Genomic DNA, 48,103 nt, shown 5'->3' with positions numbered 1-48,103 from the left:
GCGAAGATAGTACATTGTGCGAAAATAGCTCGTTGCCAGTTCCTTCTTTTTTTTATGTTTTTACATGATCCTTGACAGGTCATACCATTGCGGTATGACTTTTTTAGTATGTATTTGATTATTGATATTAAATATTCTATTTTTTATAGTGATCAAATGTAAGCATTGATCTATTTTTTATTGATTATTTCATTTAGAGGTAACTTGCTTTAATAACTATCCATTTATGAACGATTATTTTTATTAAATAATAAAAGCTAGAAGTTCAAAATTAGTATCTATTCTATTAATAAGATGGTTATTTATCCAAAATTATTTCTTTGTAAATTTTTTTATAAAAAAATAAAAAAAAGTATTGCATTATGGGTATAATTATCATATAATACCCATGTTGATGTCACGGAGAAGTGCGAGGTTGCTGAAACACCGAAAAGCGTTGTCATGAAACGGCATGTTTCAGGTAATTCGTAACGAGTGAATCAAATCCTATAAGAATTTGAAAGGAGAGAATATCATGGCAAATAATAAAATCAGAATTAGATTAAAATCATTTGATCATAAAATTCTAGATGCGTCAGCAGAAAAAATTATTTCTTCTGCAAAAAAATCAGGTGCTCAAGTAGTTGGTCCAGTACCATTACCTACTGAAAAGGAAGTATATACAATCCTTAGAGCTGTTCACAAATATAAAGATTCACGTGAACAATTTGAAATTAGAACTCACAAACGTTTAATCGACATTGTGAATCCTACACCAGAAACAGTTGATGTTTTAACTAGATTAGAATTACCTAGCGGTGTAGATATTGAAATTAAATTATAAGAAAGGTAAAAGGTGTAACTCATGAAAGGAATCTTAGGTCGTAAGATTGGAATGACTCAAGTCTTCACTACTGATGGTGTTTTAATCCCAGTTACTGTTGTAGAAGCTACTGAAAATGTAGTATTACAAAAGAAAACAGTTGCAACTGATGGTTATGATGCTGTAAAAGTTGGTTTCGAAGATAAAAGAGAAAAATTAGCAAACAAAGCTGAAAAAGGAATTGCAAACAAAGCTAACACAGCTCCTAAGCGCTTCATTAAAGAATTTCGTTATGACGAAATGATGAGTTATGAAGTTGGAGATAAAATTACTGTTGATAGCTTCGTAGCTGGTGAAGTCGTAGATGTAACAGGAACTTCAAAAGGTAAAGGTTATCAAGGTGTTATTAAGAGACATGGACAACACATTGGTCCTAAAGGACATGGTTCAGGAGCTCATAGAATTGTTGGTTCAATGGGACCAATCGCTCCAAACAGAATCGCTCCAGGTAAAAAATTACCAGGACAAATGGGACATGTAACTCGTACAATTCAAAACTTAGAAGTTGTAGCAGTAGATCCAGAAAACAACTTATTATTAATCAAAGGTTCAGTACCAGGACCTAAAAAAGGTTTAGTTGTTGTTAAAACTGCTATCAAAAAAGCTGGTCAAGTAAATCCAGTACATGAATTAGTAGATTACACTCCAGAAGAAGTTGAAGAAACTGTAGTAGAAGAAGCTGTAGAAGCAGCTGCTGCAGAATAATTTGAAGAAGGAGGAAATGAGAATGCTTAACGTAAAAGTATTTAACCAAGAAGGTGCAGAAGTTAAAGACTTAGAATTAAATGAAGCAGTTTTCGGTATTGAACCACATAAACAAGCTATGTTTGATATGGTCTTATTACAAAGAGCATCTTTAAGACAAGGTACACATAAAGTTAAAAACCGTACTGAAGTTGCTGGTGGTGGAAGAAAACCATGGCGTCAAAAAGGTACAGGTAGAGCTAGACAAGGTTCAACACGTGCTCCACAATGGAGAGGTGGAGGAGTTGTCTTCGGTCCTACACCAAGAAGTTATAAATTCAAATTAAACCGTAAAGTTAGAAGATTAGCTTTAAAATCAGCATTATCTTCAAAAGTTCAAGATAATGAATTTACAGCAATCGATGGAATTTCATTCGAAGCTCCAAAAACTAAACAAATGGTTAAAGTATTAGAAAACTTAAATGCTCCAGTAAAAACATTAATCGTTGTTGATGAAATCACATTAAATGTTGAAAAATCAGCAAGCAATATTCCAGGAGTTAAGTTATTAGATGCTAAACATGTTAATGTTTATGATATCTTAAACAGCGATAAGTTAATTATGACTGAAGCTGCAATTAAAGCTGTTGAGGAGGTATTAGCATAATGGCACACATGACAGATGTATTAAAAAAACCAGTACTTACTGAAAAGTCATTAGCTCTTCAAACTGAAGAAAATAAATATACATTCGATGTAGATTTAGACGCTAACAAAACAGAAGTTAAAATCGCAGTTGAAAAATTATTCAATGTAAAAGTTGAAAAAGTTAACATCATGAATGTTAAACCTAAAGCTAAAAGAATGGGTAGATATGAAGGTAAAACTAACAAAAGAAGAAAAGCTATCGTTAAATTAGCTGAAGGAAACTCAATCAATTATTTTGATGAAGATTAATTGATAAAATATTGGAATAACTCGTTCCAGATAAGAAAAACAGGAGGAAACTAAAGATGGCAATTAAAACATATAAGCCAGTGACAAACGGTCGTCGTAATATGACTTCATTAACTTATGAAGAAATTACAACTAATAAACCTGAAAAATCTTTAGTTGCAAAAAAATCTAAAAACGGTGGACGTAACAACCAAGGTGTGATCACAACTCGTCATCATGGTGGTGGACACAAACAAAAATACCGTATTATCGATTTCAAAAGAAATAAAGATAATATCCCAGGTAAAGTTGCAACTATTGAATATGATCCAAATAGATCAGCAAACATCGCATTAATTAACTATGTAGATGGTGAAAAAAGATATATTTTAGCTCCAAAAGGGTTAGAAGTAGGAATGGAAATCATTTCTGGTGAAGAAGCAGATATCAAAGTTGGTAACGCATTACCAATGGGAAATATGCCTGAAGGTACTGTAATTCACAATATTGAAATGCAACCTGGAAAAGGTGGACAAATCGCAAGATCTGCTGGTGTGTCTGCTCAAATCTTAGGTAAAGAAGGAAAATATGTAACTGTAAGACTTGCATCTGGTGAAGTTAGAAAATTATTATCAGTATGTAGAGCTACAGTTGGTGTAGTAGGAAATGAAGATCATGGTTTAGTAAACTATGGTAAAGCAGGACGTATGAGATGGAAAGGTGTTAGACCTACAGTTCGTGGTTCTGTAATGAACCCTAATGATCACCCTCATGGTGGTGGGGAAGGTAGAACTTCTATCGGACGTAAAGCACCAATGACTCCTTGGGGTAAAAAAGCTATGGGTGTTAAAACTAGAAAGAACAAAAAAGCTTCGACTAAATTAATCGTACGTCGTCGCAATGGTAAATAATAAGGAGGAAAGAAAAAATGGCACGTAGTTTAAAAAAGGGACCATTTGTTGATGCTCATTTAATGAAAAAAGTAGAAGCGTTAAATGAATCAGGTAAAAAAGAAGTTATCAAAACTTGGTCAAGACGTTCAACAATCTTCCCTCAATTTATCGAACATACATTTGCAGTATATAACGGAAAAGAACATATTCCTGTTTACGTTACTGAAGACATGGTTGGTCATAAATTAGGAGAATTCGCTCCAACTAGAACTTTCCATGGTCATGATGCTGACGATAAAAAAGGAAAGAAATAGAGAGGAGAATAGAACATGGAAGCAAAAGCAGTAGCTAAAACAATTCGTGTATCACCTCAAAAAGCAAGATTAGTAGTTGATTTAGTAAGAGGTAAAACAGTTAAAGAAGCACTTGGTATCTTAGAATATACTAATAAAGCTGCTTCTCCTGCAATCTCAAAAGTTGTTAAATCTGCAGCTCAAAATGCAGTATACAACAATGATGCAGATGCAGAAAAATTATATGTTAAAGCAATCTTCGTTGATGAAGGTCCAATTTTAAAAAGATTCGCTGCAAGAGCTAAAGGTAGCGGAACAAGAATTTTAAAAAGAACATGCCACATTACTTGTGTGGTTGATGAAAGATAGGAGGTACTAGAATGGGTCAAAAAGTAAGTCCAGTAGGTTTACGTGTTGGTGTTAACCGTAATTGGGATTCAAGATGGTACGCAAATGATCAAGATTTCGCTGGTTTATTACATGAAGATATTAAAGTTCGTGATTATATTCTTAAAAAACTTAAAACAGCTTCAGTAGCAAAAGTTGAAATCGAAAGATCAAAAAATCGTGTAACAATTTTTGTTCACACATCTAGACCTGGTGTAGTTATCGGTAAAGATGGTGAAGCAGTTGATGCTTTAAGAAAAGAAGTATCTAAATTAGTAAGTAGTAAACAAGTTTTCATTAACATTGTTGAAATTAAAAATCCAGATGTTGTTGCTCAATTAGTAGCAAACAATATTGCAGAACAATTAGAAAATCGTGCATCTTTTAGAACTGTTCAAAAACGTGCTATTCAAAGAGCAATGAGAGCTGGAGCTAAAGGAATTAAAACTAATGTTTCAGGACGTTTAGGTGGAGCTGATATGGCTCGTGCTGAAGGTTACTCTGAAGGGAATGTCCCTCTTCATACTTTAAGAGCTGATATCGATTATGCGACTGCAGAAGCAGATACAACTTATGGTAAATTAGGAGTTAAAGTTTGGATTTGTAAGGGAGAAATCCTTCCTGAAAAAAAGAAAGGGGATAAATAATCATGTTGATGCCTAAAAGAACAAAATACAGAAGACCTCACCGTGTTAGCTACGAAGGTAGAACTAAAGGTGGAGACAAAGTATCATTTGGTGAATTTGGTTTAGTAGCAACTGAAGGTGCTTGGATTACTTCTCGTCAAATTGAAGCAGCACGTATTGCCATCAACCGTTATATGAACCGTGGTGGTAAAGTATGGATTAGAATTTTCCCTCATTTAGCTAAAACTAAAAAACCATTAGAAGTACGTATGGGATCAGGTAAAGGTTCTCCAGAAGAATGGGTAGCAGTAGTTAAAACTGGTAGAGTATTATTTGAAGTTGCTGGTTTAGATGAAGCTACATTAAGAGAAGCTTTAAGACTTGCATCTCATAAATTACCTATTAAATGTAAAATCATTGGAAAGGGTGAATAGTTATGACAGCGCAAGAAATTAGAGAATTAGATACTGAAGCTTTATTAGCTAAAGTTGAAGAATACAAAAAAGAGCTTTTTGGATTAAGATTCCAACAAGCTACAGGACAATTAGAAAACACTGCACGTATTAGACAAGTTCGTAAAACAATCGCTCGTATTAAAACAGTGATTAGAGAAAGAGAATTAAACCAATAGGAGGAGATACAAATGGAAAGAAATAATCGTAAAGTTTATACTGGTACAGTTGTATCTACTAAAATGGATAAAACTATTACAGTGCTAGTTGAAACACATGTAAAACATAAGTTATATGGTAAACGTATGAAATCATCTACAAAATTTCATGCACATGATGAAAACAACACTGCTCAAGTTGGAGATACAGTTAAAATCATGTCAACAAGACCATTATCTGCTACAAAACGTTTCCGTTTAGTAGAAATCGTAAAAAAAGCAGAAACAGTTTAATAGACTCTAAAAGGAGGTAACCGGAATGATTCAAAACGAAAGTAGACTTAAAGTTGCTGATAATACTGGTGCTAAAGAAGTATTAGTAATTCGTAACTTAGGTGGGTCAAATAGAAAAACAAGTAGTATTGGAGATGTTGTTGTAGCAACAGTTAAACAAGCAGCTCCAAATGGTACTGTTAAAAAAGGTGAAGTAGTAAAAGCTGTTATCGTTAGAACTAAATATGCTGTAGGACGTGAAAACGGATCTTACATCAAATTTGATGATAACGCTTGTGTTATTATCAGAGATGACAAGTCTCCAAGAGGGACTCGTATCTTTGGACCAGTTGCAAGAGAGTTAAGAGATGCTGATTTCATGAAAATCGTATCATTAGCTCCAGAAGTATTATAAGGAGGCGTGGCACATGAAAATCCGTGTTGGTGATACTGTTGTAGTTATCGCAGGTAAAGATAAAGGTAAGACAGGTGAAGTGTTACAAGTTCTTGCTAAAGAAGAAAGAGTAATCGTTGAAGGAGTAAACATGGTAACAAAACATGTTAAACCTTCACAAGCTGATCCTGAAGGTGGAATCGTTAACAAAGAAGCTCCAATTCATGTTTCTAATGTTGCATTCTATGATTCAAAATCAAAATCTGCAGTTAAATTAGGATATAAAGTATCTGTAGATGAAAATGGAAAGAAAACTAAAGTACGTGTTAACAAAAAAACAGGTGCAGAAGTTGATTCTAAGAAAAAGAAATAATTGAAAGGAGATAGCAAATGAATCGTTTACAAGAACGTTATGAAAACGAAGTAGTTAAATCGTTAATGGAAAAATTCAATTATTCTTCTAAAATGCAAGCACCAAAAATCGAAAAAATCGTATTAAATATTGGTGTTGGTGATGCAGTATCTAATTCAAAATTATTAGATGATGCAGTTAATGAATTAACATTAATTACTGGTCAAAAACCAGTTGTCACTAGAGCTAAAAAATCAATTGCTGGTTTCAAATTAAGAGAAGGTCAAGCAATCGGTTGTAAAGTCACTTTACGTGGTGAAAGAATGTATGAATTTTTAGATAAATTAGTAAATGTATCTTTACCTCGTGTAAGAGACTTTAGAGGTGTATCAAATAACTCATTCGATGGAAGAGGAAATTATACTTTAGGTGTTAAAGAACAATTAATCTTCCCTGAAATTGATTTTGATAAAGTAAACAAATTAAGAGGAATGGATATCGTATTCGTAACAACAGCTAAAACTGATGAAGAAGGTCATGAGTTATTAGCTCAATTAGGAATGCCTTTCCATAAATAAGGAGGACTTAATAAATGGCTAAAACATCAATGAAAGTGAAACAACAACGTCCTCAAAAATATAAAGTACGTGAATACACACGTTGTGAACGTTGTGGTAGACCACATTCAGTAATTAGAAAGTTCAAACTTTGCAGAATTTGCTTCCGCGAATTAGCTTATAAAGGTGAAATTCCTGGTGTAAAAAAAGCAAGTTGGTAATGATAAAATAATCCGTATTGGAAGGAGGACACGCAAATGGTAATGACAGATCCAATTGCAGATATGTTAACAAGAATCCGTAACGCAAATAATACGTTAAAAGAAGAAGTAAGTATTCCTACTTCAACATTAAAAGTTGGAATCGCTGAAATCTTAAAAAATGAAGGGTTCATTAAAGGATATAAAGTTGAAGGCGAAGGTGCTGAATCAAACATTATTATCACTTTAAAATATAGAGGAAAAGATAAAGTAATCACTGATTTAAAAAGAATTTCTAAACCAGGGTTACGTGTATATGCAAAAGTAAACGAAATTCCTAGAGTATTAAATGGTTTAGGTATTGTTATTCTATCAACTTCACAAGGTTTAATGACTGATAAAGAAGCTAGAGCTAAACAAGTTGGTGGAGAAGTATTAGCATATATCTGGTAATAAAAAAATTATACAGGAGGTATAACTGATGTCTCGTATCGGTAATAAAATTATCACTGTACCTGAAGGAGTAACTGTTGAAATCGCTGATGATAACACAGTAACAGTTACTGGATCAAAAGGGACTTTAGTGAAACAATTTTCTCCAGCAATTTCATTCAAACAAGAAGGTAATGAAATTACTGTAGTAAGAAGTAGTGAAGAAAAACATGTAAAACAATTACATGGTACAACAAGAGCTTTACTTGCTAACATGATCGAAGGTGTTCATAATGGATATTCTAAAACATTAGAAATCGTTGGTATTGGATACCGTGGTCAAATGAAAGGAAATACATTAGTATTAAATATCGGTTTCTCACATCAAGTTGAAATCGAAGCTGAAGAAGGAGTTAAAGTTGAAACTCCAAATCCAAATACTATCGTAGTTTCTGGAATTGATAAAGAACGTGTTGGTCAAATGGCTGCATTAATTAGATCTAAGAAAAAACCTGAACCTTATAAAGGAAAAGGTATCAAATATAGTGATGAAAGAATCATCAGAAAAGAAGGAAAAACTGCTGGTAAGAAGTAGTCTAAGAGTAAGAAAGGAGCTATCTTTATGGCTAAATTACAATCTCGTAATGATGTACGTTTAAAACGTCATGCTAGAGTTCGTAGAAAAATTAGTGGAACTCCAGAATGTCCACGTTTAAATGTTTTCCGTTCAAATGCTCATATTCACGCTCAAATTATTGATGATGTCAATGGTGTTACATTAGTTAGCGCATCAAGCGTTGAAATGAAATTAGAAAACGGTGGAAACATTGCTGCTGCAACTGCAGTAGGTAAAGAAATTGCAGAAAGAGCAATTGCAAAAGAAATTAAAAATGTAGTATTTGATCGTGGTGGATATATTTATCATGGTCGTGTAAAAGCATTAGCAGAAGCTGCTAGAGAAGCTGGATTAGAATTCTAGAAGGAGGTCAATATGGAACAACGTAAACCAAGAACTAACAATGGTGAAAGAAAACCAAGAAGAAATGGTCAAAGAAGAGCACCAAGAAGAGAAGAAAAAGAATTTGAAGAACGTGTTGTTACTATTAACCGTGTAACAAAAGTAGTAAAAGGTGGACGTAGAATGCGTTTTGCTGCTTTAGTTGTTATTGGAGATAGAAAAGGTAGAGTTGGATTTGGTACTGGTAAAGCTAACGAAGTACCTGATGCAATCAGAAAAGCATGTGAAAATGCTAAACGTAATGTTATCAAAGTACCTTCTGTACATGGTACTATTCCTCATGAAGTAAACGGTGTTTACGGATCAGGAAATGTATTTATTAAACCAGCATCTCAAGGTACTGGAATCATCGCTGGTGGACCAGTTCGTGCTGTTGTTGAATTAGCTGGTTACCGTGATATCTTATCTAAATGTATTGGTTCTAGAACACCAATCAACATGGTAAGAGCAACAATGCAAGGATTAGCTTCATTAAAAACAGTTAATGAAGTTGCTGAATTAAGAGAAAAAACTGTTGATGAAATTTTTGGATAGGAGGCAAACAAAATGGCAAAAGTAAGTATTACACTTAAAAAGAGTCCAATTGGTTGCTTACCAAATCAAAGAAAGACTCTTAAAGCTTTAGGTTTAACTAAAATTAATAAAACTGTTGAATTAGAAAATAACCCTACTACTCAAGGTATGATTAGAGTAGTTGGACACCTAGTAACAGTTGAAGAAAAATAATAGGAGGTGTAACAATGAAACTTCACGAATTACAATATACTGAAGGTGCTCGTAAAGCAAGAAAACGTGTTGGACGTGGTACAAGTTCAGGAAATGGTAAAACAGCAGGTAGAGGTCAAAAAGGTCAAGGAGCTAGATCTGGTGGAGGTAAAAAACCAGGATTCGAAGGTGGACAAACTCCATTATTCATGCGTTTACCTAAAAGAGGATTTACAAACTTTACTCGTAAAGAATATGCTATCGTAAATCTTGAAACTTTAAATAAATTTGAAGATGGTGCAACAGTTAACGCTGCTGCGTTAAAAGAAGCAGGAATCATCAAAAAAGAATTAGATGGTGTTAAAGTATTAGGAAATGGAGCTATTGAAAAGAAATTAACTGTTCAAGCTGCTAAATTCTCTAAATCAGCTGTTGCCGCAATTGAAGCTGCAGGTGGAAAAACTGAGGTGATTTAAGATGTTAACTTTTTTGAAGAATGTATTCAAAAAGGGTGAGCTTCGTCGAAAAGTCATTTTCACACTTGGAATTTTATTCGTGTACCGTTTAGGTGCAGGAATTACAATTCCAGGTGTTAATGTAGGTTCATTAAGTAGTAGTGATGCTACAAATGGAATTTTCGGAATCATGAATTTACTTGGTGGAGGTACCTTGGAAAGATTTTCTCTTTTCGCTTTAGGTGTTTCACCATACATTACATCATCTATTATAATTGAATTATTATCGATGGATGTTATTCCAGCGTTAACACGCTGGCGTAAAGAAGGTAACACAGGTAAGAAGAAAAAAGACCGTGTTACTCGTGTATTAACTTTATTATTAGCTGCGTTACAAGGTGGAGTTTTAACTTATGCCTTTGATACAAGTTATAATATATTAGTTGATACTTCAATCTGGTCATATATTTATGTAGTGCTCATTATGATGGCTGGAAGTATGTTAGCTATTTGGTTAGGTGATCAAATTACTCAAAAAGGAATTGGTAATGGTGTTTCATTACTAATCTTTACAGGAATTGTTTCAAACTTACCAAATGCATTCTTAACAACTTATGATAACCTCGTCACTTATGATAGTGGAATGTGGTTAGATATTGCTTGGTATGTATTATTTGTTGTGGTTTATCTTTCAATTGTAGTCTTTGTAGTATTTACTGAAGGCGCAATAAGAAAAATCCCAGTCAATTATGCATCTAGTACAAGTGTAACAATGAGAACTAGGGAACAAACACATATGCCTATTAAAATTAATAGTTCAGGTGTTTTACCAGTAATCTTTGCTTCTTCAGTACTAGCAGCACCAAGAACAATAGTAAGTTTCATGAAAGCATCTAGTACAACTAAGATGATAAATACTATATTTAATTATCAAGAACCTGTTGGTTTCTGTTTATATATTTTAATGATTATAGGATTTACTTTCTTTTATTCAAACTTACAAATTGATGCTGAAAAAATTAGTGATGATTTGAAGAAAAATGGTGGATCAATACCTGGTGTAAGAACTGGTATTGAAACTAAGAACTTCATTAAAAGAGTTCTTAATCAAGTAACTGTTGCTGGTTCGCTTACTTTATGTATTATTGCTGCAATTCCAATTATTACTCCAATTATTTGGACACAAACTGAAAATGCAAACCTATCACTTGGTGGTACTGGTTTGATTATCGTTACAGGAGTTGCACTTGAAACAGTAAAACAAATCAAAACATATATTACTAGAAAAGAATATCATGGTTATATTCGTAAATAATAATGATTTCTTTTATGGATTCATAAATATCTAAAGAAATAAATTAATTTTGAAGAAGCAGTTATCAAAGTTAAGAAGTTATGTTTAACGTCTTTATGATATCGATGAAAGCCTGGAGGTTTATTAATGATAATTACTAAAGATGATAGAGAAATTGAATTAATGACTGAAGCAGGTAGAATTGTTGCTTTAGTTCATGAAAAATTGAAAGAAGTTATTGTACCGGGAATAACTACTAACGAAATTGATCAAATTTGTGATAAAATAATTAGGGAACATGGTGCAACACCTTCCTTTCTACATCTTTATGGTTTTCCGAATAGTGTATGTACTTCAATTAATGAAGTTGTAGTACATGGAATACCTAGTAATAGAAAGCTAAAAGATGGAGATATTATTTCAGTTGATGTTGGAGCATGTTACAAAGGATATCATGGTGACAGTGCTTGGACTTATGCAGTAGGAAATGTAAGCAATGAAACAAAAAGACTTATGAATGTTTGTGAAGGTGCTTTATTTGCTGGATTAGAACAAGTAAAACCAGGAGTTAGACTTTCTGATATTTCACATGCAATTGAAGAATATCTTACTAAAAACGGATGTACTACTCCTCGTGATTATACTGGTCATGGGATTGGAACAAACGTTCACGAAGATCCCGCTGTTCCTAATTACGGAGCTCCTGGGAGAGGTCCTAGATTAAAAAAAGGTATGTGTTTGGCTATTGAACCAATGGCACATTTAGGAGCAAAAGAAACAGTTACTCTTGATGATGGGTGGACTGTTATTACAAAGGATCATTCGTTAGCTGCTCATTATGAACATACAATCGTCATTACTGATGACGGTTATAGAATTCTTACAAAACTTTAATAAAAGGAGTTGAAGAACGATGGCAAAAAAAGATGACGTTATTGAAGTAGAAGCTACTGTTTTAGAAACATTACCAAATGCAATGTTTAAAGTGGCTTTAGAAAATGGAGTGGAAATTCTTGCTCACGTTTCTGGTAAAATCCGTATGCACTACATTCGCATTTTACCGGGGGATAGAGTTACCGTTGAAATATCTCCATATGATTTAACACGTGGGCGAATTACATTTAGACATAAATAAAAAATCTTCCAAAAGGAGGTAGACAGGATGAAGGTAAGACCATCTGTAAAACCAATGTGTGATAAATGCAGAGTAATTAAAAGAAAAGGGCGCGTAATGATTATTTGCGAAAACCCAAAACATAAACAAAGACAAGGTTAGTATTTAGGAGGAAACAAAATGGCTCGTATTGCAGGTGTAGATATCCCACGTGATAAACGTGTTGTTATCTCATTAACTTATGTATATGGTATCGGTAAATCTACAGCTAAAGAAATCTTAAAAGCTACTGGTATCAGTGAAGATGTAAGAGTTAAAGATTTAACTGAAGAAGAAGTTACAAAAATCAGAAAAGAAGTTGAAAAAATTAAAGTTGAAGGTGACTTACGTAGAGAAGTTCAATTAAACATCAAACGTTTAATGGAAATCGGAAGCTACAGAGGTATGCGTCACCGTAAAGGACTTCCTGTTCGTGGTCAAAAAACTAAAACTAATGCTAGAACTCGTAAGGGTAAAGCTAGACCAATCGCAGGAAAGAAAAAATAATAGGAGGTTGAAAGGAAATGGCTAGAGTAAAACAAACACGTGGTAAAAAACGTGTAAGAAAAAATATTGCAAAAGGTGTTGCACACGTTCATTCTACTTTCAATAATACTATTGTAACAATTACTGATGAACATGGTAATGTATTAACTTGGTCAAGTGCTGGAGCATTAGGTTTCAAAGGATCAAGAAAATCAACACCATTTGCTGCACAAATGGCATCAGAAGCTGCAGCTAAAGCTTCTATGGAACATGGAGTAAAAACTGTAGATGTAAATGTAAAAGGTCCAGGACCAGGACGTGAAGCAGCAGTTAGAGCTTTACAAGCTGCTGGATTAGAAGTTACTTCAATTAATGATGTAACACCAATTCCACATAACGGTTGTCGTCCACCAAAACGTCCTCGTGGATAGTATTATTGTAGTAAATTAGAATACAAAACATTCCTATAGAGGAGGGAACATATGCATAAATTCGAAAAAGCAAACTTTAATATAGATCATTATGACGAAACTGAAAATTATGGTAAGTTCGTCATTGAACCATTAGAAAGAGGATTTGGTATTACTTTAGGTAATGCCTTAAGAAGAGTATTACTTTCTTCTTTACCTGGTTCTGCTGTTTATGCAATCAAAGTTCAAGGAGCAATCCATGAATTTTCCGCAATTGATGGTGTCGTTGAAGATGTCACAGCAATGATTTTAAATATTAAGAAATTAGTTTTTGATGTAGACAGTGAAGATACTGCTACAATGATTATTGATGTAAAAGGTCCTGCTACTGTAACTGGTGCTGATATTCAATGTCCAGCTGAAGTCAAAATGATTTCAAATGACATGGTAATTGCACATGTTGCAGAAGGTGGTCACTTATATATGGAATTATTTGCTAAAAAAGATCGTGGATATGTATCTGCTGATCAAAATAAAGTAAATATTAACACTCTTGGTGTTATTCCAACAGATTCAATCTTTTCACCAATTGAAAAAGTTGCTTACTCTGTAGAACCAACTCGTGTTGGAGAAAGTGCTAAGTATGATCAATTAGTATTAGAAGTTGAAACTAATGGTTCGCTAAAACCATTTGAAGCTATTTCATTAGCAGCAAAAATTTTAGTTGAACATTTAAATATGTTTGTTGAATTAACTGATATGGCTATGAATATGGAAGTTATGTCTGAAACTCAAAATGATACTACAAATAAAGTATTAGATATGACTATCGAAGAATTAGATTTATCTGTTCGTTCATATAACTGTTTAAAGAGAGCTGGTATTCAAACAGTTCAAGATCTTGCTTCTAAATCAGAAGATGACATGATTAAAGTAAGAAACTTAGGTAAAAAATCATTAAAAGAAGTTAAAGAAAAATTAATTGAATTAGGTTTAGGATTTAAACCTATCGATTAATTCAGAATACTCGAAAAGGAGCGTTAATCTCATGGCTAAAAATAGAAAATTAGGACGCACTTCAGATATTAGAAAATCTATGTTACGTAGTTTAGCTACTGAAGTTATTGTATACGGAAAAGTTGAAACAACTGTAACAAGAGCTAAAGAAGTTCGTAGTGTTGTTGATGAATTAATTACTTTAGGTAAACGTGGAGACTTACATGCAAGAAGACAAGCTGCTGCAGATATGCACAAAGTTGTTGATGAAGCAACTGGAAAAACAGCTGTTCAAATCTTATTTGATGACGTTGCACCTAAATTCAAAGATGTTAATGGTGGATATACTACTATCTTAAAAACATATAACCGTAAAGGTGATAATGCACCAATGGCAATCTTATCATTAACTAAATAATGATGTTGGACTGAAGAAATTCAGTCCTTTTTTATTTGACTTGTTTCCTTATAAATTATAGAATGAACTAAACACGTTCATGAGGAGAAGACAATGGAAGAAATAATTAAGGTAGAAAATTTATGTTTTGAATACGAACCTGGATTACAAACAATAAACAATATTTCTTTTCAAATCCATAAAGGTGAATATGTAGCTATTTTAGGACATAATGGTAGTGGTAAAAGTACAATTGCTAAATTACTTATAGGATTATTAGAAAAAAAATCTGGTGAAATTTATATCGATGATTATCAATTAAATTTAGAAAATTTATATAAAATAAGAGAAAAAGTAGGAATTGTTTTTCAAAATCCAGATAATCAATTTATTGGTGCTACTGTTAGAGATGATATAGCTTTTGGACTAGAAAATATTTGTGTACCAAGAGAACAAATGGATGAACTTATTAATAGGTATTCTAAAGTAGTTAGAATGGAGAATTTTTTGGATCATGAACCAACTAAATTGTCCGGTGGTCAAAAACAAAGAGTTGCGATTGCAGGTATTTTAGCGATGAGTCCATCTATCATTATTTTAGATGAAGCAACAAGTATGTTGGATCCACGAGGTAGAAAAGAAATAAATGAATTAGTAAAAGAGTTAAAGAAACAAAATAATATGACAATCATTTCAATAACGCATGATATTGAAGAAGCAAAAAATGCTGACCGAGTTATTCTTTTAAATAAAGGAGAGATTGTAGATTGCGACAAACCTCAAAAAATATTAACAAATGAAAAATTATTAAAAGAATTAAAATTAGATATTCCTTTTTCATTAAAAATTGCTAGAAAATTACAAAAAAAAGGTTATCAAATTAAAGATACATTAGATGTAGAAGAATTGGAGAAACAACTATGTCAATTACATGCAAAAGTTTAGATCATATATATGGATATAATACGCCTTTTGAATATTATGCACTTAAAAATGTGAATTTAAAAATAGAAAAGGGTTCATTTACAGCTATCATTGGACAAACAGGTAGTGGGAAATCGACACTTATCCAACATATAAATGCTTTATTATTACCAACAAGTGGAGAAATAAAAATAGATGATTATATTATTTCACAAAATAATAAGCCTCAAAATTTAAAAAGTCTTAGAAAAAAATCAGGTCTTGTTTTTCAATTTCCAGAATATCAATTGTTTGAAGAAACAATCGAAAGAGATATAATGTTTGGTCCAATGAATTTTGGAATTGACGAAAATAGTGCTAAAGAAATAGCTAAAAAATCTCTTGAAATGGTAGGTTTAGATGAAACTTATTTAGAAAAGTCCCCATTTGATTTATCAGGTGGTCAAAAACGTAGGGTAGCGATTGCTGGAATACTTGCTATGGATCCAGATATTCTTGTTTTAGATGAACCAACAGCTGGATTAGATCCATCAGGGATTAAAGAAATGATGGATTTATTTAAAAAAATTCATGAAATGGGTAAAACAGTAGTTTTAGTAACTCATGATATGAACCATGTTTTAGAATATTGTGACAATGTTGTTGTAATGAATGACGGACAAGTTGAAAAAGCTGGGAAAGTAAAAGATATTTTTCTAGATAGTGATTATTTATTAAATTTAGGAATAGATTTACCTTTAATCACAAATCTTATTATTCAGTTAAATCTAAAAGGATATCATCTAGATACATCTATCAATGATATTGATGATTTAGTTGAAGCGATTGGTGGTGAACTTCATGGATAATATGACTTTTGGTAAATATATACCGGGGAATTCAATAATTCATCGTTTAGATCCACGATTAAAAATATGTGCTGTTTTCATATTTTTAATATCTGTTTTTTTTGATGCGGGATTTATAGGATACGGTATCTTAGCAATTTATGTTTTATTATGTTCGTTAGTTTCTAAAATTAAACTTTCTCATATTTTAAAAGCAATAAAACCGATGGTCTTTATGATGTTGTTTTTGATGATTTTTAATATATTTTTAATGAAAACAGGTGATGTTATAATAAAAATAGGAAGTATTAGTATCTACTCAGGTGCTTTAATACAAACTGCTTATATTTTTATAAGGCTTGTATTGATTATTACTTTAACAACATTAATGACTTCTACAACGAAGCCTTTAGAATTAACACTAGCTATTGAAAGTTTATTAAATCCATTAAAAAGATTTCATTTTCCAGTGCATGAACTTGCTATGATGATTTCAATTGCATTAAGATTTATACCTGATTTATTAGATGAAGCGAAAAGAATTATGAAAGCACAGGCTAGTAGAGGTGCGGATTTTAATGAGGGATCTTTCATGGAAAAAATAAAATCAATTATTTCATTAATTATTCCTTTATTTATTTCTGCTTTTCAAAGGGCAGAAGAACTTGCTAACGCTATGGAAAGTAGAAATTATAATCCAGAAGCAACACGTACAAAATACAAAGTTTTAACATGGACGCATTTAGATACTTTATCAATGTTAATAACATTAGGTGTATGTTGTGGTGTGATTATAATGAGTTTTATGTAATGAATAGAATAAAATGTATTGTAAGTTATGATGGTAGTAAATTTCACGGATTTCAAGTTCAAAATCAATTTAGAACAGTTCAAGGTGAAATTCAAAAAGCTATAAAAAATATTTGTAAAGATGAAAATATTGTTATTCATGCAAGTGGTCGAACAGACGCTAAAGTTCATGGTAGAAGACAAGTCTTTCACTTTGATACTTTAAGGGAAATGCCTGAAAAACAATGGGAAAGGGCTATTAATCACTTTTTACCTAATGATATTTATATTATTGATAGTTTCTTAGTTGATGAAAATTTTCATAGTCGTTATTCTGCTATTAAGAAAGAATATCATTATATGTTAAGTATGAATGATTATTCTCCATTCGAAACAAATTATATTTATCAATATGGAAAAGAATTAGATATAGAAGCAATGAGGAATGCTGCAAAAATTTTTATTGGTGAACACGATTTTGCATCCTTTTGTGCTGTTGATCAATATGGCAATACAATTAGAACACTTTATCAAATTGAAATTGAAAATAATCAAGGTATTGTTACTTTTAAGCTTGTAGGTAATGGATTTAGAAGATATATGGTAAGACATTTAGTTGGTGGCTTGATTCAAGTAGGGGCACACAGAATTACTAAAGAATTTTTAGAAGAGTTACTAGAAAGTAAGGGACAAAAAAAGTGTTTATTTAAAGCTAAACCACAAGGACTATATTTACATGAAGTTTTTTATAAATAAAACAATATTTGCTATATTTCCCAGGAAATAGATTATAGTTCTTATAATCCGATATAATTAGAAACTTTTATAAAGATGATAATTAAAGGAAACTCATTGATTGATTTCCTTTTTTTGTTTTCATCAATAATCAAAAATGGTAAAATAAGAATATAAAGGAGAAAAAATGATGGCAAGAAAATGTATTGAAAAATATTTAGAAACCCATAAAAGCACATATATAGGAAGATACAGGTGTCATAGTGCAGTACAAACAAAAAAATTTGAACATAAATTTCATTATTATATTTTAGATATTCAATTTAAAGCAATCGATGTATTTGTTACTATAGATTATTCTGGAGATGAAATCGTACCAACATTTTCTGTTAATCTTCATGAACAAGAACAAGAATACATTATAAAAGATGCTTTAAATAAGATTCTTTATTTTAATCAATTTAAAACAATTTTACATTGTCATGTTTTTGAGCATTTTATTGAAACACATACAGTTAATACAATACTAGAACCTTTAGATTATCGAAATATTTTAGATTACTTAGAATATCATTCTGGTACAAACCAAGAAACTGTTGATGAATTTTATACATTTTTTAATCCATATTTAGATAGATTATTATATAATAAAAATTATAAAAAATTTATGGATTCAATAGCTCTTTTATTAGATAAAATTTTATATGAATATGAATGGGATGGAGTAAATGCAAAATATTTAGATACTGAATATCAATTTCATTTAGAATATTTTAAAGAGACCATAAAGAAAATGACAAATCATATAGATGGATTTTTTAAATCAACTAAAGATGAATTATTAGAAATCTTTGAGCGCTTATGTCAAATGCCAAGATTTACACTTTCAATTATAAAAGAATTTGGAAACCTTATTTTATTGAATAAAGAAGTTGCTGAAAGATTATTTAATCATTTTGAAAGATTAAATCCAGATCAGTTAGAAAATAATATTGTTATTTCATATCTCAAATCACTTTATAAAAATAATCATGAACAATATATTGATGCATGTGAAGATATTCTACGTTTTGTAATGAATGATGTGTTGACTTTTGCTAATCATGATTTACAAAAAGAAATAGGAAATAGAATTTTAGAAATAGAAGGATATGATTTACTTATCGATTTATTTTCAAAAGATTATAATACATTCTTATTTGTATGTTTTCCAATTTCAACATTTCCACCAGAATATAAAGAAATTATGCGTTTGGAATTAGAAAAAGCAATTCGTTTCTATGCAGCAAGGATGAATCATGATGAATATCGTCTTACTTCATTTGAACAGGTAGCTAATATTAATAGATTATTAATGGAAGAATATAAGGAGGAATATTCAAATGGTAAAGAATAATAAAACAGCAATTAAAGGATTATTAGTTTTAGGAGGTGTTTCTACTGCAGCAGCATCTGTTTACACATTATCCAAAAAATATGCAAAAAAATTATTATACAGACATCATAAACAAGAAGATAGACCAAGTATTTTAGAAACAAAATTCAATAGTCAAAATATTTATATAAAAAATGATCAAGATATTCAATTAAGAGGAATTTTGATTCCTAAAGAAAACCCTCAAATGACAGTTTTAATTTCACATCCATTTGGTTTACAGGCAAAAGATATGCAATTATATGTTCCATATTTTGAAGACCATTTGCCAGAAGCACAAATCTTATTAATAGATGCTTGTGCACATGGACAAAGTGATGGTTATATTAGAGGATTTGGAATCAAGGATGTCAATGATTTAGTATGTTGGAATAAGTACCTATTAGAAACTTATGGGAAAGATCATAAAATATTAATGTATGGTAAAGAACAAGGAGCAAATACAATTTTAAATGCTTCAGGTAGACATGTTTTAAAAAATGTTGAAGCTATTATTTCAGATGGGGCTTATACGTCACCATATGATATTATTGGATATCGTTTAGAAGCAGATTATAAGATTTCAAAATATCCAGCAATTTCAATTATTGCACACCATATTAAAAAAGCTGTGCATATTGATTTAAAAGAAAATACAACAAAATATGTTAGACACAATGATATACCTACATTGTATTTTCATGCAAAAGATGACGATTTTGTACCATTAAAGATGGTTTATCCGCTATATAATAAAAATAGAGGAGAAAAAGTATTGTTTGTCTTAAAAGATGAAAAATACTTATATGAACTTGTTGAAAACGATGACTTTAAACAAACATTAAGTCAGTTTATCAAAAAATATATGAAATAAGGAGAAAAAGAATGTATTTTAAAGAAACAAAAGGATTTCCTAAAGATTTTCTTTGGGGAAGTGCATCTGCTGCTTATCAAGTAGAAGGTGGCTGGGATGCAGATGGTAAAGGTGTTTCCAACTGGGACAAATTTGTAAGAATTCCAGGAAAGACTTTTAAAGCAACAACAGGTGATAAGGCCGTTGATCATTATCATCGTTACAAAGAAGATGTCAAGTTGATGGCAGAAATGGGATTGAAAACATATCGTTTTTCAATTGCTTGGACACGTATTTATCCAAATGGAAATGGTGAAGTCAATGAAAAAGGTTTAGAATTTTATGACAATCTTATCAATGAATTATTAAAATATGGAATTGAACCTATGGTTACAGTTTATCATTGGGATATGCCACAAGCTTTAGAAGACCAATATCATGGTTGGGAAAGCAGAAAAATTGTTGATGATTATGTAAATTATGCCACAACATTATTTAAAAGATATGGAGATCGTGTAAAATATTGGATTACAATGAATGAACAAAATATCTTTACAGGACATGGATGGTTAGAAGGAATGCATCCACCAGGAAAAGTAGATGATATGAAAACATTCTATCAAGTCAATCATCATGCCAATATTGCACATGCTAAAAGTGTTATAGCTTTAAAAGAACTTCATCCAGAAGCAAAAGTAGGGGCTTCATTTGCTTATAGTCCAAGTTATGCTTATGATCGTAAACCTGAAAATGCAATGGCTAAAGCGGACTATGATGATTTACAAAATTATTATTGGATGGATGCTTATGCTTATGGACGTTATCCACGTGCTGCTATTCAATATTTAAAATCATTAGGATGTGCTCCTATCTTCGAAGAAGGTGATGAAGCATTAATGAAAAAAGCAGCTTCACTTATTGATTTCATGGGTGTGAACTATTATCAAACATGTGTTGTTGAATATAATGATATTAATGGTGTTGGTAGTGATCATACAATGAATAACACTGGTAAAAAAGGTACCGCTAAAGTTCAAGGTGTACCTGGTCTTTATAAAAAACCACAAAATGAGTTTTTACCAACAACAGATTGGGATTGGACAATTGATCCAATGGGAATTAGAATGTGTTGTCGTGAAATTACTTCGCGTTATGATTTACCAATCGTTATTTCCGAAAATGGTTTAGGTGCATTTGATAAATTAGAAGACGGACAAATTCATGATCCATATCGTATTGATTATTTAAAACGTCATATCGAAGAACTTAAAAAAGCATGTGATGATGGTTGTCGTGTTCTTGCTTATTGTACATGGTCTTATACTGATTTATTAAGCTGGCTAAACGGATATCAAAAACGTTATGGTTTTGTTTATATTGATCGTGAAGAAGATGAAAATTCAGGTACTTTAAATAGATACAAAAAAGATTCATATTATTGGTATAAAAAAGTAATTGAAACAAATGGAGAAGAATTATAGGAAACAATGTTTCCTATTTTCTTTAGGAGGTTAAGGTGTATAACTTTGCAAGTGATTATTTAGAAGGAGCTCATTCACAAGTGATGGAAGCTTTAAATAAGACAAATTTTATTCAAACAGTAGGATATGGGGAAGATCAATATTGTCAAAAAGCTAAAGATAAAATAAAAGCTATATTAGAAAATGAAAATGTAGATATTCATTTTTTAGTAGGTGGTACACAGACAAATATGATTATGATTTCTTCAGCATTAAAAGATTATCAAGCTGTTATTGCTGTTGATAGTGGACATATCAATGTTCATGAAACAGGAGCTGTTGAATTTACCGGGCATAAGATTTTAACAAAGCCACATCAAGATGGAAAGATGATTCCTGAAATGATTGATGAAATCATGCGTGAACATCCTGATGAACATATGGTGCAACCTAAAATGGTATATATTTCACAAACAACAGAATATGGTACGTACTATACTTTAGAAGAATTAAAAGGCATATATGAATGCTGTCAACAAAATAATTTATATTTATTTATAGATGGAGCAAGACTTGGAAGTGCACTTGTCTTGAAAGATGCACCAACTTTACAAGAGATGGCGCTTTATAGTGATGTTTTCTATATTGGTGGTACAAAAATGGGAGCCTTATTTGGTGAATGTTTAGTTATTATTAATGATGAATTAAAAACCGATTTTAGATATCACATTAAACAAAAAGGTGCCATGCTTGCTAAAGGAAGATTATTAGGAGTTCAATTTAATGCTTTATTTGAAAATGATTTATATCTAGAAATAGGAAAACATGAAAATGAATGTGCTGATATATTAAGAAAAGGATTCAAAGATAAAGGCTATAAGATGTATATTGAAAGTCCTTCTAATCAAATATTTCCAATCGTTGATCAACAAACGTTGGAAAAAATAAATAAAAACTATATAACAACGTATATGTTTAAAATAGATGACCAACATACATGTATACGTCTAGTTACATCATGGGCAACGTCCAAAGAAATATGTGAACAATTTATAGAAGAATTATAATTGATACATACTATTTTATTGTAAATAAATAGATAACGTAGTAGAATATGACTAGGATTTATTATCCTAAATTTCGAGAAATGGAGATAATAAAAATGAATAAAACTGAATTAGTAGAAGCTATTGCTTCAAGCACTGAATTAACAAAAACTGATGTAGATAAAGTCGTAACTGCTTTAGTTGAAGTTGTTACTGATGCTTTAGCTAAAGGAGATAAAGTTTCTTTAAAAGGTTTTGGTAATTTTGAAGTTCGTACTCGTAGTGAAAGAACAGGTAGAAACCCAAGAACTGGTGAAACAATGACAATTGCTGCAAGTAAAGCACCTGCATTTAAAGCAAGTTCTGCATTAAAAAAAGCTGTTAATAAATAATAGAAAACCGATGAGTTTGTTACTCATCGGTTTTTGCATCTTCAATTGTAATATTTAATTTATAATGATCTTTAATTTCTGGAATAGCCTGTAGGTATGTGGTTAAGGTTTGTTCAGCTTTTGTTTTAGACTTTTCTAAAATACCATTAGAAATAGCTTCTTTTTCATTTTTTTTCTTTTCTTTAGTTGCAAAAGATTTATAATCGTTAATACTTATCTGATTAAAAATATTTGATGATTCATCATATACTTCAATAGAGTTTTCATCAATTTCATGACTTAAAATTTTTGCTGCAGGTAAAGTAATATTTAATTGATCATTATCAATACTTATTTTAGCCTGTTTTAAATCAATCCCTGCTTTAATAGATCCATCATATGTAATAATAAAATTTTTTTGTGTTAAAGGAATTTTCCAACCATTAAAAGATAATTTATTAGAAAATTTTCCTACCTTACTATAATCATATGAATAAAGTGCAAGCTCATTAATTTCAGTTAATTGATTTTTAATGGTTGTTGAAGTAATTTTATCATTGTTACTACCACTTGCATAATGAACACCTGCAAAAAAGATTGCAATAACTAAAACGATAATTGCTATAACACCACCAATAGCCTTTTTTGACTTTCCAAGAGTATCTAATATTTTCATGTCATCACCCACGAAGATTATATCATAATTTGTCGAAGTAAGATATTATAGGTATAAAAAAAGAATGATTTTAGAAATTATATCTAAAACCATTCTTTTTCTTATTTAATGATTTTACCGTAAACTTCTCTACCACAAGCTGCTGCATTACTTTCATCAGTATCAATATGCATAGCTGTTGCATATGAAGCGCTTACACGACAAACAACATCACCAAAGATCAAAGAACGTCCATCTGTATTAATTTCAACTTTAACGATTTCTTTATCTTTTACTCCAAATTTTTCAGCATCTTCAGGTGTTAAGTGAATATGTCTTTTTGCAGCAATCACGCCACAAGGAATTTCAACTTCTCCTGCAGGACCAACTAATTTACATCCAGCAGTTCCTTCGATATCTCCTGATTCTCTAATTAATGCTTGAACACCAATGCTTCTAGCGTCAGTTAAAGAAATTTCTACTTGAGTTTCTTTTCTTGTAGGTCCTAAAACAGACATATTTAATTCTCCTTTAGGTCCAATTACTTTTACTCTTTCAACACAAGCGAATTGACCAGGTTGAGATAAATCTTTTTTATTTGTTAATTGATGACCTTCACCAAATAAAGTTGCTAAATCTTTATCACTTAAGTGAATATGTCTAGCAGAAGTTTCGACAATAAACATACCTTCCATATTTTTCTCCTCTTTCCATATATTAATACTACATTTATTCTACTCTTTTTATCATTTAATGCCAATAAATAAAAAAAAAATAAAAAAATTTTTTCTCGCTTTTGTAATAAATTTATTAATTTGCTAAAAAAAGATTATCAAATTATTGATAAAACATTAAAAAATGTATACAATCTAGCTATTTTTTAGGAAAATCATAAAAAAAACGCTAATCTTTACACATATTACTAAATGTGCTATTCTAACTGTACAAAAAAAGGAGGAACCTTTATGAACAAAGAAAATGTAGGTTTATATGATCAGTCATTTGAACATGATAACTGCGGAATAGGGGCCGTTGTTAATATCAAAGGATTAAAAACTTATAAAACAGTAGATGATGCTTTAAAAATCGTTGAACAATTAGAACATCGTGCTGGAAAGGATGCAGCAGGGGAAACTGGAGATGGTGTAGGAATCTTAACACAAATACCAGATGAATATTTTCAAAAGATTATTAAAGATTTTACATTACCTCAAAAAGGACATTATGGAGTTGGAATGTTCTTTATGCCTCAAGATGAAAAAGTACGTTTACGTGTCAAAAAAATGTTTGAAACAGTTGTTAAAAAAGAAGGATTAGAATTTTTAGGTTGGCGTGCTGTACCAACTGTACCTAGTGTTTTAGGGAAAAAAGCATTAGATGCCATGCCATATATTGTCCAAGCATTTATTAAAAAACCTCATGGTGTAAATTGTGGTTTAGATTTTGATAGAAAATTATATCAAGTGAGAAGAATTTTTGAACAAAGTCAATTTGAAGATACTTATGTATGTTCACTTTCAAGTCGTACAATTGTTTATAAAGGAATGTTCTTAGTACAACAACTTCGATTATTCTTTAAAGATTTACAAGATAAAAGTTATAAAAGTGCCATTGCTTTAGTTCATTCACGTTTTTCAACAAATACAATGCCATCATGGAAAAGAGCCCATCCTAATAGATTTATTGTTCACAATGGTGAAATCAATACAATTAAAGGAAATGCGAATAACATGCTCTGTCGAGAAGAAAACATGCAAACAGATGTTGTGGATACTTCAAAAGTATATCCTGTTGTTGATGTCAATGGTTCCGATTCAGCTATGTTAGATAATACATTGGAATTTTTAGTAATGTCAGGTATGGAACTTCCAAGAGCTGTCATGATGTGTATTCCAGAACCTTATGAAAATGATAAAAGCATGTCACAAGCAAAAAAAGATTTCTATGAATATAATGCTACACTTATGGAACCTTGGGATGGACCAGCTTCTATCTTATTTAGTGATGGAGACATCATGGGGGCTATCTTAGATAGAAATGGTTTAAGACCATCACGTTATTACATTACAAAAGATCATTATTTAGTATTATCTTCAGAAGTAGGATCATTAGATATTCCAGCTAAAGATATTGTTTTAAAAGAAAGACTAAGACCTGGAAAAATGTTATTAGTTGATACTGTTAAAGGTGAACTTATTGAAGATGATGTTTTAAAGGAAACGTATGCAACAAAACAACCTTATGGAGAATGGTTGGAAAGCAATTTAATTAATTTAAAAGATATGAGAATTCCTAGTATTAGAGTAGAAAGATACGAAGGAGAAGAATTAACTAAATTACAAAAGATTCATGGTTATAGTTACGAAGATACAAACTATATTAAAAACTTAGCTTTAACTGGTAATGAAAATATTGTAGCAATGGGAAATGATACACCAATTGCAGCTTTATCGACAAAACATCCACCATTATTTAATTACTTTAAACAATTGTTTGCACAAGTAACCAATCCACCAATCGATGCGATTCGTGAAGAAATCATTACTTCAACAAGTATTTGTATTGGTCGAGATGGAAATATGTTGGAAGATAAACCAGAAAACTGTCATTTATTAAAAATCAATCACCCTATTTTAAGTAATACAGATATTTTAAAAATCAAAAACTTGAAAAAAGAAGGCTTTAAAGTAGGTGAAGTTAATATTACATATATTAAAAATACTTCATTAGAAAAAGCAATTGATCGTGTTTTTGTAGAAGTAGATAAACGTTATCATGAAGGATGTAATATTGTTATTTTATCAGATAGGGCAGTAGATGATAACCATTTACCAATTCCTTCATTATTAGCTGTTGGAGCTGTTAACTCTTATTTAGTAAGAACAAAAAAACGTAACAGTTTAGCTTTAATTCTTGAATCAGCTGAACCAAGAGAAGTACATCATTATGCGACATTACTTGGATATGGTGTTTCAGCTATCAATGGGTATTTAGCACAAGATACAATCTTTGATTTAATTGATCAAGGTTTATTAGATAAAGATTATTATGCAGCCGTTGATGATTATAATAGTGGTATTTTACATGGTATTGTTAAAATTGCTTCTAAAATGGGAATTAGTACAATTCAATCTTATCGTGGATCACAAAACTTTGAAGCAATCGGTTTATCAAGTGATTTAGTGAATAAATATTTTTCTAAAACAGTAAGTCGTATTGAAGGAAAAACAATTAAAGATATTGAAAAAGATGTCGAATATAGACATGATCAAGTATATGATCCACTTGGATTAGATGTAGACATTTCATTAAACAGCGCCGGTGATCATAAAGAAAGATCAGGAAAAGAAGAACATTTATATAATCCGGCAACGATTCATAAATTACAACAAGCAACACGTTTAGGTGATTATCAATTATTTAAAGAATATTCAAAAATGATTGATGAAGAAGGAGCACATTTAAACTTAAGAGGTTTAATGCAATTTAAAAAGACAAAATCAATTCCAATTGAAGAAGTTGAACCTGTGGAATCAATTGTTAGAAGATTTAAAACAGGTGCGATGTCTTATGGATCAATTTCAAAAGAAGCACATGAAACAATGGCGATTGCAATGAATAGATTACATGGTAAGTCTAACAGTGGTGAAGGTGGAGAAGATCCAGAAAGATTTGAAACACTTCCTAATGGTGATAGTAAATGTTCAGCTATTAAACAAGTTGCCTCAGGACGTTTTGGAGTAACAAGTGAATACTTATGTAGTGCCAATGAAATTCAAATTAAAATGGCACAAGGAGCAAAACCAGGAGAAGGTGGACACTTACCAGGTGGTAAAGTTTATCCATGGATTGCTAAAACAAGACACTCTACACCAGGGGTTAGCTTAATTTCACCACCACCACATCATGATATTTATTCAATTGAAGACCTAGCACAATTGATTTATGACTTAAAGAACGCTAATAAAGAAGCACGTATTTCAGTTAAACTTGTATCAGAAGCTGGTGTTGGAACAGTTGCTGCCGGTGTTGCTAAAGCAGGTGCAGGTGTTATCCTTATTTCAGGATATGATGGAGGAACAGGGGCTGCTCCTAAAAACTCAGTTTATAATGCAGGTCTTCCATGGGAATTAGGTTTAGCAGAAGCTCATCAAACATTGATCATGAATGATTTAAGAAGCCGTGTTGTTATTGAAACAGATGGTAAACTCATGACAGGTAGAGATCTTGCAATTGCTACTTTACTTGGAGCAGAAGAATTTGGTTTTGCGACAGCACCACTTGTAACAATGGGCTGCGTTATGATGAGAGTATGTAACTTAGATACATGTCCAGTAGGGGTTGCTACACAAAATCCTATTTTAAGAAAACGTTTTAAAGGTAAACCTGAATATGTTGAAAACTTTATGCGTTTCATTGCTCAAGAATTAAGAGAATATATGGCTCAGCTTGGATTCAAAACAGTTGATGAAATGGTTGGTCGTAGTGATTTATTAGAACCTAAGGATGATGTTAAAAATATTGATTTATCAAAAATCTTAAATAATCCATTTACTTCTAGTAAACATAGTCATCATGAAAAGAATAATGAATATGATTTCAAATTAAATGAAGTCAAAGATACAACAGTTCTTTATAAACAATTTAAAGAAGCTTTAGATAAACATCAAGGTAAAGAAATTGATGTCCATGTTACAAATATCGATCGTTCATTTGGAACACTCTTTGGATCAGAAATTACGAAGAAATATGGAACATCATTAGAAGAAGATACTTTCAAAGTTAACTGCTATGGAGCAGGTGGTCAATCATTTGGTGCTTTCATTCCTCAAGGTTTAACATTACATCTTTATGGAGATAGTAATGACTACTTTGGAAAAGGCTTATCAGGTGGTAAATTAATTGTGGTACCACCAAAAGATTCAACAATTAAACCAGAAGATAATATTATCATTGGTAACGTTGCTTTATATGGAGCAACATCTGGTGAAGTTTATATCAATGGAGTTGCTGGTGAAAGATTTGCCGTACGTAACTCAGGAGCACATGCCGTTGTTGAAGGTATTGGAGATCATGGTCTTGAATATATGACAGGTGGTATGGTTATTGTTTTAGGAAAAACAGGGCGTAACTTTGCTGCTGGTATGTCTGGAGGTGTTGCTTATGTCTATGATCCAGATAATACATTCTATGAACATGTCAATAAAGAACTCGTAGAATATAAAAATGTGAAATCACGTTATGATGAAGATCAATTAAAAGAAATGATTCAAAAACATTATCAATATACAAATTCAAATGTTGCGAAAAAGATTTTAGATGACTTTGGAAATGAAGTTGCACACTTCAAAAAAGTTGTTCCTCATGATTATAAACGTATGATGTCACTTATTAGTTCATTTGAACAACAAGGACTTACAAATGAACAAGCAAAAGTAGAAGCATTCAATGCTTTTAAGAAAGGAATGTAGATTATGGGAAAGCCAACAGGATTTTTAGAAATAGAAAGACAAGTATCAACAGAAGTTGAACCATTAAAACGTATTAAGAACTTTAATGAATTTCATAAACCATTATCTCGTGATGAACAATCATGCCAAGGAGCTCGCTGCATGGATTGTGGAGTTCCTTTCTGTCAAAATGGAAAAATGATTCAAGGAATGGTATCAGGTTGTCCACTAAACAACTTGATACCTGAATGGAATGATTTAATTTTCCATAAAAATTATAAAGCCGCTTTAAAAAGACTTTTAAAAACAAATAATTTTCCAGAATTCACATCAAGAGTATGTCCTGCTTTATGTGAAGCAGCATGTACTTGTGGATTAAATGGAAATCCCGTTACCGTAAGAGAAAATGAAAATGCAATTATTGAAACAGCTTATGCTTCCAATTGGATGCAACCCCATCCACCTAAACATCGTATTGATAAAAAAATAGCAATTATTGGGTCAGGCCCTTCAGGACTTGCAGCAGCCGATCAATTAAATAAAAGAGGTTATCAAGTAACAGTCTTTGAAAGAGAAGATCGTTTAGGAGGGCTATTAATGTATGGTATTCCTAACATGAAACTTGAAAAACATATTATTGATCGTCGTATTGAATTAATGGAAGAAGAAGGTGTTGTTTTTAAAACAAATGCCGGTATTGAAAATAGAAAACAAGTTCAACAATTATATAAAGAATTTGATCGTGTTATTCTTGCTTGTGGTAGTAAAAAGGCTAGAGATATTAAAGCACCAGGGAGAGATGCCAAAGGTATTTACTTTGCGGTTGATTATTTAACTGGAATTACTAAATCATTACTTAATAGTCAATTAGAAGATCAAACTTTTGTTGAAACAAAAGGTAAAAATGTACTTGTTATTGGTGGTGGAGATACTGGTAATGATTGTGTGGGTTCAGCTATTCGTTTAGGATGTAAATCAGTTATTCAATTAGAAATGATGCCAGAACCACCTCATGAACGTTTGGATTCAAATCCATGGCCTGAATGGCCACGTGTGAAAAAGACAGATTATGGACAAAATGAATCTATTGCTGTCTTTGGACATGATCCTCGTCTTTATCAAACAACTGTTAAAGAGTTTATTAAAGATGATAAAGGAAATGTAAAACAAGTCGTTATTGTCTCACTTGAATCAAAACAAGTAGAAGGTCGCATGCAAATGGTTCCTGTTAAAGGAAGCGAAAAAACATTAGATGCAGATATTGTTTTAATTGCTGCAGGATTTGTAGGTTGCGAAGATTATGTTGCTAAAGCTTTTGATGTAAAACTTACACCAAGAGGAAATGTGGCAGATGAAAATTACCAAACAAATCAAAAACAATTGTATGTTGCTGGTGATATGCGTAGAGGTCAATCTTTAGTTGTTTGGGCAATTAGAGAAGGACGTGAAGTGGCACGTGCAGTTGATGAAGATTTAATGGGGTATTCTAATTTATAGGATATCAAAATATACTCACAATCATTGATAGAAAACCTTGGGATATTCTCGAGGTTTTCTTTTTTTAGTGATTTGAAAGAGACTATGATGAAAGCAATATGGAGAAAAAAGAATGAATGAATTAGAATTAGTAATTAACGAGGTCAAAAAGGCGGTCGTTGGAAAAGATGAACATATTAAAAAAATATTGGCTTGTATTTTAGCAAGGGGTCATGTTTTATTAGAAGATATACCTGGTGTTGGGAAAACAAATTTAACGTTAGCACTTTCTAAAGCTTTATCTTTAGATTTTCATCGTATGCAATTTACAAGCGAGTCTTACCAGGAGATGTTACAGGTTTTATTATTTATAATCAAAAAAACAATGATTTTGAATATAAAGAAGGACCTATCATGTGTAATTTATTTTTAGCAGATGAAATAAATAGAACATCTCCTAAAACACAATCTGCTTTATTAGAAGTAATGGAAGAAGGAAGAACGACAGTTGATGGTATCACTTATCAATTACCACAACCATTTACAGTTCTGGCTACACAAAATCTTTATGGATCAGCAGGAACACAATTATTACCAGATTCACAATTAGATCGTTTTATGGTGAGACTTTCAATGGGGTATCCCTCATTAGAAGATGAAATTGAAATTTTAAAAAGAAAAAGTCAAGAAAATCCTTTAGATATCATTCGATCTGTATGTAAACCGCAAGATATAATAGAATTACAAAAACAAGTAGATCAAGTTTATGTGGATGATAAGATTTATAATTATATTGTAAGAATTATTCATAAAACACGTGATCATGAATTGATTCAACAAGGGGCTTCTCCACGTACATCTATTTCTTTATAAAGCAATAGCTTATATGGATCATAGAAATTATGTTATTCCTAATGATATTAAAAAAGTTATTTATGATGTATTGTCACATCGTTTGATTTTAACCTATGATGCAAAAGTTAAAGGTGTTGTTATTCAAGACGTTATTAAAAGTATTTTAAAAGAAGTAAAGGAACCAAAAATAAAAATATGAGAAATGGTAAAATCAAATACTTTAGTATATTAGGCGTTGTGTTATTTTTATATTTAACGACATCTGTTTATTCTTTGCTTATTTGTACATATATTTTACCAATTCTATCTTTAGTTATTTCTTTACCAGGAATGAGACATGTAGATGTTGAAAAAACACATGAACATTTTATCGCTAAAAGAAATCATTTAGCTTATTTACATTTCAAAAGAGTTCCTTATAAATATTATCCAAGTGCTTTAATTAAGATAGACTATGAATACATCCAAACAATTTGTAATCAAAAAAATAGTTATAAAGTTTATATGGAAGATGAACAAACAGATATTATTTTACTTCGAAATCATGTAGGACATTGTGATTTAACGATTACACGTTTTCGTTGTTACGATTTATTAGGATTGTTTTATCATACAACACGTTGTCAAAAGAAATGTAGCATGTATATTGAACCTAATTTGATAGATATAGAACAAGAAGTAAAAAAATTAGAAATTTTTGTAGATGATAGTGAATTATATTCACCTTATCGTTATGGAAATGATTATTCTGAGTTGTATGAAATTAGGCAATATCGTCAAGGTGATTCTTTAAAATATATTAATTGGAAATCTACGCTTCAAAGACAAGATATTTATGTGAATATAGGAAGTCAACCTATTGTAAAAAATGTCTTAGTTACTATTTTAATAACAGATGATTTTAATGAAAATGATATAGCTTATGATTATTTTCATTCATTATGTCATAAGATGTTAAATCAAGAAATTGATTTTGATATTATTTTTCAAAATATCACAAAGGATCATTATGTTATTTATCATATTAATTGTTATGACAATTATAAAGATGTTCTTTACAAAATGTTATCATATAAAATACCAAGTCATCAAAGATATTCTTTAAGTGCTTTAAATTATCAATATGGTTGTCTTTATACAGCAGCTTCTAAAGGAATAGAAGAGGAACGATTGGGAGGTTATTATGGATAAGTTAAAGAAAATAAAACCTATTTATATAGAAATATTCTCTCTTTTGTTATGTAATTTATGTGCAATCAATATTATCATTGATACTTTATCTTATACTTTAAATCAACGTTTAATTTATACAATAGCTACCTTGGTACTTAGTTTAGTTTTATTTTATATTAGAAAAAATAAAATAAAATATATTGGAACATTTATTAATTTATGTGCACTAGGATGTTTATGTTATGCCATATATCAATATGGTGTTGCTTTAGAAGCAATGAGTAAAAACTTTAATATCATAGATTTTCTTACTGGTCTAGATAGTCAACTCGTTTATCTAACATTATTACTTACAATTTATTATATTGCTGCTAGTTTTGTAGCGATGATCATAAAAAGAACGCCCTTTATGGATTAATAAATATATTAATTCTTTTAGGATTACAATATGCTTATACAGATTATAGAAGTACATTATTTTTTATGATCTTAATCATTATTATCCTCATATACTATTTACTTACAGGTATTCACTATATTTCATATACTCGTTATCATTTAATACAATTTATTTGTATACTTGTTATTGTTATTTTAATGTTTGTTTCAGTTGTTTTACTTCCTTATAGCAGTTATGTAGAAAGACCTATTAAAGAACTTTTTATGAGTCAAGAAACTAAAGAGTTTCAAGAAGATTATGAAATTCAAAATGGTTATAATATAGAAAAGTCCCAAGAAATTGGTGGTAGTGAAGGTGGAGGAAATCTAGCTGGTGATGAAGGAAAAGAAAGTGATGGTAATAACAATCAAGAAAATAAATCCGGAAAGGGTAAGAAAAAGGGAAATAAAGGAACAACGTCAACGATTAAAAATATTTCTTTATGTATGTCTGGAGGTGGCGGTGGTGCTGATTCTGATTTAAATTCGGCTGGAGATACAGAGTTAGATAATAAAACAGTAGCTTTAAAGGTTATTTCGAGCTATGGTCCTGTTTCTACTTATTTAAGAGATAGTTCAGCTGCTTATTATGATCATGGGAAATGGTCAAGATAAAGTTGTCATGGTTACTGGTGGTGGAGGATCTATTGGTAGTGAGTTATGTCGACAAATTGCTAAGAGTCATCCTAAACAATTAATTATTGTAGATATTTATGAAAATAATGCTTATGATATTCAATTAGAATTACAACGTAAATATCCTAAATTAAATTTAGAAACAATGATTGCTTCTGTTAGAGATCAAAATAAGATCAATGATTTATTTGCTTATTACCATCCAGATATTGTTTATCATGCAGCAGCTCATAAGCATGTACCTTTAATGGAAGATGCACCACATGAAGCAATTAAAAATAATGTTTTTGGAACTTTAAATGTTGCTAAAGCTGCGGATCAATATGGAGTTAAAAAGTTTATTTTAATTTCAACAGATAAAGCTGTTAACCCAACCAATATTATGGGTGCTTCAAAAAGATTATGTGAAATGATTGTTCAATCATTTGATAAGAAATCAAAAACAGAATTTGTAGCTGTACGTTTTGGAAATGTATTAGGATCTAATGGATCAGTTATTCCATTATTTAAAAAACAAATTCAAAATGGAGGACCAATTACAATTACTCATCCTGATATTATTCGTTATTTTATGACGATTCCTGAAGCTGTTTCACTTGTATTACAAGCAGGTGCTTATGCTCATGGTGGGGAAATCTTTGTCTTAGATATGGGAAAACCTGTTAAGATTTTAGATATGGCTAAAAACTTAATTAAATTATCGGGATTAGAGCCAAATGTAGATATTGAAATTAAATTTATTGGTCTAAGACCTGGTGAAAAGTTATATGAAGAAATGTTGATGAAAGAAGAAGGTATGCAAACAACACCTAATAAGATGATTCATATTGGTAAACCTATTGAGTTATCTCATGATTTCTTTGATCAATTAGATCATCTTTATCAAGTGGCTTATGATGAAGATAGTAATATTAGAAAAGAAGTTCATCAAATGGTTGATACATATCATTATGATGAAAATACAACACACGGTGTCAAATAATCTAACAATCAAATGTTAGATTTTTTTGTATATTAATAAAGATTTAAAAAAAGTTTATAATATGGAAAAGATGTATGTATTAAATGGGTTGAACGAAGTGAGGTTAAATAGCCTCACTTTTATTTCTATACATTTTTATTGACAAATAGGATGAGTTGAATTAATATATAAGTAGGAATTATTCCTAACAAGGAATAGAGAAGAGGAGATATAATATGGCTAATAAATATGCAGGAACACAAACAGAAAAAAACTTAATGGAAGCATTTGCGGGAGAATCTCAAGCAAGAAATAAATATACTTACTTTGCTTCAAAAGCTAAAAAAGAAGGTTTTGAACAAATCTCATCATTATTTTTAAAAACAGCTGATAATGAAAAAGAACATGCTAAAATGTGGTTTAAAGAATTAAATGGTATTGGAAATACAGCAGAAAATTTAGCGGCTGCAGCTGAAGGTGAAAACTACGAATGGACTGATATGTATGAAGGTTTCGCAAAAACTGCAGAAGAAGAAGGTTTCCCAGAACTTGCTGCTAAATTCCGCAAAGTTGGAGAAATTGAAAAACATCATGAAGAACGTTATAGAGCTTTATTACATAATGTAGAAATGCAAGAAGTTTTCGCTAAAAGTGAAGTCAAAGTTTGGGAATGTCGTAACTGTGGACATATCGTTGTTGGTGAAAAAGCACCTGATGTTTGTCCAGTATGTGATCATCCACAAGCATACTTTGAAGTTCATGCAGAAAATTATTAATGAGAAAGATGCTTCGGCATCTTTTTTTTATATTCTTATATAAATGTTGATATTGCTATATTTTTTAGTGCTTTTTGTGGATATCTCCCTATAAATATGTTTTATCTTTAGGACATTTATGTTCAGACATTAATCAAAGTATTTTATCTGCTGTATTACCATTTTTAATTGCAACATATCATTATGATTATACAACAGCTGCCATGTTAGTTACGGTATCAAATGTTTTTGGAGCTTTCGTTCAACCATTTATTGGGATGTTATCGGATAAAAAGAATAAACTATTATATATGACATTAGGCGTATTACTTGCTTCAGGTGGAATGGCAGTTACGGGTTTTATTTCTAATTTCTTTGGATTATGTATTGTAGTCATTATTAGTGGAATTGGAGTAGTGATGTTCCATCCTCAAGCTGCCAAACTTGTCAATAGTGTTTCTAGTAAAAATGCCAAAGGAAAAGGAATGAGTATTTTCTCTTTTGGTGGTAAGGTTGGTTTTACATTAGGACCAGTTTATACAGCTTTTTTAATGAATTTATTTGGGATGAAAGGAACAATTCTTTTCTTGATTCCTGGTATTGTTTTTGGAATTGTTTGTTCTTTCTTTAATAAAGATTTTGAAAATTTGGATGTTTTAGAAGTTGAAAAGAAAGAAAAAGTAAAAAGTGAACAAAAGGATGATTGGAGTGGTTTTATTAAATTATGTTGTGTTGTTTTTAGTCGTTCTATTCTTTCTAATGGAATTTCCACATTCTTAGCGTTTTATTTTATTCAACAATTTTCTAAATCAAATTCATTCGCAAGTATGTTATTGAGTGTTTTTTATGGAATAGGATCGATTACTCTTTTAGGTGGAGGAATTGCCGATTGTTTTGGACATCGTAAAATGGTACGTCTTAGTTTTTGTATCTTCTTACCTGCAATCTTTATTTTTACTAATACAAGTCATTTCGTGATTGCCTTAATAATGCTTATTTTCATGACATGTGGTGAAAGTCTTTCTTATAGTCCAATGGTTGTTTTAGGATAAAAGTATATACCTAGTCATACTGGATTTGCCTCTGGTATTACTTTAGGTTTAGCGGTAAGTATTGGCGCAGCATTATGCCCTGTTCTTGGATATGTTTCAGATGCTTATGGTTTAAATTATGCTTTTATTATTATGACAATTGTTTGTGCAATTGCTCTTGCTTGTTCAATGTTATTACCAAATGTGGAGGAAAAATGAAGAAAAGTGGTGTAATCAAAACGTACATATACTTTATCAAATAGAAAAGAATCACCAAAAGATTTTAATGAATTTTTTAAATAAATAGATTAAAATAAAAGAAAAGGGGTGATTGGATGCAAGATTATAACTCTTATGATTTATTTGTAAAAAATCTACATATTTATACCAATTTTCCTTTTCTTGCTCTTGATTGTAATAATAAAAAAATAATTCCACCGCGTATGCGTTTTCAAGAAATGCATTGGCATGAAGATATGCAAATAACTTATGTTTTAGAAGGAATTATAAAAATTATTTCACTTGGAAAAACAATAGAAGTTCATCAAGGAGAAGCTGTTTTTATTTCTCAAAGAGTATTTCATCAGTTTATCGAAGTAGAAACAGCACATTATCGTTCTTTTCTTTTTCCAAAAAGTTTTATTAATTTTTATGAAAAAGGTCCTATGGAAAAAGAAATTGAACAAATGAACATTGGAATTTGTCTTTTAAAACAAAAAGAAATAATCGATATTATTAAAAATATCAATCATGTATCTTTTGAATTTTATCAAGAAAAACATAAAGAATACTATTTAGCAACACAACTTGTTCAATTTATGTATTATCTTTTATTACAAGCAGATCATGAAGAAAATACTTTACAAGATTATCATCATAGTTTACAAAATGTCTCGCTTTTATTCATTTACATTATCAAGAAAATATTTCTCTTGAAGAAATTGCTTCTTATGGAAATATGAGTGTTGGTCATTGTGGAAGACTTTTTATGCAAGTTCTTCAAACAACACCGTATGAATATTTAATCAATTATCGTATTAAAAAAAGTTTAGAACTATTAGGGAAAGAAAAAACAATCATTTCACAAATTGCTTTAGAAGTTGCTTTTAACAATGTCAGTCATTTTATTCAAAGCTTTAAAAAAAGAATGAGCATTACACCAAAACACTATCAAAAACAGCTTTTTAGTCATCAAAATAATATACAAGATATTTAGGAGAAAAGATTATGTATTATCAAACAACATATAAATCACCCTTAGGAATTTTATACTTAGTAAGTGATGAAGAAAATTTAATAGGATTGTGGTTAGAAGGGCAAAAATATTTTCAAGCAACATTAAAAGAAGACCCCATTATTAATGATCAAATAGAAATACTGCATAGAACAAAAGAATGGTTAAATCGTTATTTCAAAGGAGAAAAACCAAATATTAAAGAACTCTCATTAAAACCACAAGGTAGTGATTTTAGACAAGAAGTGTGGAAGATACTTTGTGAAATACCTTATGGTGAAGTCACAACTTATGGAAAAATTGCAAAAGTTGTAGCTCAAAAAATGCATAAAGAAAAAATGTCAGGACAAGCAGTGGGAAATGCTGTAGGGCATAATCCTATTTCAATTATTATTCCTTGTCATCGTGTCGTTGGTACAAATGGCAGTTTAACGGGATATGCAGGAGGTATTGATAAAAAAATCGCTTTATTAAAACATGAAGGTGTGGATATGACACGTTATTTTAAACCTAAAGCCAGATGATTCTGGTTTTTCTTTTAATTTACTTTTATTATAGTATAATAAAAGTAAAGGTGAGAATAATGAATGCATTAAAAGAAACAAAGAAAAAACATTTATTAGCTATTTTAAAATATCTTTATCTTCATAACAGTTCAACAATGAATGAATTGGTAGAAAATCTACAATTATCCCAACCAAGTATTCGTAATATGGTAAGAACGCTTCAAGAAAAACAATTGATTCAAGAAGTAGGAAATGATTTATCAAGTGGAGGAAGATGTCCAACACGCTTTGCATTAAATGAAAAGAATTATTTGATTCTTTGTCTTTATGTTCAAGTAGATAAAGTTATTTATCAATTAAGAAATTTTAATGAAATAAAAAAAGAGGGTATTCTATTTTATCAAAGTGAGGATGAATTGAAAAAGACTATCAAAGATTTAATTGATCAAGAAAAGATACATTGTTGTCAAATAGCAGTAGAAGGTATTGTTTATGAAGATGTCTATGTGACGGATCATCATAATGTTCTTGAAAAACATCAATGGTTAAAAGATATCAAAAAAGAAATAAACATTCCTCTTCAATTACAAAATGATGTTAAGATGATTCATCAAGGATGTTATTTTACTTATCAACAAGATTCTACTTATTATTTGTATATTAATGAAGTAGGTATAGGAAGTTCTTATTTCTATAAAGATGAACCACTTTATGGAAGAAGTGGAATCATGGGGGAAATAGGGTTGATATCTTTAAAAGGGAAAACAATCAATCAACAAATTCGTGAATGTCAAAACCAAGAAGAATTTAATGAGATTCTTAGTTTGTTGCTAAGTATAGTTTTTACAATGATTGATCCAAAGCGTTTAGAACTCTCATTAGATTTAAAATGGCGATATGAAGAAAATATTATTGAAAAAGTATTAAATGAAATAAATCAAAGTTGTTTTGAAAATCTTTATTTTCATGAAGATGTTTCTTCTATGTTATTTGATGGATTAGTTTATAGAGGGGTTGTTTATTTATTAAAGGAAAGGATTGAAAGAAATGAAAAAATATGAAGCAATTATTTATGATATTGATGGAACTTTGTTAAATACATTGAATATGAACATGTATCCATTGATGAAAATCATTAAAGAAGAAACGGGAGAAGATTGGACTTTTGAACAAGTTTTAAAATTTGCAGCCTATCCAGGTATGAAGGTCATGGAAGAATTAGGTGTTAAAGATCAAGAAAAAACCTATGCTAGATGGGTTCAATATGTCAATGAGTATGAAGATAAAGCTACCCTTTATAAAGGATTTGAAGAAGTTTTAGAAACATTTAAAAATCATAAAATTAAACAAGCAATCGTTTCTTCAAAGTTAAGAGATCAATATGAAATTGATATTGTTTCTAAAGACATTGATCAATATATGTCAGCTGTTATTTTAGAAGATGATACAACGCATCATAAACCTCATCCAGAGCCTTTATTAAAATGTATAGAAAAATTAAATTTGAATTCTGATGAGGTGATTTATATTGGAGATGCCTATTCAGATTATCAAGCTGCTTTAAATGCCAATATTGATTTTGGACTAGCTAAATGGGGAAGTGTTACTTGTCAAGATATTCCTAGTCAATATACTTTTGAAAACCCAATAGATTTACTGAAGTTACTTTAAGATTTTCAATAATATAATGAATGGTTATTTATGTTTTTAAGTAACATGATTGATTTTGATAAATCATACACAAAATTTTTAACAATTATTATTTCTTAAGAAATAGTCCAGAATATCTTTAAGAATTGTTTAGAATTAGTTCACGACTTGTTCATATAACTTTCTTATTCTTTTGTTTGTAAAAAGGAGGCAGTTATATGAAGTTAAGATACATTTATCGTAGTCTTTTATTTGTTATAGGAGTATTTTTTATATTATTAGGATTTGTTGGATTATTGCTTCCTGTTGTTCCTCAAGTACCATTTTTTATTATTGGTGCGATTTGTTTGATGGAATCATCAAATCGAATTAAAGAATGGGTCAAAGGACATGAATTATATCAAAAACATTGTCAAAAGATTATTGAAAAATCACACTTTTTAAAGCGAATACTGAATTAGTATTCGTTTTTATTTTCAATAAATTGACATAGATTGTTGGTTAAAATATAATGAAGATAACTTAATAGGCAAAGCAATTGAAAAATTGTGACGCAAAGCTATAGGGTCTTTAAAATGACAGCCAGTTGCAACTATATTAAACAGGAAAATCATACCTTTGTGCATATTTTTCCTTTTTTTTTGTAGGAGGGCAGTTATGAAAAATAAAAAAGATCTATATAATAATTCAAAAAAAGAACATCGTTTAGGGTGGGAAATTATTTTAACCATTTTAGTGGCTGCTTTATTCCTTTCAATTTATACATTTATTTTACAAAATAATTATAAAAAAGAATTTTATTAGTAGAAGATAATGATTTAAATGCTGAAATAGCAATAGAACTTTTAAATGAAGAAGGAATGTTTATTGATCGTGTTAAAAATGGTGTAGAGTGTATTGAACAAATTGAAAAACAGTCCACAGATTATTATTCTTTGATTTTAATGAATATTCAAATGCCTATTTTAGATGGTTATTATACTACTCAAAAAATAAGAAGAATGAATGATCCTATTAGATCACATATTCCAATTATTGCGATGACAGCCAATGCTTTTGCCGAAGATAAAAAGAAAGCTTTAGAATTTGGAATGAATGATCATATTGCTAAACCAATTGATATGAATATTGTTATTCAAGTTTTAAAGAAATATATTTAATGTTAATTAATTGTTATGATTTAGATTGCATTCTTAACAAAATAAGTATAAAGAACTATAATTTTTTGGGGAGATTTATTTATGTGGGTTTTATATGCGTTTGGATCAGCTTTGTTTGCAGGAATTACATCAATTCTTGCCAAGTGTGGAATTAAAAAAACAGATTCTCATGTAGCAACAGCATTACGTACAATTGTTGTTTTGATTTTTTCATGGTTAATGGTTTTTATTGTACATAGTCAAAATCAGATTTCAACAATTTCAACAAATACATGGATTTTTCTAATCTTATCTGGTTTTGCGACAGGATCATCATGGCTTTGTTATTTTAAAGCTTTACAATTAGGAGATGTTAATAAAGTCGTACCGATTGATAAATCAAGTATAATTCTTACAATTGTTTTAGCTTTTATCTTCTTAAAAGAAGATATGACTTTATTAAAATGGATGTGTGTTATTCTAATTGGTGCAGGTACGTATTTAATGATTGATCAAAAAGAAAGTTCAACAACGACGCATCATAAAAGTTGGTTGATCTATGCTTTAATTTCAGCTGTTTTTGCAAGCTTAACGTCTTTACTTGGAAAAGTAGGTATGCAAAATATTGACTCTAATTTGGGAACAGCTATTCGCACTGTAGTTGTTTTAATCATGTCATGGGTCGTTGTGTTTGTTGTAGGAAAACAACATACCATCAAAGAGATAGACCGTCATGAATTACTTTTTATTTGTTTATCAGGAATTGCTACAGGGTTATCATGGCTTTGTTATTACAAGGCTCTTCAAGAAGGACCAGCAAGTATAGTTGTACCAATTGATAAATTAAGTATTGTTGTGACAATTATTTTCTCATATGTTGTCTTCCATGAAAAATTAAATAAGAAATCATTGATTGGATTTTTGATTCTTGTTGGTGGAACATTATTAATGTTACTTTAAATATGACGAAAGCCATATTTTTCTTTTCAAAAGAAATAATATCCTTTAAAATAAATAAAGGTGAAAAGAATGCAAAAACAATTAATACAGTGGTATCAACAAAATAAAAGAGACTTTCCTTGGAGAAAAGACCAAAATCCATATCATATTTGGATCAGTGAAATTATGTTACAACAAACAACGACAGAAACAGTTATCCCTTATTATGAGCGTTTTCTAGAAAAATTTCCTACAATTGAAGCACTTGCCAGTGCTTCTTTAGAAGAAGTCTATAAAATGTGGGAAGGTTTAGGATATTATCGACGTGCGAAGCATTTACATGAAAGTGCTCAAATAATTGTTGAAAAATATCAAGGGAAATTTCCTTATGAATATAATGATATTTTATCTTTAAAAGGAATTGGAGAATATACTGCCGGTGCTATTAGTTCAATTGCTTATGGAAAGCAAGTTCCAGCTGTAGATGGCAATGTTTTAAGAATTATCAGTCGCTATTATTTGCTTAAAGAAAATATTGCAGAAACAAAAGTACAAAAGAAAATATATCAAATAGTTCAAGAATTGATTTTAAATCAAGATGCTTCTGCTTTTAATCAAGGAATGATGGATTTAGGAGCAACGATTTGTAAACCTGTCCATCCACTTTGTTCTCGTTGTCCGATTCAAAAAGAATGTTTAGCTTTTAAAAATAAACAAATGGATGTTTTACCTATTAATATAAAAAAAATAAAAAAACAAGAGATAAGTTATATTACAGGAATCATCACTTATCAAGATAAATATTTACTTATTCAAAATCCACCAGGGGGATTATTAGAAAATTTTTATGGTTTTGTACAATATGATGTTGAAAGTCCCTATAGTTTTGTTTCTTCTTTTCAAGAAAAGTATCATCAAGAATTAATAATTCAAGCACATATTAAAGACATTAAACATGTTTTTAGTCATCGTATATGGTTTATGCATGTTTATCATTTTGTTTTAGAACATGAAATAGAAGGAATGTATACTTTAGAGGAAATAGAGGCTTTACCTTTATCAACTGCTCATTTAAAAGTTTTAAAAGCGTATCTAAAGTTCATGTAAAATACAAATAAAATAAATATAATAGTTAAAGGGTGTGATGCTATGAAATTATTTAAGAAAGAAAGTAAAATTGAAAAAGAGGAGTACTTTTCTTTTTGTGTTGAAGGAATTTATGAACATAAAAATGATGAATTGTTTGTTTTAGGAATAGTTGATGGAATTATACAAAAATTAGATTCTTTATTTTTGATAGGTCCTTATGGCTATGAAGAAAAAGTAGAGATTCAAGAGTGGATAGAAGTAGATTCTAAGCAAAACTATTATGCATTATTGATTGATCAATGTTTTCAAGAAGAAATAGATCAAGGTTATATCTTTACGAATAAAAATAATCATTTAGCTTCTTCTCGAGAAGAAGTTTATAATCCTTATCTTCAATTTTTATTAGACCAAGTTAATCGTCAACACTATGATTATTTAGATATTTTATTTGAACAACTTGCGACAAGAGCTTATTTTTTAGCTGTATTTGATTATCAAGATTTTCCTATTTATCAAATAAATGATAAAAAATATTATCCAATTTATACAAGTCAATTAGAAATGAATAAAGATCAAAAATGTAAAAATAAAAAAGGTTCAGTTTATAGTTTTGATGATTATTCTAGAATGTGTTTAAATCAAGATAAACTTGATGGAATTATCATTAATCCTTATCATAAAGAAAGAAGTATTGTTTTAAATAAAGATGTTATTCAACATATTAGAACAATTAAAGAAAAAAATATAAAAACATATGCGAAAGCTAAAAGTTATCTTAAAGATAGGAAAAGGAGACAAAAGTATGAAATTGATTATGAGAGCTGATGATTTAGGATTTAGTGAAGCAGTCAATTTAGGAATTTATAAAGCAGTTAAAGAGGGTGTTATTACAAGTGTTGGGATGATGACAAATATGGAACATGCAAACCATGGGTATGAACTTGTAAAAGATTTTGATATTGCTTTAGGGCAACATACAAATATTTGTGCGGGAAGACCCTTAACTGATCCTAAGCTTATACCATCTTTAGTTCAAGAAAATGGTGAATTTTGTTCATCAAGAGAAATTAGAAGTAGAAAAGAAGATACAGTAGTTATTGAAGAAGCTGAGATGGAAATTGAAGCACAATATTTACGTTTTAAAGAAATCACTGGAAAAGATCCTGATTATTTTGAATGTCATGCTGTTATTTCACAAAACTTTTTTATAGCTTTAAGAAATGTGGCTAAAAAATATGGTCTTTTTTATGAAAATGTTTTATTTGATCAAGAGTTTGAAAAAGAAAATAATATTTATGGTATTGCAATGGCCAAGCTTAATGAACAAATGCTTTATGATCCAAAAGAATATATTGAAAACAGTTTAGAATTTATTAGAAATCATGATGTATCCGTGATGGTTTTCCATCCAGGGTATTTAGATCAATATATTCTAACACATTCATCTTTTACGCTTATTAGGGCAATGGAATGTGATTTTCTATGTTCATCATGGTTAAAAGATTGGCTTAAAGAGTATCAAATTGAATTAACTGATTTTAGAAAGGTTAAAAATGCATAGATGTTCATGGGTCAATGATGATCCTCTTTATATTGATTATCATGATCATGAATGGGGAAAACCTGTTTATGATGATCAAAAATTGTATGAAATGTTTTTATTAGAGACATTTCAAGCAGGGCTTTCTTGGATCATTATTTTACATAAAAGAGAAGCTTTTAAAGAGGCTTTTGATCAATTTGATGTTAATAAAATAGCAATGTATGATGATTGCAAAATAAATGAGTTAATGAATAATCCAAAGATTATTCGTAATTCTAGAAAAATTAAAGCAGCAGTTAAAAATGCACAAATATTTATTGAAATACAGAAAGAATATGGTTCTTTTTCTAAATATTTATGGGCTTATACAAATGATAAAATTATTTATGAAAAAAAAGAAAATGAAACAACGAGTACGTTATCAGATCAAATTTCTAAGGATTTAAAGAAAAAAGGTATGTCATTTGTAGGAAGTATTACAATCTATTCTTATTTAGAAGCAATTGGGATTTATAATCATCATGATAGAAATTGTTTTTTACATCTTTAAAGAACAGTTTCTTTTTTTGTATTATTAGGTATAATAAAAATAAGGTGAGTTTAATGCAAAAAAAGAGACAATTAAAAACTTGTATTGTTGTTGTCGTTTTAATGTGTCTACTAACGATCTCCATGACATTTCAAACAATTTGTGTAAAGACAATCAGTGATAATTATATTAATTCACTTATTGTCAATCAAATTATTGATTTAATTATAGACGAAGAAACAGATGCAAATTTTCAACAAATAAATCAGTTACAAAATAAAATAAAAAAGAGTGATGCTCTTTATCAATTAAATAGATATGCTTTTGATCAATCTATGCGAAATACCAATAAAAATAAAATAAAATTAGATCAAAAAGAATTACAAAAATTTTCTACATCATGTAAAAAAATGATCAAAGATGAATTGAATATATCTATTGAAGAAAAACAAATTATGAATATTTTAAAACAAAATCAGTTTTGGAACAAAATGATTCATCGTATGAAAAATAAGTTAAGTTCTTTTTCAAAAATCTTTGTTTTTATTTATTCGATTATGCAAGCATCGGTGTACAAGGGGTACAAACGAGATAAAATAGAAATGAGGGGCGATAGAGCGGAAATATCAGATTTTCCACTCTATCTGAACACGGTCGCTGGTGGCCTTGATCGTAGAGATCAAACCATCGGCGGCTTTTCTTTTGTCGTCAAAATCTATGCTCTCCCAGTTGTCGAGATAATAGGACAACTTCTTTATCTGCTGGGGCGATATGGTTTCAACGCTCAATTCGGCGATTGCCTTTGAAATGGTCTGGCGTCGGGTGTCCAGTTCTTCAATTTTTTTGTTGGCATAGGCAAGCAAGGTCGCATTGGCTCCGGTCAGCGTATCCAGCAGCTTTTCAATTTCTGCCTCCACCTGTGCCAGCTCCACTTGATAGGTGGTCAGCTTCGGATTGACTTTTTCCTCCCTGCCGTGGAGTATCTGAAAGTCTTTGAACTTCTCCTGCATGGCCGAGAAAATGAATTGCTCAAATTCTTCTTTGCGGATTTTCCCGCAGCCCGGACAGCCTTTGTTTTCCGTCCGTTTGGTGCAGCGGAAATAGCCTGTACTGTTTGGTACATGGGTGGCTTTCAGCGCATACCCACAATGCCCGCATTTGATTTTTCCGGCCAGCCAAGTATTTTTCGGTTTCCGCCCCTGCTGGAAGGTGGTATTTGCCATGAGCTTTTTCCGGCATTTCAGCCATGTGTCAGAGGAAATGAGTGCTTCGTGGGGAGCGATAACAAGTATCTGGTCTTTTAAGCACCTGTCCTTGTCCTCCTTCACATCCCGTCCCTGATAAAGATAGCAGCCGTTTGTTCCGGCAAAGTCAGAAGCGTCATTGATAATCGCTGCGCCCTGGCTTTTGAAAAATTCGTACAGCTCCAAATCGGCCTGTGCGTAAACGGGGTTTCTTAAAAGCTGGGAAAGAAATGTACGGAACATGGATTTGCCATAAATTTTTATGTCATGTTCCTCGAAGTATCGGGTAATATCTCCGAAGGAGGTTTCCGGTTCAGCGTACATTTCAAACATCAGCCGAACATGGTCGGCGGCTACGGGGTCGGCAACCATTTTCTTTGTGCGGATACCCTCTACCACAGTAGGCTCTAACTGATAACCGTATGGTGCCTGTCCGCTCATGTGAAAGCCTTTCAGGCACCGTGAATAGTAGGCGTCTGTGACACGCTTCTGAATTGTCTCACGTTCAAGCTGGGCGAATACAATGCAGATATTCAGCATGGCCCGGCCCATCGGGGTCGAAGTATCAAACTTTTCTGTGGATGATACAAACTCCACATCATACTCTTGAAACAGCTCCATCATCGTTGCAAAGTCCAGAATAGAGCGGCTTATACGGTCCAGTTTATACACGATGACCCGCCTGACCTTTCCCTTGCGGATCTCGCCCAGCAGCTTTTGAAACTCCGGCCTGTCCGTATTTTTACCGGAATAGCCTTTGTCCTTGAATACCCGGCAGCTACCACCTTTCAATTCATACTTGCAAAAGTCGATCTGACTTTCAATGCTGATACTGTCCTTGCGGTCTACTGACTGTCTTGCGTAAATACAATCTTCTCTGATAAATTCCATATTGGGCTCCTTTCCTTGTTGGAATGGAGCTACCAACCTTACAACTATATTATACCATCAGCAGCCCCGGACAACAATGTTGCGAATAATTAGGGAAATCTGTCCCCATATTTGCGGAACACCTCATAAAGACAACGCTCAATTTCTTTTTTGCGCTGTGCTTTCTCCTTCGGGGGAAGTACCGGCGTGAGGCTTTCCAGCACAATGATCTTCCCTTGAAATGCGACAGACTTTGTTTCTCGTTCATAAGTGACAGCTTGCGTCATTGAAAACCTCCTTTGCGAAAGTGCGTGTATATGCCTGCCTTTCCCACTTGTCCCGTGGGGAAATGTCAAAAGACGGCACCCAGCAGGTGCCGCCCTTTGAGCTTTCTCCACTTCGGGTCGATATGGCCCGAGCTCAGTAAGGACTGGAATGGTACTTTTCTTTGGCGTCCTCCACGCTGTTGAGGTCAAATACTTCATAAAGCTGCCCGACAACACGCCGTATATCCTTCTTTGAAAATCCGCAGTCCTCCATTGCCATAATGACATAACCGCGGCAGACGTCATTGCTCCATTCGTCCGTTTCCAAGCCGGGGATCATTCCAAACGCATTTCCCATAAAATGCTCCTTGTTTGAAAAGATGGGGAGCCACGCCGGATCGGTTGGCCTATCATCAGACAGCATTACCGGGGGCTCCCCATAGGTTTTCACTTCATTTCAGACACATCGGACGGACATAGGCTTCATGCCCCATAGTATTTCAACTCTCCCCATTCTGATGGCAAGGCGTTCTCATTGCCTGCGACGGCTCACGGCTTGCAAGGCCGCTTCAACGCTCGGACTGTGACTAAACGCAAGTATCCGGGGCCTGCGCCTGTTCCGGTGGAGCCAGCCTTGCCCCACCTATGGCATGGACCTGTTCGCTCGCTCAGTTTTACAAAGACTGTACTCTCTGAAATCCGAGGTCATGGCGGGTCTGTCACACAGCGCGTTCCCCTTCGTATCCGGGTGTCTTTTTATTCAATTTTCAATCTGCATGATGTTGTATAAATAAAGTTGACACCTTATTCTCAAGGAATTCATGTATAATAA

The 48,103-nt window shown here is 31.2% G+C and carries 64 protein-coding genes, 2 pseudogenes and 1 riboswitch; of the genes and pseudogenes, 61 read left to right on the top strand and 5 right to left on the bottom strand.

All coding sequences use genetic code 11. From position 1 onward, the window contains the following. The first annotated feature begins 514 nt into the window (after window positions 1-514). The 38 genes from rpsJ to HUU89_RS09910 all read left to right on the top strand — a co-directional run bounded on the left by rpsJ (window position 515) and on the right by HUU89_RS09910 (window position 22,853). Complete coding sequence (rpsJ, locus tag HUU89_RS10095; RefSeq protein WP_022001346.1) at window positions 515-823, top strand: 30S ribosomal protein S10; 309 nt, start codon at window positions 515-517, stop codon at window positions 821-823. A 21-nt stretch (window positions 824-844) separates the two neighbouring features. Then, window positions 845-1,567: a 50S ribosomal protein L3 gene (gene rplC, locus HUU89_RS10090; RefSeq protein ID WP_022001347.1), complete on the top strand. Its 723-nt coding sequence runs from the start codon at window positions 845-847 to the stop codon at window positions 1,565-1,567. 22 nt (window positions 1,568-1,589) lie between these two features. Beyond that, window positions 1,590-2,213 carry a 50S ribosomal protein L4 gene (gene rplD / locus HUU89_RS10085; RefSeq protein ID WP_022001348.1) on the top strand — a complete coding sequence of 208 codons (624 nt, stop codon included), beginning with the start codon at window positions 1,590-1,592 and terminating at the stop codon, window positions 2,211-2,213. Continuing rightward, entirely contained in the window at window positions 2,213-2,503 is a 291-nt protein-coding gene (rplW, locus tag HUU89_RS10080; RefSeq protein WP_022001349.1) for a 50S ribosomal protein L23, read from the top strand. The genes rplD and rplW overlap by 1 nt, the downstream gene beginning before the upstream one ends. 56 nt (window positions 2,504-2,559) lie before the next feature. Then, window positions 2,560-3,393, top strand: a complete 834-nt coding sequence (gene rplB / locus HUU89_RS10075) for a 50S ribosomal protein L2 (RefSeq protein ID WP_022001350.1) — start codon at window positions 2,560-2,562, stop codon at window positions 3,391-3,393. Window positions 3,394-3,410: 17 nt separating this feature from the next. Then, window positions 3,411-3,689 (top strand): 30S ribosomal protein S19, encoded by a 279-nt coding sequence (rpsS, locus tag HUU89_RS10070; protein WP_022001351.1) that lies wholly within the window; start codon window positions 3,411-3,413, stop codon window positions 3,687-3,689. Window positions 3,690-3,704: 15 nt separating this feature from the next. After that, window positions 3,705-4,037, top strand: a complete 333-nt coding sequence (rplV, locus tag HUU89_RS10065) for a 50S ribosomal protein L22 (RefSeq protein WP_022001352.1) — start codon at window positions 3,705-3,707, stop codon at window positions 4,035-4,037. Between the two features lie 11 nt (window positions 4,038-4,048). Next, on the top strand, window positions 4,049-4,702 hold the full coding sequence (gene rpsC, locus HUU89_RS10060) for a 30S ribosomal protein S3 (protein WP_022001353.1): 654 nt from the start codon (window positions 4,049-4,051) through the stop codon (window positions 4,700-4,702). A 2-nt stretch (window positions 4,703-4,704) separates the two neighbouring features. Beyond that, window positions 4,705-5,115 carry a 50S ribosomal protein L16 gene (gene rplP / locus HUU89_RS10055; protein WP_022001354.1) on the top strand — a complete coding sequence of 137 codons (411 nt, stop codon included), beginning with the start codon at window positions 4,705-4,707 and terminating at the stop codon, window positions 5,113-5,115. A gap of 2 nt (window positions 5,116-5,117) precedes the next feature. Beyond that, on the top strand, window positions 5,118-5,312 hold the full coding sequence (gene rpmC, locus HUU89_RS10050) for a 50S ribosomal protein L29 (protein ID WP_022001355.1): 195 nt from the start codon (window positions 5,118-5,120) through the stop codon (window positions 5,310-5,312). A gap of 12 nt (window positions 5,313-5,324) precedes the next feature. Beyond that, entirely contained in the window at window positions 5,325-5,585 is a 261-nt protein-coding gene (gene rpsQ, locus HUU89_RS10045; RefSeq protein ID WP_022001356.1) for a 30S ribosomal protein S17, read from the top strand. Between the two features lie 25 nt (window positions 5,586-5,610). After that, on the top strand, window positions 5,611-5,979 hold the full coding sequence (gene rplN / locus HUU89_RS10040; RefSeq protein ID WP_032089444.1) for a 50S ribosomal protein L14: 369 nt from the start codon (window positions 5,611-5,613) through the stop codon (window positions 5,977-5,979). Window positions 5,980-5,992: 13 nt separating this feature from the next. Beyond that, window positions 5,993-6,331, top strand: coding sequence for a 50S ribosomal protein L24 (gene rplX / locus HUU89_RS10035; protein WP_032089445.1), 339 nt, complete (start codon window positions 5,993-5,995; stop codon window positions 6,329-6,331). Window positions 6,332-6,348: 17 nt separating this feature from the next. Then, complete coding sequence (gene rplE / locus HUU89_RS10030; RefSeq protein WP_022001359.1) at window positions 6,349-6,888, top strand: 50S ribosomal protein L5; 540 nt, start codon at window positions 6,349-6,351, stop codon at window positions 6,886-6,888. Window positions 6,889-6,902: 14 nt separating this feature from the next. Beyond that, entirely contained in the window at window positions 6,903-7,088 is a 186-nt protein-coding gene (locus HUU89_RS10025) for a type Z 30S ribosomal protein S14 (RefSeq protein ID WP_003536834.1), read from the top strand. Between the two features lie 36 nt (window positions 7,089-7,124). Next, window positions 7,125-7,520, top strand: coding sequence for a 30S ribosomal protein S8 (gene rpsH / locus HUU89_RS10020; protein ID WP_022001360.1), 396 nt, complete (start codon window positions 7,125-7,127; stop codon window positions 7,518-7,520). Window positions 7,521-7,548: 28 nt separating this feature from the next. Next, window positions 7,549-8,094 carry a 50S ribosomal protein L6 gene (rplF, locus tag HUU89_RS10015; protein ID WP_032089446.1) on the top strand — a complete coding sequence of 182 codons (546 nt, stop codon included), beginning with the start codon at window positions 7,549-7,551 and terminating at the stop codon, window positions 8,092-8,094. A 27-nt stretch (window positions 8,095-8,121) separates the two neighbouring features. Then, a complete protein-coding gene (gene rplR, locus HUU89_RS10010) occupies window positions 8,122-8,478 on the top strand; it encodes a 50S ribosomal protein L18 (RefSeq protein ID WP_022001362.1) in 357 nt (118 codons plus the stop codon). 12 nt (window positions 8,479-8,490) lie between these two features. Then, window positions 8,491-9,051, top strand: a complete 561-nt coding sequence (gene rpsE / locus HUU89_RS10005) for a 30S ribosomal protein S5 (RefSeq protein WP_022001363.1) — start codon at window positions 8,491-8,493, stop codon at window positions 9,049-9,051. Between the two features lie 12 nt (window positions 9,052-9,063). Further along, window positions 9,064-9,243: a 50S ribosomal protein L30 gene (rpmD, locus tag HUU89_RS10000; protein ID WP_022001364.1), complete on the top strand. Its 180-nt coding sequence runs from the start codon at window positions 9,064-9,066 to the stop codon at window positions 9,241-9,243. 14 nt (window positions 9,244-9,257) lie between these two features. Beyond that, window positions 9,258-9,698, top strand: coding sequence for a 50S ribosomal protein L15 (rplO, locus tag HUU89_RS09995; protein WP_032089447.1), 441 nt, complete (start codon window positions 9,258-9,260; stop codon window positions 9,696-9,698). A 1-nt stretch (window position 9,699) separates the two neighbouring features. Beyond that, a complete protein-coding gene (gene secY, locus HUU89_RS09990) occupies window positions 9,700-10,992 on the top strand; it encodes a preprotein translocase subunit SecY (RefSeq protein ID WP_032089448.1) in 1,293 nt (430 codons plus the stop codon). Window positions 10,993-11,118: 126 nt separating this feature from the next. After that, entirely contained in the window at window positions 11,119-11,865 is a 747-nt protein-coding gene (map, locus tag HUU89_RS09985; protein ID WP_022001367.1) for a type I methionyl aminopeptidase, read from the top strand. A gap of 19 nt (window positions 11,866-11,884) precedes the next feature. Then, a complete protein-coding gene (gene infA / locus HUU89_RS09980; RefSeq protein ID WP_022001368.1) occupies window positions 11,885-12,106 on the top strand; it encodes a translation initiation factor IF-1 in 222 nt (73 codons plus the stop codon). A 27-nt stretch (window positions 12,107-12,133) separates the two neighbouring features. Further along, on the top strand, window positions 12,134-12,247 hold the full coding sequence (gene rpmJ / locus HUU89_RS09975) for a 50S ribosomal protein L36 (protein ID WP_022001369.1): 114 nt from the start codon (window positions 12,134-12,136) through the stop codon (window positions 12,245-12,247). A gap of 18 nt (window positions 12,248-12,265) precedes the next feature. After that, a complete protein-coding gene (gene rpsM, locus HUU89_RS09970; protein WP_022001370.1) occupies window positions 12,266-12,631 on the top strand; it encodes a 30S ribosomal protein S13 in 366 nt (121 codons plus the stop codon). Window positions 12,632-12,648: 17 nt separating this feature from the next. Beyond that, window positions 12,649-13,041: a 30S ribosomal protein S11 gene (gene rpsK / locus HUU89_RS09965; protein WP_022001371.1), complete on the top strand. Its 393-nt coding sequence runs from the start codon at window positions 12,649-12,651 to the stop codon at window positions 13,039-13,041. Window positions 13,042-13,092: 51 nt separating this feature from the next. Further along, complete coding sequence (locus HUU89_RS09960; protein ID WP_032089450.1) at window positions 13,093-14,037, top strand: DNA-directed RNA polymerase subunit alpha; 945 nt, start codon at window positions 13,093-13,095, stop codon at window positions 14,035-14,037. 31 nt (window positions 14,038-14,068) lie between these two features. Continuing rightward, the gene (gene rplQ, locus HUU89_RS09955) at window positions 14,069-14,434 is read left to right on the top strand and encodes a 50S ribosomal protein L17 (RefSeq protein WP_022001373.1); all 366 of its coding nucleotides are present in this window, start codon (window positions 14,069-14,071) and stop codon (window positions 14,432-14,434) included. A 93-nt stretch (window positions 14,435-14,527) separates the two neighbouring features. After that, window positions 14,528-15,358, top strand: coding sequence for an energy-coupling factor transporter ATPase (locus tag HUU89_RS09950; protein ID WP_147580641.1), 831 nt, complete (start codon window positions 14,528-14,530; stop codon window positions 15,356-15,358). Further along, entirely contained in the window at window positions 15,334-16,185 is an 852-nt protein-coding gene (locus tag HUU89_RS09945) for an energy-coupling factor transporter ATPase (protein ID WP_147580642.1), read from the top strand. Before HUU89_RS09950 ends, HUU89_RS09945 begins: the two co-directional genes overlap by 25 nt. After that, on the top strand, window positions 16,178-16,975 hold the full coding sequence (locus HUU89_RS09940; RefSeq protein WP_175301661.1) for an energy-coupling factor transporter transmembrane component T family protein: 798 nt from the start codon (window positions 16,178-16,180) through the stop codon (window positions 16,973-16,975). The genes HUU89_RS09945 and HUU89_RS09940 overlap by 8 nt, the downstream gene beginning before the upstream one ends. Then, the gene (gene truA, locus HUU89_RS09935; protein ID WP_175301660.1) at window positions 16,975-17,709 is read left to right on the top strand and encodes a tRNA pseudouridine(38-40) synthase TruA; all 735 of its coding nucleotides are present in this window, start codon (window positions 16,975-16,977) and stop codon (window positions 17,707-17,709) included. Before HUU89_RS09940 ends, truA begins: the two co-directional genes overlap by 1 nt. Before the next feature lie 166 nt (window positions 17,710-17,875). After that, window positions 17,876-19,084, top strand: a complete 1,209-nt coding sequence (locus HUU89_RS09930) for a hypothetical protein (RefSeq protein ID WP_254697757.1) — start codon at window positions 17,876-17,878, stop codon at window positions 19,082-19,084. Next, window positions 19,071-19,976: an alpha/beta hydrolase gene (locus HUU89_RS09925; protein ID WP_175301659.1), complete on the top strand. Its 906-nt coding sequence runs from the start codon at window positions 19,071-19,073 to the stop codon at window positions 19,974-19,976. Before HUU89_RS09930 ends, HUU89_RS09925 begins: the two co-directional genes overlap by 14 nt. 11 nt (window positions 19,977-19,987) lie before the next feature. Next, the gene (locus tag HUU89_RS09920) at window positions 19,988-21,436 is read left to right on the top strand and encodes a glycoside hydrolase family 1 protein (protein WP_032089458.1); all 1,449 of its coding nucleotides are present in this window, start codon (window positions 19,988-19,990) and stop codon (window positions 21,434-21,436) included. Window positions 21,437-21,471: 35 nt separating this feature from the next. Beyond that, window positions 21,472-22,482, top strand: coding sequence for a threonine aldolase family protein (locus HUU89_RS09915; protein WP_175301658.1), 1,011 nt, complete (start codon window positions 21,472-21,474; stop codon window positions 22,480-22,482). Between the two features lie 95 nt (window positions 22,483-22,577). Beyond that, window positions 22,578-22,853, top strand: a complete 276-nt coding sequence (locus HUU89_RS09910; RefSeq protein WP_022001382.1) for an HU family DNA-binding protein — start codon at window positions 22,578-22,580, stop codon at window positions 22,851-22,853. 19 nt (window positions 22,854-22,872) lie between these two features. Here the strand turns inward: HUU89_RS09910 and HUU89_RS09905 are convergent, their stop codons facing one another. Both HUU89_RS09905 and pduL read right to left on the bottom strand, forming a co-directional pair. Continuing rightward, the gene (locus tag HUU89_RS09905) at window positions 22,873-23,508 is read right to left on the bottom strand and encodes a DUF4230 domain-containing protein (protein ID WP_175301657.1); all 636 of its coding nucleotides are present in this window, start codon (window positions 23,506-23,508) and stop codon (window positions 22,873-22,875) included. 101 nt (window positions 23,509-23,609) lie between these two features. Further along, on the bottom strand, window positions 23,610-24,182 hold the full coding sequence (gene pduL, locus HUU89_RS09900; RefSeq protein ID WP_032089461.1) for a phosphate propanoyltransferase: 573 nt from the start codon (window positions 24,180-24,182) through the stop codon (window positions 23,610-23,612). Between the two features lie 270 nt (window positions 24,183-24,452). Between pduL and gltB the strand changes: the two genes are divergently transcribed. The 23 genes and pseudogenes from gltB (at window position 24,453) to HUU89_RS09790 (ending at window position 44,912) form a co-directional block, all read left to right on the top strand. After that, window positions 24,453-28,958: a glutamate synthase large subunit gene (gene gltB / locus HUU89_RS09895; protein ID WP_175301656.1), complete on the top strand. Its 4,506-nt coding sequence runs from the start codon at window positions 24,453-24,455 to the stop codon at window positions 28,956-28,958. Window positions 28,959-28,961: 3 nt separating this feature from the next. Further along, complete coding sequence (locus HUU89_RS09890; protein WP_175301655.1) at window positions 28,962-30,434, top strand: glutamate synthase subunit beta; 1,473 nt, start codon at window positions 28,962-28,964, stop codon at window positions 30,432-30,434. A 112-nt stretch (window positions 30,435-30,546) separates the two neighbouring features. After that, a pseudogene (locus HUU89_RS15075) lies at window positions 30,547-31,286 on the top strand (AAA family ATPase). Window positions 31,287-31,290: 4 nt separating this feature from the next. Next, the gene (locus HUU89_RS15070) at window positions 31,291-31,467 is read left to right on the top strand and encodes a hypothetical protein (protein WP_317992340.1); all 177 of its coding nucleotides are present in this window, start codon (window positions 31,291-31,293) and stop codon (window positions 31,465-31,467) included. Further along, window positions 31,464-32,459, top strand: a complete 996-nt coding sequence (locus HUU89_RS09880; RefSeq protein WP_175301654.1) for a DUF58 domain-containing protein — start codon at window positions 31,464-31,466, stop codon at window positions 32,457-32,459. The genes HUU89_RS15070 and HUU89_RS09880 overlap by 4 nt, the downstream gene beginning before the upstream one ends. Then, window positions 32,452-32,859 carry a hypothetical protein gene (locus HUU89_RS09875; protein WP_175301653.1) on the top strand — a complete coding sequence of 136 codons (408 nt, stop codon included), beginning with the start codon at window positions 32,452-32,454 and terminating at the stop codon, window positions 32,857-32,859. The genes HUU89_RS09880 and HUU89_RS09875 overlap by 8 nt, the downstream gene beginning before the upstream one ends. 65 nt (window positions 32,860-32,924) lie before the next feature. Further along, window positions 32,925-33,494 (top strand): hypothetical protein, encoded by a 570-nt coding sequence (locus tag HUU89_RS09870; protein WP_175301652.1) that lies wholly within the window; start codon window positions 32,925-32,927, stop codon window positions 33,492-33,494. Beyond that, a pseudogene (locus HUU89_RS09865) lies at window positions 33,472-34,497 on the top strand (UDP-N-acetylglucosamine 4,6-dehydratase family protein); the annotation flags it as partial. The gene HUU89_RS09870 and the pseudogene HUU89_RS09865, both read left to right, overlap by 23 nt. 215 nt (window positions 34,498-34,712) lie before the next feature. Then, window positions 34,713-35,252 carry a rubrerythrin gene (gene rbr / locus HUU89_RS09860; RefSeq protein ID WP_175301650.1) on the top strand — a complete coding sequence of 180 codons (540 nt, stop codon included), beginning with the start codon at window positions 34,713-34,715 and terminating at the stop codon, window positions 35,250-35,252. A gap of 74 nt (window positions 35,253-35,326) precedes the next feature. After that, a complete protein-coding gene (locus tag HUU89_RS09855; RefSeq protein ID WP_175301649.1) occupies window positions 35,327-36,283 on the top strand; it encodes an MFS transporter in 957 nt (318 codons plus the stop codon). Window positions 36,284-36,597: 314 nt separating this feature from the next. Beyond that, window positions 36,598-37,224, top strand: a complete 627-nt coding sequence (locus HUU89_RS09850; protein ID WP_175301648.1) for a cupin domain-containing protein — start codon at window positions 36,598-36,600, stop codon at window positions 37,222-37,224. 26 nt (window positions 37,225-37,250) lie between these two features. Next, window positions 37,251-37,478: a helix-turn-helix domain-containing protein gene (locus HUU89_RS09845; protein WP_254697754.1), complete on the top strand. Its 228-nt coding sequence runs from the start codon at window positions 37,251-37,253 to the stop codon at window positions 37,476-37,478. Between the two features lie 11 nt (window positions 37,479-37,489). After that, complete coding sequence (locus HUU89_RS09840; protein ID WP_175301646.1) at window positions 37,490-38,020, top strand: methylated-DNA--[protein]-cysteine S-methyltransferase; 531 nt, start codon at window positions 37,490-37,492, stop codon at window positions 38,018-38,020. 59 nt (window positions 38,021-38,079) lie between these two features. Continuing rightward, a complete protein-coding gene (locus tag HUU89_RS09835; protein WP_175301645.1) occupies window positions 38,080-39,063 on the top strand; it encodes an ROK family protein in 984 nt (327 codons plus the stop codon). Then, a complete protein-coding gene (locus HUU89_RS09830) occupies window positions 39,050-39,673 on the top strand; it encodes an HAD family hydrolase (RefSeq protein ID WP_175301644.1) in 624 nt (207 codons plus the stop codon). The genes HUU89_RS09835 and HUU89_RS09830 overlap by 14 nt, the downstream gene beginning before the upstream one ends. 197 nt (window positions 39,674-39,870) lie before the next feature. Continuing rightward, window positions 39,871-40,113, top strand: a complete 243-nt coding sequence (locus tag HUU89_RS09825; RefSeq protein ID WP_052010789.1) for a DUF454 family protein — start codon at window positions 39,871-39,873, stop codon at window positions 40,111-40,113. Between the two features lie 57 nt (window positions 40,114-40,170). After that, a riboswitch (cyclic di-GMP riboswitch) is annotated at window positions 40,171-40,246 on the top strand. 63 nt (window positions 40,247-40,309) lie between these two features. Continuing rightward, entirely contained in the window at window positions 40,310-40,456 is a 147-nt protein-coding gene (locus HUU89_RS09820; RefSeq protein ID WP_175301643.1) for a hypothetical protein, read from the top strand. Beyond that, the gene (locus HUU89_RS09815; RefSeq protein WP_175301662.1) at window positions 40,447-40,812 is read left to right on the top strand and encodes a response regulator; all 366 of its coding nucleotides are present in this window, start codon (window positions 40,447-40,449) and stop codon (window positions 40,810-40,812) included. Before HUU89_RS09820 ends, HUU89_RS09815 begins: the two co-directional genes overlap by 10 nt. An 81-nt stretch (window positions 40,813-40,893) precedes the next feature. Then, window positions 40,894-41,751 carry an EamA family transporter gene (locus tag HUU89_RS09810; protein ID WP_175301642.1) on the top strand — a complete coding sequence of 286 codons (858 nt, stop codon included), beginning with the start codon at window positions 40,894-40,896 and terminating at the stop codon, window positions 41,749-41,751. Between the two features lie 69 nt (window positions 41,752-41,820). After that, entirely contained in the window at window positions 41,821-42,837 is a 1,017-nt protein-coding gene (gene mutY, locus HUU89_RS09805) for an A/G-specific adenine glycosylase (RefSeq protein WP_175301641.1), read from the top strand. A gap of 42 nt (window positions 42,838-42,879) precedes the next feature. After that, entirely contained in the window at window positions 42,880-43,644 is a 765-nt protein-coding gene (locus HUU89_RS09800; protein ID WP_147580663.1) for an SseB family protein, read from the top strand. Beyond that, on the top strand, window positions 43,622-44,380 hold the full coding sequence (locus HUU89_RS09795; RefSeq protein WP_022000944.1) for a ChbG/HpnK family deacetylase: 759 nt from the start codon (window positions 43,622-43,624) through the stop codon (window positions 44,378-44,380). Before HUU89_RS09800 ends, HUU89_RS09795 begins: the two co-directional genes overlap by 23 nt. Continuing rightward, the gene (locus tag HUU89_RS09790; RefSeq protein WP_175301640.1) at window positions 44,373-44,912 is read left to right on the top strand and encodes a DNA-3-methyladenine glycosylase I; all 540 of its coding nucleotides are present in this window, start codon (window positions 44,373-44,375) and stop codon (window positions 44,910-44,912) included. Before HUU89_RS09795 ends, HUU89_RS09790 begins: the two co-directional genes overlap by 8 nt. A 605-nt stretch (window positions 44,913-45,517) precedes the next feature. Here the strand turns inward: HUU89_RS09790 and HUU89_RS09785 are convergent. The 3 genes from HUU89_RS09785 to HUU89_RS09775 all read right to left on the bottom strand — a co-directional run bounded on the left by HUU89_RS09785 (window position 45,518) and on the right by HUU89_RS09775 (window position 47,695). Further along, a complete protein-coding gene (locus tag HUU89_RS09785; RefSeq protein ID WP_041253887.1) occupies window positions 45,518-47,026 on the bottom strand; it encodes a recombinase family protein in 1,509 nt (502 codons plus the stop codon). Window positions 47,027-47,115: 89 nt separating this feature from the next. After that, window positions 47,116-47,292 carry a hypothetical protein gene (locus HUU89_RS09780; RefSeq protein ID WP_165483719.1) on the bottom strand — a complete coding sequence of 59 codons (177 nt, stop codon included), beginning with the start codon at window positions 47,290-47,292 and terminating at the stop codon, window positions 47,116-47,118. A 133-nt stretch (window positions 47,293-47,425) separates the two neighbouring features. Next, the gene (locus HUU89_RS09775) at window positions 47,426-47,695 is read right to left on the bottom strand and encodes a hypothetical protein (RefSeq protein WP_175301639.1); all 270 of its coding nucleotides are present in this window, start codon (window positions 47,693-47,695) and stop codon (window positions 47,426-47,428) included. Window positions 47,696-48,103: the final 408 nt, after the last annotated feature.

The sequence above is a fragment of the Faecalibacillus sp. H12 genome (genome assembly GCF_013361255.1).
Classification (GTDB): Bacteria; Bacillota_I; Bacilli_A; order Erysipelotrichales; family Coprobacillaceae; genus Faecalibacillus; species Faecalibacillus intestinalis.
This window is presented reverse-complemented; position numbering and strand designations above follow the sequence as displayed.

Excerpts from the sequence above, each read along its gene's own strand:
- rpsJ (WP_022001346.1), top strand. The coding sequence starts at position 515 with ATGGCAAATAATAAAATCAGAATTAGATTAAAATCATTTGATCATAAA.
- rplC (WP_022001347.1), top strand. The coding sequence starts at position 845 with ATGAAAGGAATCTTAGGTCGTAAGATTGGAATGACTCAAGTCTTCACT.
- rplD (WP_022001348.1), top strand. The coding sequence starts at position 1,590 with ATGCTTAACGTAAAAGTATTTAACCAAGAAGGTGCAGAAGTTAAAGAC.
- rplW (WP_022001349.1), top strand. The coding sequence starts at position 2,213 with ATGGCACACATGACAGATGTATTAAAAAAACCAGTACTTACTGAAAAG.
- rplB (WP_022001350.1), top strand. The coding sequence starts at position 2,560 with ATGGCAATTAAAACATATAAGCCAGTGACAAACGGTCGTCGTAATATG.
- rpsS (WP_022001351.1), top strand. The coding sequence starts at position 3,411 with ATGGCACGTAGTTTAAAAAAGGGACCATTTGTTGATGCTCATTTAATG.
- rplV (WP_022001352.1), top strand. The coding sequence starts at position 3,705 with ATGGAAGCAAAAGCAGTAGCTAAAACAATTCGTGTATCACCTCAAAAA.
- rpsC (WP_022001353.1), top strand. The coding sequence starts at position 4,049 with ATGGGTCAAAAAGTAAGTCCAGTAGGTTTACGTGTTGGTGTTAACCGT.
- rplP (WP_022001354.1), top strand. The coding sequence starts at position 4,705 with ATGTTGATGCCTAAAAGAACAAAATACAGAAGACCTCACCGTGTTAGC.
- rpmC (WP_022001355.1), top strand. The coding sequence starts at position 5,118 with ATGACAGCGCAAGAAATTAGAGAATTAGATACTGAAGCTTTATTAGCT.
- rpsQ (WP_022001356.1), top strand. The coding sequence starts at position 5,325 with ATGGAAAGAAATAATCGTAAAGTTTATACTGGTACAGTTGTATCTACT.
- rplN (WP_032089444.1), top strand. The coding sequence starts at position 5,611 with ATGATTCAAAACGAAAGTAGACTTAAAGTTGCTGATAATACTGGTGCT.
- rplX (WP_032089445.1), top strand. The coding sequence starts at position 5,993 with ATGAAAATCCGTGTTGGTGATACTGTTGTAGTTATCGCAGGTAAAGAT.
- rplE (WP_022001359.1), top strand. The coding sequence starts at position 6,349 with ATGAATCGTTTACAAGAACGTTATGAAAACGAAGTAGTTAAATCGTTA.
- HUU89_RS10025 (WP_003536834.1), top strand. The coding sequence starts at position 6,903 with ATGGCTAAAACATCAATGAAAGTGAAACAACAACGTCCTCAAAAATAT.
- rpsH (WP_022001360.1), top strand. The coding sequence starts at position 7,125 with ATGGTAATGACAGATCCAATTGCAGATATGTTAACAAGAATCCGTAAC.
- rplF (WP_032089446.1), top strand. The coding sequence starts at position 7,549 with ATGTCTCGTATCGGTAATAAAATTATCACTGTACCTGAAGGAGTAACT.
- rplR (WP_022001362.1), top strand. The coding sequence starts at position 8,122 with ATGGCTAAATTACAATCTCGTAATGATGTACGTTTAAAACGTCATGCT.
- rpsE (WP_022001363.1), top strand. The coding sequence starts at position 8,491 with ATGGAACAACGTAAACCAAGAACTAACAATGGTGAAAGAAAACCAAGA.
- rpmD (WP_022001364.1), top strand. The coding sequence starts at position 9,064 with ATGGCAAAAGTAAGTATTACACTTAAAAAGAGTCCAATTGGTTGCTTA.
- rplO (WP_032089447.1), top strand. The coding sequence starts at position 9,258 with ATGAAACTTCACGAATTACAATATACTGAAGGTGCTCGTAAAGCAAGA.
- secY (WP_032089448.1), top strand. The coding sequence starts at position 9,700 with ATGTTAACTTTTTTGAAGAATGTATTCAAAAAGGGTGAGCTTCGTCGA.
- map (WP_022001367.1), top strand. The coding sequence starts at position 11,119 with ATGATAATTACTAAAGATGATAGAGAAATTGAATTAATGACTGAAGCA.
- infA (WP_022001368.1), top strand. The coding sequence starts at position 11,885 with ATGGCAAAAAAAGATGACGTTATTGAAGTAGAAGCTACTGTTTTAGAA.
- rpmJ (WP_022001369.1), top strand. The coding sequence starts at position 12,134 with ATGAAGGTAAGACCATCTGTAAAACCAATGTGTGATAAATGCAGAGTA.
- rpsM (WP_022001370.1), top strand. The coding sequence starts at position 12,266 with ATGGCTCGTATTGCAGGTGTAGATATCCCACGTGATAAACGTGTTGTT.
- rpsK (WP_022001371.1), top strand. The coding sequence starts at position 12,649 with ATGGCTAGAGTAAAACAAACACGTGGTAAAAAACGTGTAAGAAAAAAT.
- HUU89_RS09960 (WP_032089450.1), top strand. The coding sequence starts at position 13,093 with ATGCATAAATTCGAAAAAGCAAACTTTAATATAGATCATTATGACGAA.
- rplQ (WP_022001373.1), top strand. The coding sequence starts at position 14,069 with ATGGCTAAAAATAGAAAATTAGGACGCACTTCAGATATTAGAAAATCT.
- HUU89_RS09950 (WP_147580641.1), top strand. The coding sequence starts at position 14,528 with ATGGAAGAAATAATTAAGGTAGAAAATTTATGTTTTGAATACGAACCT.
- HUU89_RS09945 (WP_147580642.1), top strand. The coding sequence starts at position 15,334 with ATGTCAATTACATGCAAAAGTTTAGATCATATATATGGATATAATACG.
- HUU89_RS09940 (WP_175301661.1), top strand. The coding sequence starts at position 16,178 with ATGGATAATATGACTTTTGGTAAATATATACCGGGGAATTCAATAATT.
- truA (WP_175301660.1), top strand. The coding sequence starts at position 16,975 with ATGAATAGAATAAAATGTATTGTAAGTTATGATGGTAGTAAATTTCAC.
- HUU89_RS09930 (WP_254697757.1), top strand. The coding sequence starts at position 17,876 with ATGATGGCAAGAAAATGTATTGAAAAATATTTAGAAACCCATAAAAGC.
- HUU89_RS09925 (WP_175301659.1), top strand. The coding sequence starts at position 19,071 with ATGGTAAAGAATAATAAAACAGCAATTAAAGGATTATTAGTTTTAGGA.
- HUU89_RS09920 (WP_032089458.1), top strand. The coding sequence starts at position 19,988 with ATGTATTTTAAAGAAACAAAAGGATTTCCTAAAGATTTTCTTTGGGGA.
- HUU89_RS09910 (WP_022001382.1), top strand. The coding sequence starts at position 22,578 with ATGAATAAAACTGAATTAGTAGAAGCTATTGCTTCAAGCACTGAATTA.
- HUU89_RS09905 (WP_175301657.1), bottom strand. The coding sequence starts at position 23,508 with ATGAAAATATTAGATACTCTTGGAAAGTCAAAAAAGGCTATTGGTGGT.
- pduL (WP_032089461.1), bottom strand. The coding sequence starts at position 24,182 with ATGGAAGGTATGTTTATTGTCGAAACTTCTGCTAGACATATTCACTTA.
- gltB (WP_175301656.1), top strand. The coding sequence starts at position 24,453 with ATGAACAAAGAAAATGTAGGTTTATATGATCAGTCATTTGAACATGAT.
- HUU89_RS09890 (WP_175301655.1), top strand. The coding sequence starts at position 28,962 with ATGGGAAAGCCAACAGGATTTTTAGAAATAGAAAGACAAGTATCAACA.
- HUU89_RS09880 (WP_175301654.1), top strand. The coding sequence starts at position 31,464 with ATGAGAAATGGTAAAATCAAATACTTTAGTATATTAGGCGTTGTGTTA.
- HUU89_RS09875 (WP_175301653.1), top strand. The coding sequence starts at position 32,452 with ATGGATAAGTTAAAGAAAATAAAACCTATTTATATAGAAATATTCTCT.
- HUU89_RS09870 (WP_175301652.1), top strand. The coding sequence starts at position 32,925 with ATGATCTTAATCATTATTATCCTCATATACTATTTACTTACAGGTATT.
- rbr (WP_175301650.1), top strand. The coding sequence starts at position 34,713 with ATGGCTAATAAATATGCAGGAACACAAACAGAAAAAAACTTAATGGAA.
- HUU89_RS09850 (WP_175301648.1), top strand. The coding sequence starts at position 36,598 with ATGCAAGATTATAACTCTTATGATTTATTTGTAAAAAATCTACATATT.
- HUU89_RS09845 (WP_254697754.1), top strand. The coding sequence starts at position 37,251 with ATGCAAGTTCTTCAAACAACACCGTATGAATATTTAATCAATTATCGT.
- HUU89_RS09840 (WP_175301646.1), top strand. The coding sequence starts at position 37,490 with ATGTATTATCAAACAACATATAAATCACCCTTAGGAATTTTATACTTA.
- HUU89_RS09835 (WP_175301645.1), top strand. The coding sequence starts at position 38,080 with ATGAATGCATTAAAAGAAACAAAGAAAAAACATTTATTAGCTATTTTA.
- HUU89_RS09830 (WP_175301644.1), top strand. The coding sequence starts at position 39,050 with ATGAAAAAATATGAAGCAATTATTTATGATATTGATGGAACTTTGTTA.
- HUU89_RS09825 (WP_052010789.1), top strand. The coding sequence starts at position 39,871 with ATGAAGTTAAGATACATTTATCGTAGTCTTTTATTTGTTATAGGAGTA.
- HUU89_RS09820 (WP_175301643.1), top strand. The coding sequence starts at position 40,310 with ATGAAAAATAAAAAAGATCTATATAATAATTCAAAAAAAGAACATCGT.
- HUU89_RS09810 (WP_175301642.1), top strand. The coding sequence starts at position 40,894 with ATGTGGGTTTTATATGCGTTTGGATCAGCTTTGTTTGCAGGAATTACA.
- mutY (WP_175301641.1), top strand. The coding sequence starts at position 41,821 with ATGCAAAAACAATTAATACAGTGGTATCAACAAAATAAAAGAGACTTT.
- HUU89_RS09800 (WP_147580663.1), top strand. The coding sequence starts at position 42,880 with ATGAAATTATTTAAGAAAGAAAGTAAAATTGAAAAAGAGGAGTACTTT.
- HUU89_RS09795 (WP_022000944.1), top strand. The coding sequence starts at position 43,622 with ATGAAATTGATTATGAGAGCTGATGATTTAGGATTTAGTGAAGCAGTC.
- HUU89_RS09790 (WP_175301640.1), top strand. The coding sequence starts at position 44,373 with ATGCATAGATGTTCATGGGTCAATGATGATCCTCTTTATATTGATTAT.
- HUU89_RS09785 (WP_041253887.1), bottom strand. The coding sequence starts at position 47,026 with ATGGAATTTATCAGAGAAGATTGTATTTACGCAAGACAGTCAGTAGAC.
- HUU89_RS09780 (WP_165483719.1), bottom strand. The coding sequence starts at position 47,292 with ATGACGCAAGCTGTCACTTATGAACGAGAAACAAAGTCTGTCGCATTT.
- HUU89_RS09775 (WP_175301639.1), bottom strand. The coding sequence starts at position 47,695 with ATGCTGTCTGATGATAGGCCAACCGATCCGGCGTGGCTCCCCATCTTT.